Below are 57,671 nucleotides of genomic sequence, written 5' to 3'. Positions count from 1 at the left end.
ATTGCGTCGCAGTCGTTTGTTAAACAACGGCTGCTGTTCTTTGATAAGCCGTGCTTCCAGCAGCAGGGCGCCAATTTCTCCGGCCGTACAAATCCAGCTAATGCGTTTGGCCTGACGTAGCATGGCCGCTTCGTCTGCGGTACGTAGATGCGCCAGCACGCGGCTGCGAATATTGACGCTTTTACCAATATAAAGCGGCATGGTGTCGCTATCACTGTGAAACAGATAGACGCCGGGCGCGGTGGGAAGCTCACTCAAAAATGGGCGCAGGTGTTCGGGATATTCATAGATTGCCGCTGCCTCAAATGACAGGCGAGGGGCTGATTGACGCTGTACCACTGTTGACTCCGGATGCTGGTTATTCATCCAGTGTAGCAGCTTGAAGGCGATTAAAAAAGCGGCATGAGGTCAGCAGGCTAATGCCGGATTTCGTCAATACTGGCGCTATCCGGCATTATGAAGAGAAAAGGGTTACGCTTTTTTCCAGAAATCATCAAACACGGTGATCGGTGGACGGCGTTTGTGCTCAGTTTTTACGTACCAGCCTTCAATCTTTTTCGCGACGTCGGCAGCCAGCGCTTTTCCTTCCAGATAATCGTCGATGTTGTCGTAGGTGACGCCCAAAGCGGCTTCATCTGGCAGAGAAGGACGATCGTCTTCAAGATCGGCGGTTGGCGCTTTCTTATATAAATGCTCCGGGCAGCCCAGCGCCGCAAGCAACTGTTTACCCTGGCGTTTGTTCAGACGGAATAGAGGGTTAATGTCGGTGCCGCCATCGCCGTATTTAGTGAAAAATCCGGTGATGGCTTCCGCTGCATGATCGGTACCCACGACAACGCCGCTGGTCATGCCGGCGATGCTGTATTGTGCCTTCATGCGCTCACGGGCTTTTTCATTGCCACGCACAAAATCGCTCAGCTCAATACCCGCCTCACGCAGGGCCTGCTCGCTGGCCAGCACCGCGCCCTTGATATTAACAGTGAGCACGCGGTCCGGTTGAATGAAGGCGATGGCATCCTGACAGTCCTGTTCATCGGCCTGAACGCCATACGGTAGGCGCACGGCAATAAACTGCAACGCGTCATTCCCCGTTTCGTTGCGAAGCTCGGATATCGCCATCTGACACAGTTTTCCAGCGAGCGTCGAGTCTTGTCCGCCGCTAATTCCCAACACCAGCGATTTCAGAAAGGGGTAGGTCTGCAGATAGGATTTCAGGAAATCCACGCTGCGGCGAATTTCTTCTTCTGCATTGATGTGCGGTTTTGCGCCAAGCGCCTGAATTATCTCTTGCTGCAGAGTCATTTAACCCCCTCCTAAAATAAAAATGATCAAAAAAATGATGTGTTAAAGCTAACGCGTTGAGGCCCAAACGACAAGGGATCCGAGCCTGATATCGCAGTATTTTGTTTTAATATACCCGTCATACTTCAAGTTGCATGTGCGTTGGCTGCGCTCGTTCTCCCCGGTCACTTACTTTAGTAAGCTCCTGGGGATTCACTCCCTTGCCGCCTTCCTGCAACTCGAATTATTTAAGGTATAGAATTTTCCGAAACTACCTAAGTATTATCTGATTGCTTGAAAAATGCGTTGTTGTGCTCCAGGCTTATATAACACGCTGAAATAAAAGAGGACGGAATATGAACAAGAATCTAACAGGAATTCTGAGCGCAGCGGCTGTTTTGACTATGCTGGCAGGGTGTACGGCCTACGACCGTACCAAAGACCAATTTGTTCAGCCCGTGGTGAAAGATGTGAAGAAAGGGATGAGCCGGGCGCAGGTGGCGCAGATTGCCGGTAAACCTTCTTCTGAAGTCAGTATGATTCATGCACGTGGGACATGCCAGACCTACATCCTGGGTCAACGAGATGGTAAAGCTGAAACCTATTTTGTTGCTCTGGACGACACCGGACACGTGATTAACTCTGGTTATCAGACCTGTGCAGAGTACGACACCGACCCGCAGGCGGCGAAGAAGTAACAACTGTTTATTGCCTGAGCACACAGAAGAACCGGCCATCGCGCCGGTTTTTTTGTGCCACACGATCTTATTTATTGCCGCGAATTATTTGCCCGAAATGTGAGGGGGGTCATAACGACAGGTCAAGGAGAGACAATTTAGTTGGTCAAGGAAATACCATCCATCGGTGCAATCCCGTATACTCATTTCAGCCACCTAAAAAAGTAATTTAGCTGACGCAAGTTACCCAGAGCATGGATGCAGGTTATGGCTTGCGGAGTGTCTGGTTGACAGATAATCGCATATGAGGATCGTTTTAATGGAAAAGAAACACATTTATCTGTTTTGTTCTGCGGGCATGTCGACTTCATTGTTGGTTTCGAAGATGCGTGCTCAGGCCGAAAAATACGAAGTACCGGTTATTATTGAAGCGTTTCCTGAGACGCTGGCCGGAGAAAAAGGTCCTGCGGCCGATGTCGTTTTATTAGGTCCACAAATTGCTTATATGTTGCCCGAAATTCAGCGCTTGTTACCCAACAAGCCTGTGGAAGTGATTGACTCGCTGCTGTATGGCAAAGTCGATGGTTTAGGCGTGCTTAAGGCTGCAGTTGCAGCAATTAAAAAAGCCGCAGCAAATTAATTATTTTATTTTAATTTTTCCCGTCAAAGAGTTATTTCATTAACATTCACCGTAATTATCAATTGCGGTATTTAAGGGTATTTTTCTATGAGTAACGCTATTGCTTCACTTGAAAAGGTACTCCTTCCTTTTGCTGTAAAAATTGGAAAGCAGCCACACGTTAATGCAATCAAAAACGGCTTTATTCGTTTAATGCCGTTAACCCTCGCAGGGGCCATGTTTGTATTAATCAATAACGTTTTCCTGAGCTTTGGGGAGGGGTCGTTTTTTTATTCAATGGGTATTCGACTTGATGCCTCAACTATTGAAACGCTGAATAGTTTGAAAGGCATTGGTGGAAACGTCTATAACGGTACGCTGGGTATCATGTCCTTGATGGCGCCGTTCTTTATTGGCATGGCGCTGGCAGAAGAACGCAAAGTCGACTCACTGGCAGCCGGGCTGTTATCCGTCGCCGCGTTTATGACCGTAACGCCATATAGCGTGGGTGAAGCCTATGCCGTTGGCGCAAACTGGCTCGGCGGTGCCAATATTATTTCCGGTATTATTATCGGCCTCGTGGTCGCGGAAATGTTTACCTTTGTGGTCCGTCGCAATTGGGTTATTAAATTACCTGATAGCGTACCGACATCCGTATCGCGTTCTTTCTCTGCACTGATTCCTGGCTTCCTTATCCTCTCCATTATGGGGATCATCGCCTGGGCGTTGAACACCTGGGGTACGAACTTCCACCAGATCATCATGGATTCCATTTCAACTCCGCTGGCGTCATTGGGCAGCGTGGTGGGCTGGGCCTACGTGATTTTTGTTCCACTGCTGTGGTTCTTCGGAATTCACGGTTCTCTGGCGCTGACCGCGCTGGACAGCGGAATCATGACGCCATGGGCGCTGGAAAACATCTCCATCTACCAACAGTTTGGTTCCGTAGACGCCGCGCTGGAAGCCGGTAAGACGTTCCACGTCTGGGCGAAACCGATGCTCGACTCCTACATCTTCCTTGGAGGGAGCGGGGCAACGCTGGGTCTGATTATCGCTATCTTCCTGGCATCGCGTCGTCCTGACTATCGTCAGGTTGCTAAACTGGCGCTGCCATCAGGTCTGTTCCAGATTAACGAACCTATCCTGTTCGGTCTGCCGATCATCATGAACCCGGTGATGTTTATCCCATTCATTCTGGTTCAGCCGATTCTGGCGGCGATTACGCTGGCAGCTTATTACTCAGGCATTATTCCACCGATTACCAACATTGCACCGTGGACTATGCCAACCGGTTTGGGCGCGTTCTTTAACACCAACGGTAGCGTCGCTGCTCTGCTGGTCGCGCTGTTCAACCTCGGTATTGCAACGCTGGTTTACCTGCCATTCGTGGTGGTAGCCAATAAAGCGCAGAACGTTATTGATCAAGAAGAAAGCGAAGGAGATATCGCTAACGCATTGAAATTCTAAATTTAATCCGGCATGGCTTCACGGTCATGCCGGACTGAACCAGAGGAAAAAAGTATGTTGGATATCGAAAACATCGTCGACACCCAGTCAGAAGCAGAAGAACTTGAAGAAGTGGTGATGGGCCTCATCATCAATTCTGGTCAGGCACGTAGCCTGGCGTACGGCGCGCTCAAAATGGCCAAGCAAGGTGATTTCGAGTCGGCTAAGGCCATGATGGACCAGTCTCGCCTGGCGCTGAACGAAGCGCACCTCGTGCAAACGAAACTGATTGAAGGCGATCAGGGCGAAGGTAAAATGAAAGTTAGTCTGGTGCTGGTCCACGCGCAGGACCACCTGATGACATCAATGCTGGCGCGTGAGCTGGTGACTGAACTGATTGAGCTTCACGAAAAGCTGAAATAGCGAGGAGTGCATAATGCAGCTACAGATTAACGCACCGGAAATCAAGACCGTCTATGAGCAGCAGCTATTTAATGGCAAAAATTTCCATGTGTTCATCTATAACAAAACTGAGAGCATCAGCGGGCTGCATCAGCATGACTACTATGAATTCACCCTGGTGTTAACCGGGCGCTATTATCAGGAAATCAACGGCAAACGCGTACTGCTCGAACGTGGAGACTTTGTCTTTATCCCGTTAGGATCGCACCACCAAAGTTTTTATGATTTTGGTGCAACAAGGATCCTTAACGTCGGCATCAGTAAACGTTTTTTTGAACAGCACTATCATCCGCTGCTGCCATTTTGTTTTGTTGCATCGCAGGTCTATCACGCGAATAACGCGTTTCTTACCTATATTGAAACGGTTATTGCATCACTGAACTTTCGTGAGAGCGGACTCGATGAATTTGTAGAAGTGGTCACCTTCTATATTATTAATCGGTTACGCCATCATCGCGAAGAGCAGGTGTTAGATGATATTCCGCAGTGGCTCAAAATAACCGTCGAGACCATGCACGACAAACGGCAGTTTAGCGAGAATGCGCTGGAAAATATGGTACACCTGTCCGCGAAATCCCAGGAGTATCTGACCCGCGCGACCCAGCGTTATTACAGCAAAACGCCGATGCAGATCATCAATGAAATCCGCATTAACTTTGCTAAAAAACAGCTGGAAATGACTAACTACTCTGTAACGGATATTGCTTATGAGTCTGGCTACAGTAGTCCAAGCCTGTTTATTAAAACGTTTAAAAAGCTGACGTCATTTACACCTAATAGCTATCGTAAGAAATTAACAGAATTTAATCAGTAGATATTATTTGCCAATAACCCATTTTTTATAGCTTGCCCAAAATAGCGTCGGGACAGCCACGCTATACCTGACAAACGGGTTGAGCATAATACACGTCAGTGTTTTGACACTGAAGGGAGAAATTATGAGCCAGAAATTAAAAGTCGTCACTATCGGTGGCGGGAGCAGCTACACCCCTGAGTTACTTGAAGGCTTTATTAAGCGCTATCATGAATTACCGGTTTCTGAGTTGTGGCTGGTTGATGTCGACGGTGGAAAAGAGAAACTGGACATTATTTTTGACCTTTGCCAGCGAATGATCGACAAAGCGGGTGTTCCGATGAAGTTGTTTAAAACACTGGACCGCCGTGAAGCGCTGAAAGATGCTGATTTCGTTACTACCCAGCTGCGCGTAGGGCAACTAAAAGCCCGTGAAAAGGATGAGCGCATTCCACTGAGTCACGGTTATCTGGGGCAGGAAACTAACGGCGCTGGTGGGCTGTTCAAAGGTTTGCGTACCATTCCGGTTATCTTTGATATTGTGAAAGATGTGGAAGAACTGTGCCCGAATGCGTGGGTGATTAACTTTACTAACCCGGCCGGGATGGTGACTGAAGCGGTCTATCGTCATACGAATTTCAAGAAATTCATCGGCGTGTGTAATATTCCTGTCGGCATGAAAATGTTCATTAGCGATGTGCTGGCGCTTAACGAGAGCGACGACTTATCCATCGATCTGTTTGGTCTCAACCATATGGTCTTTATTAAAGACGTACTGGTGAACGGTACATCACGCTTTGATGAACTGTTGGACGGCGTAGCTTCGGGCCAGTTGAAAGCCTCTACCGTGAAGAACATCTTTGACCTGCCGTTTAGTGAAGGACTGATTCGTTCGCTGAAACTGCTGCCGTGCTCTTATTTGCTCTACTACTTCAAGCCAAAAGAGATGCTGGCGATTGAAATGGGTGAATACTATAAGGGCGGCGCACGCGCTCAGGTGGTACAGAAAGTGGAGAAACAACTGTTTGATCTCTACAAAAACCCGGATCTGAACGTGAAGCCGAAAGAACTGGAGCAGCGCGGTGGAGCCTATTACTCCGATGCGGCCTGCGAAGTGATCAACGCCATCTACAACGACAAACAGACCGAGCACTATGTCAACGTTCCGCACCATGGGCATGTTGATAATATCCCTGCGGACTGGGCGGTAGAGATGACCTGCACGCTGGGACGTAACGGGGCTACGCCGCATCCACGGATTACCCATTTTGATGAGAAAGTGCTCGGCCTTATCTATACCATTAAAGGCTTCGAGGTCGCGGCGAGCAATGCGGCATTGAGCGGCGAGCTGAATGATGTGCTGCTGGCATTGAACCTGAGTCCGCTGGTGCACTCCGACAGCGATGCCGAGATCCTGGCGCGTGAGCTGATTCTGGCGCATGAAAAATGGCTGCCAAACTTTGCCGGGTGTATTGAAAAACTCAAAAGCGAACAACACTAACTGAGGTCGGCTATGGAACGCGTACTGATTGTAAATGCGGATGATTTTGGCCTGAGTAAAGGACAAAACTACGGCATTGTTGAAGCCTGCCGCAATGGCGTTGTCACCTCGACGACGGCACTGGTTAACGGCGCGGCAATTGACCATGCGGTACAGCTGAGTCGCGACATATCGGAACTTGCCGTCGGCATGCATTTTGTTCTGACGCTGGGCAGGCCGTTGACGGCAATGCCTGGTCTTACTCGTGACGGATTACTGGGGAAATGGATCTGGCAGATGGCTGAAGAAGACATCTTACCGCTGGATGAAATTTCTCAGGAGCTGGCCGCGCAGTATCAGCGTTTTATTGACCTGTTCGGGCGGGAGCCGACGCATCTGGATAGCCATCACCACGTGCATATGTTCCCGCAGATTTTCCCTATAGTGGCCGGGTTTGCTGCCCAAAAAGGGATTGCGTTACGGATCGATCGTCAGGCGGTATTCCAGGCGTCTGACTTTCCACAGACGTTACGGACTTCCCAGGGATTCAGCAGCGAGTTTTACGGCGAGGCGATTTCTGAAACCCTGTTTTTGCAAACGCTTGACGCGTCAGCAGACCGGGGAGAGTCCTCGCTGGAAGTGATGTGTCACCCGGCCTTTATCGATGACATTATTCGTCAAAGTGCCTACTGTTACCCCCGCTTAACTGAGCTCGACGTGCTGACGTCTTCGTCACTGAAATATGCTATTGCGGAGCGCGGTTATCGTCTTGGCAGTTTTCTGAACGTGTAATTCCTGAGTTTGCGGCGCTTAATGCGCCGCATTTTTTAGGCAGGAATCGTGTCTATTTTTCCGGCGCGTGACCAGACGCGGTGCGCGGTCATCAGCGTCAGCAGGGTATCCATAAACTGTGCGTTTGCACTGTCCGCTTCAACCACGCCTTCCTCTCCTTCATTTTTGATATTCAACGTTGCTTTAAACTGACGAGCATCGCCAGCCAGGGCGATAGGTTTTAAGTGTTTATACGCTTCGAGTAAGTAATATCGGGCATCACCGTTCGTAACGATATCCGCGAGATTGCCACACGGAACGATAACCGCATCGACCGTCAGGGATGGCGAACCCGCAAAAGTACCGGCGATCGTCAGGGCAGAACCATCATCGGCAACCACATTACCCATTCGGGAATAGAGCAATTTGGCATGTACGCCTTTAGCCTGTAGGGCTTGCATGATGGCGAGCAGGTCGCTCGATTTCACCTGGTCATTCAGTAGGATGGCGACCACTCGGCCCTTAATCTCTCCCTGCGAACTCGCATATAAACTGAGTGACGGTGCATTTTTCAAACCGTTGACGTTGGGCGGCGGCGCAATGTTGGTCTGCTCCTTGGTTAGCTCAAAACCGAGATTATCGGCAACCGCTTTGGCGAGGGACGTATCAATATGAGCTAACTGTTCGACCACTCTTTCACGAATATAGGGGCGCGTAACTTTACTGAGTTCAAAACTGAATCCACCGATAATATGCTGCTGTTCAATTGGCGTCTGACTTAGCCAGAACAGGCGAGGCTGCGCATAGTATTCGCCAAAAGAGGGGCTGCGTTCGCGGATTTTGTTTCCTTCAATACGTTCCTGATACGACTCGAATCCACCGCGTTTTGGTCCCGGCGGCGTTTCGCGCGGCCAGTTATCATTGATAGAGTTCGGTTCATAGTTGGCAGGATTGGTATCGATGTCCATACGATGCATGCCGTCACGCTGGAAATTATGGTACGGACAGGTTGGGCGATTGATCGGGATTTCATGGAAGTTTGGCCCGCCAAGGCGACTGATTTGGGTATCGGTATAGGAGAACAAGCGGCCCTGTAGCAGGGGATCGTTGGTAAAGTCGATGCCGGGGACGATGTGTCCGGGATGAAACGCGACTTGCTCATTTTCAGCAAAGAAATTATCCGGATTGCGGTTCAGCACCATTTTACCGACGCGTTGCACCGGAACCAGCTCTTCCGGGATCAGCTTGGTCGGATCGAGCAGGTCAAAATCGAACTTAAATTCGTCTTCTTCGGGAATCAACTGTAGCCCCAGTTCATATTCCGGATAATCGCCCGCTTCGATAGCTTCCCACAGATCGCGACGATGAAAATCGGGATCCCGACCGGTAAGTTTTTGCGCTTCATCCCATACCAGCGACGCTTTGCCTGCCAGCGGTTTCCAGTGGAATCGGACAAAGGTGGCTTTCCCTTGCGCATTGATTAACCGGAATGTGTGGATGCCAAAGCCTTCCATCGTGCGATAGCTGCGTGGGATACCCCGGTCGGACATTGCCCACATGACGTTGTGCAACGTTTCCGGCTGTAATGAGACATAATCCCAAAAGGTATCATGTGCGCTTTGTCCCTGCGGGATAGCCCAATGCGGCTCCGGTTTAACCGCATGGACGAAATCCGGGAATTTATGGGCATCCTGAATAAAGAAGACAGGCGTGTTGTTTCCCACCAGATCGAAAATGCCCTCTTCAGTGTAAAACTTGGTCGCAAACCCCCGAATATCTCTGACTGTATCCGCGGAGCCTGCGCCGCCCTGAACCGTAGAAAAACGTACAAAAACCGGTGTGATTTTATTTTCATCACTCAGAAAGTCCGCTTTCGTCGTTGCGCTGAGGCTGGCATAGGGCTGAAAGTAACCGTGAGCGGCAGAACCTCGGGCATGTACGATCCGCTCAGGGATGCGTTCGTGATCAAAGTGGGTGATTTTTTCCCGCAGGATGAAGTCTTCCAGCAGGGTGGGCCCACGGTTTCCGGCGCGCAGAGAGTTTTGATCATCCGCAATGCGCACGCCCTGATTGGTGGTCAGGGCAAAATCCTCGCTTCCTTTGCGAAAACTCTCCAGCGCGTTGAGTTTGTCACTTGTGACGTCAGGCGCTTTTAAGCTGCCGGACGTAGTGGGCTGCATGCCTGGTGGCGTGGGTTCAGGCGCTGGCCGATGTGAACCGTCTGCTGGCGCCAGTGAGTCAAGTCCTGGCTGGGATTCGCTGGCATCATGAACCGGCGCTGAGTGATGGAGTGGGTGCTTATCATTCTGTGACATTAAACTCTTCTCCTGCTTTCATCGCTTAAAGGGTCGTTGTTGCCGTCAAAAGCTTTAACTATAGACCACTCACTCAGTGGCGCAGGAACAGACCGATGGTGTAAAGCGCGATGAACCAGGCAAACAGCGCACGCAAGGCAGGACGTCAGGAGGCAAAATCGGCTAAGATAGCAGTTTTCTGATTTTTAGAATTTGTCTTTAGTGAAGCAACTGATTATGAAACCTCTTCGCCAACAAAATCGTCCGGTTATCAGCTATGTTCCTCGCGTGGAGCCAGCCCCACCAGAGCATGCGGTTAAAATGGATGCGTTTCGTGACGTATGGATACTGCGCGGAAAATATGTCGCTTTTGTCTTAATGGGGGAGGCGTTTCAACGTTCGCCTGCATTTACGGTCCCGGAATCAGCGCAACGCTGGGCTAATCAGGTTCGTCAGGAAAATGAACTGAGCGATTAATGGATATAAAAAAAACCGCCGGAGCATGACACTCCGGCGGTTTTTTGTTTTTCAACTAACAGGCTTAGCGATGCGCCAGTTCGGCGTTATCGTCGCTGTCCAGAATCGTTTTATCGGTCTGCTTCAGCCATTGGCTGGTCAGCGTACCGGCGGTCATAGAACCGCTTACGTTCAGCGCAGTACGACCCATATCGATCAGCGGCTCAACGGAGATCAGCAGCGCAACCAGCGTGACCGGCAGACCCATAGCAGGCAGGACGATCAGCGCGGCAAACGTTGCTCCGCCACCGACACCCGCAACGCCTGCGGAACTCACGGTCACGATACCGACCAGCGTGGCAATCCACATTGGGTCCAGCGGGTTGATTCCGACGGTCGGCGCGACCATTACTGCCAGCATTGCCGGGTACAGGCCCGCACAACCGTTCTGACCAATCGTGGCGCCAAAAGAGGCGGCGAAAGAGGCGATCGATTCAGGCACGCCCAGACGACGGGTTTGCGCTTCAACGTTCAACGGAATTGAGGCTGCGCTGGAACGGCTGGTGAAGGCGAAAGTCAGTACCGGCCACACCTTACGGAAGTATTTCAGCGGGCTAACGCCGTTAATACCCAGCAGGATCCCGTGAACCACGAACATGATGCCCAGACCGAGATAAGAGGCCACGACGAAGCTACCCAGCTTAATAATGTCCTGCAGGTTGGAGCCTGCAACCACTTTGGTCATCAGCGCCAGAACGCCGTACGGAGTCAATTGCATCACCAGACGAACCAGCTTCATCACCCAGCTTTGCAGGGTATCGATAGCGACCAGAACGCGCTCGCCTTTTGGTGCATCATCTTTCAGCAGCTTCAGCGCGGCAACACCCAGGAATGCAGCGAAGATAACCACGCTGATAATCGACGTCGGGTTAGCACCTGTCAGGTCGGCAAACGGGTTTTTCGGGATAAAGGATAACACCAGTTGCGGAACGCTGAGGTCAGCCACTTTGCCAACGTAGTTGGTTTCAATCGCATTCAGGCGTGCAGTTTCGGCGCCACCTTGAACCAGACCTTCGGCGGTCAGGCCGAACAGGTTGGTCACCAGAACCCCTACCAGCGCGGCAATCAGCGTGGTAAACAGCAGGGTGCCGATGGTCAGGAAGCTGATTTTACCTAATTGAGAGGCGTTGTGCAGACGTGCGACGGCGCTGAGAATAGACGCAAACACCAGCGGCATGACAATCATCTGCAGCAGTTGGACATAACCGTTGCCGACAATGTTGAACCACTGTACGGAATCTTTAAGAACCTGGCTGTCGGAGCCATAAATGGTGTGCAGGGCGAGGCCAAACACGACACCCATGACCAGACCGACCAGTACTTTTTTTGCCAGACTCCACTGTTTGTGACGGGCTTGCGCCAGCAGCAACAGCAGCACTACGAACACGATAATGTTCGCGATTAATGGAAAGTTCATCCCCGTTCTCCTGATCTTATTATGCGTATCACCGTTTAAAGGTGATTCTGTTGGCGCAAGATTAGCAGAACTGTGACTTGCCTCTTATATTCAAATGGAATTGTTTATGCCAAAAATGACTTTTTGGCTGATTAATTAGTCAACCTGGTGCGTTATAAAACGATTAAACTGCATTTGCAGCGTATTTATCATCTGTGATGACCAGCGCACCGCACTGTTCTCTTGTACGGTCTGCGGCATCCAGATTGCCCATGCGAACAGCGCCATGCACAGAAACCGCTCCAGTTGATTACCTTTCTGCGGCACGAGGATCGGCAGACGAAAACGCCAGCGGCATGGCCAAAGCAGAGGAACGCCCGCCGGGGTTAGCATATCGGCCAGTATATGGCTGAGATAACCAAGAACCATACCTTGTAAGGCATCTGCCGGTATTATCCACGTGTCCGGGACTTTCAGGTAAAACGTGGCCAGCAGGGCAAAGACTGCCAGCAGGCTATGCGTAAACCCGCGATGACCAAATGCCCGGGCAATGGGTTTTGATATCCACTTCAGACGCTGCCCCAGCAGGGATTTGGGATGATCGATATCCGGCAGCAGGCACGTTAAAATGGCTGAAGGAACAATATGCCACCAGTCACCCTGCGCAAGAACGGGCGTTAGCTCGGCATTCTTGGCAAATACCGCACAGGCAATAGAAAAAAGAAGGTGACCTTCCGCCGTCATGATAAAACCCAATAAACTGTCGATTCATACAGTATAGGGGTTTTATACAGTAGGCGGAAGAGGTGACGTTGTAACCCTTTGTCACAAGTGCGTCTTTACCGCGCCAGCCAACCGCCATCCACGGCCAGCGTATAGCCATGTATATAGTCAGAGGCAGGACTGGCGAGGAAAACGACCGGGCCTTTCAGGTCATCTGGCGTGCCCCAGCGTCCGGCGGGAATACGATCGACAATCTCCTGATTACGCTCAGTGTCTTCGCGCAACTGCTGTGTGTTATTGGTCGCCATATAGCCGGGAGCGATGGCATTAACATTAATCCCCAGGGGCGCCCATTCATTAGCCAGCAGGCGGGTGATACCCAGCACGCCGCTTTTTGATGCGGTATAGGATGGTACGCGGATACCGCCCTGAAAAGAGAGCATTGAGGCAATGTTAATGATTTTTCCGCCGTTGCCCTGAGCCAGAAACTGGCGCGCCACGGCCTGTGACAGAAAGAAAACGGATTTAATGTTGAGGTTCATCACGTCATCCCAATCCTTTTCGCTGAAGTCCAGCGCATCCTGACGGCGGATGGTTCCCGCATTGTTAACCAGAATATCGACCCGGCCAAACGCCGCCACCGCTTGTGTCACAATGTTGGTGAGCGCATCCTGTTGGCTGAGGTCGGCCTGAATGGCCATAAAGCGCCGACCAAGGCCGTTAATTATCTCTGCGGTTTCATGCGGTATTTTACGATTCACGCCGACGATATCGCAGCCCGCTTCCGCCAGCGCCGCTGCCATACCTTGCCCAAGGCCGGTATCACATCCTGTGACGATAGCGATTTTACCCTCGAGACGAAAAGCTTCCTGAATCATGTTTACCTCAACTATATATGCCATTAACGCTTGCTCTGTAGGGCAAGGATAGGAGAGGTTAAACAGAAATACAATTGAAAATGAAACGATGTTTTAAAAAATCAAAAGCAGGGAAGGCGGGCAATCCGAACATTGCCCGTCACAGGATTAGCCGCGCAGGTGAGCGGCGGTGAGTTCGGTGAGCGAGGTCAGTTTGACGTCGGCAAGAACGAAGCGAGGATCGTCCTGATTTTCATGCGCCGGCACCACGACGGAACGCATACGGGCGGCTTTCGAAGCAATCATACCGTTTACCGAGTCTTCCAGTGCTACGCAGTTTAAAGGATCGATACCCAGTAGCGCCGCGCAATCGAGATAAACCTGTGGGTGCGGTTTGCTGTAGGGCAGTTTTTCCGCAGAAGCCAGTGCGTCGAAGCTGCTGCGCAGCTCAAACATGGTCAGCACTTTTTCCAGCATATGCAGCGGCGAGGCGGATGCCAGTCCTACTTTGATTCCCTGAGATTTGCACAACGCCACGGCTTCACGCACGCCCGGCAGCAACGGCTTTGTTTCTTCTACTAACGCAATTGCCCGGGTAATGATGCGCTCGGTAACTTCCTGACGTGAGGGACCATTCCATGGTTGCTGCGCAAACCACAAATCAACCACCATGTCGATGCGTAAACCAAGGGTATCGGGAAGTTCATGGCGGCGGGAGATATCAACGCCTAAACTTGCTATCACATCCAGTTCAGCCTGGTCCCAAAGCGGTTCAGAATCGACCAGTAATCCATCCATATCGAAAATTGCAGCAAGAATCTGACGCGGGGTTGACATCACAACCTCTCCTGTACGGTGATAAAAGGGATTAAGAGCCAGCCAGAACGGGCTCTGAGCGTTCATTATGGCTAATTCGGCAGTATACCGCCTTTAAAGATCAGGCGAAAACGGTAATCAACGGGTAAACTTAGGCCAAAATGACACGTCTTAATCAAGGGGAACTCATGACGTATCAACAAGCTGGACGCATTGCCATCTTGAAAAGGCTGGTGGGATGGGTGGTTTTCATTCCCGCGCTGATTTCAACGCTGGTTTCAGTACTGAAGTTTATGTATGCGCACAGCGAAAAGCAGGAAGGAATTAACGCAGTCATGCTCGATTTTGCCCATGTGATGATCGACATGATGCGGGTGAACACACCTTTTCTTAACGTGTTTTGGTATAACTCGCCGACGCCCGATTTTCAAAGTGGACTGAATCTCGTCTTTTGGCTGATTTTCATTCTGATTTTTATCGGTCTGGCGTTGCAGGACTCCGGTGCCAGAATGAGTCGTCAGGCGCGTTTTTTACGCGAGGGCGTTGAGGACCAGTTGATTCTGGAACAGGCAAAAGGCAGTGAAGGTTTATCGCGCGCGCAACTTGAGTCGCGTATCGTGGTTCCGCACCATACGATTTTTTTGCAAATTTTCCCGCTCTATATTTTGCCGGTGATTGTTATCGTGATCGGCTACTTCTTCTTTTCATTGCTGGGCTTTTTGTAAGTGCAGGTCTATCAGGCCTGCCGCGTTGTGAAACGCCAGGCCTGATAAGCAGGCTAAGCCGCCAGTAACCTGTCCAGCGCTTTCTGCGCGACCACCAGATGCTGCCCCCCGAACAAAATTGCCCGATTCAGCAGCGTATAGAGCTGGTAGACAGGCTGCCTGTCGAGAAAATCTAATGGTAGCGGCGAAACAGACTGATAGCCGTCATAGATTTGCGGCGGCTGGTCGGTATGCAACGGCAGCATGGCCAGGTCACACTCTCTGTCCCCCCAGTAGCAGGCAGGGTCGAAGATGTACGGACCGTTTGGACCGAGAGCGCAGTTCCCGGACCACAAATCACCGTGCAGAAGAGACGGCTGCGGTTGATGGGAAGAGAGACGCTGCTGAACATGCTCAACAATGGCGTCTATATTGCCAAACGCAATGCCTTTTTCAGCGGCGAGTTCCAACTGCCAGCCAATACGCTGCTCGGCAAAAAAGGTTGACCAGCGACGTTGCCAGGCGTTGGGCTGAGGCGTGGTAGAGAGCGCATTATCGAAGTCGAGCCCAAACTGCGGCTGATCGCTCCATTCATGCAAATGCGCCAGCTGTTGGCCGAGGATAAAAGCGTTGTGCGCATCAAGCGGACGGGGAGGGAGGAAATCCATCACCAGAAAGCTGTAATCTCTGTCTGCGCCTACCGCCCAGACTTTCGGTACAGATACAGTTTGACTGCGAGAAAGTAGCTCCAACTGATCGGCTTCCGCCGTAAAGCCGGTTAACAGCTCTCTTTCATCGCATTTGACGAAAAAATCGCGCCCCGCATAGCGTAAATGCCATGCGGCGTGGATCTCTCCGCCGGGCAGTTCGTTACGCAGTTCGATTTCGCCTTCACCTAGTTGCTCGCTTAAAAGACGACTGATAGCCTGCCACATGATGTCTCTCCCCATGTTGTCTGCCAGATCATAAGGTTAGCGCAAGAATGCGGTTAAAAAACACGAACTGACGCACACCACTGACGCGTCATCGCTGGAAAGGCACTTAATGTTTGTCGTTCTTCTTCACCTCGCATCGATGTGAAGACGTCCTGTTGCACATGATTCACTTCTTTGTAATCACGTGATTTTTTATCATAGACGTATAACACCCATGCCGACAGTTTTACGGGCAAATCCCCCTGAATCAACACAAGGGGGAAGGTGTCATTACTGAGTAAGATACGAATATATTTTTTGCGTATCGTCTAAGGCGCACAGACGCGTACCCTGATTCAGGGTAGCGGCGCTACCTGCTGCTACACCGTAGCGGACAATATCTTCAAAAGGTACGTTCTCAGCGAGTTTAAGCGTCATGGCGCCGACCATACTGTCGCCCGCGCCTACGGTACTTTGACTTTTCACCGGTGGCGGAACCACCTGGACACAGGTGTCGCGATCAACGCCCAGCGCCCCTTGCGGCCCAAGCGAGACCACAACGCGGTGGGCTTTTCCGCTTTGAACGATTTCCTGTGCGGCTTTACGCACGTCATCGGGCTGGGTGAGTTCGCGGTTGACCAGCGCGCTCAGTTCTTTGAGGTTAGGTTTGACCAGTTCGATATTGCCGATAGCCAACGCCGCCGCCAGCGCTTCGCCAGAACTATCGACAATACAGCGAATCCCTTGTTTTTGTGCCGTGGTAACGAGACGGGTCAGCTTCTCAAGCTGTACGCCAGGCGGCAAACTGCCACTAATAACCAGCAGCGCGCCAGACTCTATTTCCAGCACCTGATCCTGAAGTTGGTAGAACTCGTCATCGGTCAGCGCAGCACCTGGCATGACGAAGCGATACTGTTCGCCGCTGGACTCAACGTGCACATGGAGATTTTGTCGGGTCCAGTCTTTGGCTTCGACGGTGGATACGGGAACATTTTCGTCGGCGAGCAGAGCGACAAGATGCTCTCCGGTAGCGCCTCCCGCAGGGAAGATAGCCGTCGCGGTTCCGCCAAGATGGGCAATTGCGCGAGCGACGTTGATGCCGCCGCCGCCGGGTTCAAAAACCGGCGAGGTACAGCGAAGTTTACCTTCCGGGTAGATTTGCGGAGTGATTGTTGCGCTATCGAGAGAGGGCGCAAGTGTTAACGTATAGATACGTACCATCTTTACCTCCTGTTAGGCTGTCCTCAGTCTGGCACTTAACCTCGCGAAAGTGAAGTAATTAACAACATGATTTTTAATATCTTTATTTAAAACATTTGCGTCAAAGATATATAAATAAAAAAACGGTTTAGGAACGCTCTTATTCAAAAAATGAAATAAGAATTTATTGCTATGTTATTCGAGTCTTTTTATAATTTGTTACCTTTCAAGGGTCTTTTGTCATTGATCCATATGAAAGTTTCCGAGACCGTAATGGTCTCTTTTTTTGTTGTACGGACTCTTAATAAATGAAGCTTTTGAAGACAGTGCCCGCAGCATTACTGCTGACGGGTGGCCTGCTTGCGTCAATGCATGCTGCCGCCGATGATTCCGTTTTTACTGTCATGGATGACCCTTCCAGCGCGAAAAAACCCTTTGAAGGTAACCTGAACGCGGGATATCTCGCCCAGTCAGGCAACACAAAAAGTTCTTCTTTAACCGCAGACACCACCATGACCTGGTACGGTGAAACCACGGCGTGGTCTCTGTGGGGAAATGCCAGCAATACCTCTTCAAATGATGAGCGTTCATCAGAGAAATATGCCGTAGGTGGTCGTAGTCGTTACAACATGACCGACTATGACTACCTCTTTGGGCAGGCAAGCTGGTTGACCGACCGTTACAACGGCTATCGCGAGCGTGACGTGCTGACCGCCGGTTATGGTCGCCAGTTCCTTAACGGACCAGTACATAGCTTCCGTTTTGAATTCGGTCCTGGCGTGCGCTACGACGAGCATACGGATGGCACCACCGAAACGCAGCCGTTGGGCTATGCGTCCGGGGCCTATGCGTGGCAAATGACTGACAATACTAAATTTACGCAAGGCGTGTCGGTATTCGGTGCTGACGATACAACGCTCAACTCTGAAACGGCCTTGAACGTTGCCATCAACGAACACTTTGGGTTAAAGGTGGCTTACAACGTCACCTGGAACTCTGAACCACCGGCAACAGCGCCGGAACATACCGATCGTCGTACTACTGTTTCACTCGGCTACCGGATGTAATGACAAACCGGGTCAAATAATTGGCCCGGCTTTTATCTATTAAAGTTAAGGTTATTTAATAGTTAATCTGTGTTTTATTTTTAGTACTTATCAATAACGCGCTATTTTTCAGACAAATTCGATTTAATTGATAAATACATCCGAACCGGAACAGCGCGCCAGTATTTTAACCCCAGATCATCGCTGCCCAACGTAGCATTAGCATTGCCGCACAAATAACGAGTAGGATCACAACCATCTTCCAGTGTTTCTTTGCAAAGCGATTTGTTGGCATTGTTCTTTTCCTGCTCAGATTAGATGACTTTCTGCAAGTGTAACAAAGACGTCAGGGTGTCAGTGAATTGATTTACATCATAGAGTACGCGTTGATTGTTGCTTTGATCGGCTCGAAATGCCGTGTACACTGTGAAACGGTGTTATCAAAAAGCGGGTGTAGGTCCAGTGTAGCCATTGAGGCAATCAGTGACATATTTCGCAGAGTGAAGCGGGAATCAGCCCACACCTTTTTGATAATTTTAAATATTGAATCTTTGTATGTGATCTTACGTGTGGGTCACCACTGCAAATAAGGATATAACATGCCTGTTATTACTCTTCCTGATGGCAGCCAACGCCATTACGACCACGCTGTAAGCCCCATGGATGTTGCGCTGGACATCGGTCCAGGTCTGGCGAAAGCCACTATTGCTGGCCGTGTTGACGGTGAGCTGGTAGATGCTTCCGATCTGATTGAGCATGATGCGAAGCTCTCCATCATCACCGCGAAGGATGAAGAAGGTCTGGAGATCATTCGTCACTCCTGTGCGCACCTGTTAGGGCACGCGATCAAACAACTCTGGCCGCACACCAAAATGGCGATCGGACCGGTTGTTGATAACGGTTTTTACTACGATATCGATCTTGACCGTACGTTAACCCAGGAAGACGTCGACGCGCTCGAGAAGCGGATGCACGAGCTCGCTGAGAAAAACTACGATGTCATTAAGAAGAAAGTCAGCTGGTACGAAGCGCGTGAAACCTTCGTGAAGCGTGGCGAGACCTATAAAGTCTCTATTCTTGATGAAAACATCGCCCATGATGACAAGCCTGGCTTGTACCATCATGAAGAATATGTCGATATGTGCCGTGGCCCGCACGTGCCGAACATGCGTTTCTGCCATCACTTCAAACTGATGAAGACCGCTGGGGCATACTGGCGTGGCGACAGCAATAACAAGATGCTGCAGCGTATTTATGGTACTGCATGGGCAGATAAAAAAGCCCTGAATGCCTATCTGCAACGTCTGGAAGAAGCGGCCAAACGCGACCACCGTAAAATCGGCAAGCAGCTTGACCTGTATCACATGCAGGAAGAAGCGCCGGGTATGGTGTTCTGGCATAACGATGGCTGGACTATCTTCCGTGAACTGGAAGTCTTTGTTCGCTCAAAACTGAAAGAATACCAGTATCAGGAAGTTAAAGGTCCGTTCATGATGGACCGCGTGCTGTGGGAAAAAACAGGTCACTGGGATAACTACAAAGATGCAATGTTCACGACCTCCTCTGAGAACCGTGAATACTGCATTAAGCCCATGAACTGCCCAGGCCACGTGCAGATCTTCAATCAGGGTCTGAAATCCTATCGCGATCTGCCGTTGCGTATGGCAGAGTTTGGTAGCTGCCACCGTAATGAGCCGTCAGGCGCGCTGCATGGCCTGATGCGTGTTCGTGGCTTCACTCAGGATGATGCGCATATCTTCTGTACAGAAGAGCAGATCCGTGATGAAGTTAACGCTTGCATTCGTATGGTCTACGATATGTACAGCACCTTTGGCTTCGAGAAAATCGTCGTCAAACTGTCCACTCGCCCCGAAAAACGTATCGGCAGCGATGAAATGTGGGACCGTGCTGAAGCTGACCTGGCCGTTGCGCTGGAAGAAAACAACATCCCGTTTGAGTTCCAACTGGGTGAGGGCGCATTCTACGGTCCGAAAATTGAATTTACCCTGTATGACTGCCTCGATCGTGCATGGCAGTGCGGTACTGTACAGCTGGACTTCTCCCTGCCGTCCCGTTTAAGCGCCTCTTATGTTGGCGAAAATAACGAGCGTCAGGTGCCGGTTATGATTCACCGCGCAATTCTTGGGTCGATGGAACGTTTCATCGGTATCCTGACCGAAGAGTTCGCTGGCTTCTTCCCGACCTGGCTTGCGCCGGTTCAGGTTGTTGTCATGAACATCACCGATTCTCAGTCTGAATACGTTAACGAATTAACGCAGAAACTACAAAATGCGGGTATTCGTGTAAAAGCAGACTTGAGAAATGAGAAGATTGGCTTTAAAATCCGCGAGCACACTTTACGTCGTGTCCCTTACATGTTGGTCTGTGGCGACAAAGAGGTAGAAGCAGGCAAAGTTGCCGTGCGCACCCGTCGTGGCAAAGACTTGGGCAGCCTGGACGTAAATGAAGTGATTGAGAAGCTGCAACAAGAGATTCGCAGCCGCAGTCTTCAACAACTGGAGGAATAAGGTATTAAAGGCGGAAAACGAGTTCAAACGGCACGTCCGAATCGTATCAATGGCGAGATTCGCGCCCTGGAAGTTCGCTTAACAGGTCTGGAAGGCGAAGCTTTGGGTATTGTGAGTCTGAGAGAAGCGATCGAAAAAGCTGAAGAAGCTGGAGTAGATTTAGTTGAAATCAGCCCTAACGCCGAACCGCCAGTTTGTCGTATTATGGACTACGGCAAGTTCCTTTATGAAAAGAGTAAGTCTTCTAAGGAACAGAAGAAAAAGCAAAAAGTTATCCAGGTTAAGGAAATTAAATTCCGTCCTGGTACCGACGATGGCGATTACCAGGTAAAACTCCGCAGCCTGGTACGCTTTCTGGAAGATGGCGATAAGGCTAAGATCACGCTGCGTTTTCGCGGTCGTGAGATGGCCCACCAACAGATCGGTATGGAAGTGCTCAACCGCGTCCGTGACGATCTGAGTGAACTGGCAGTAGTCGAATCCTTCCCTACGAAGATCGAAGGCCGCCAGATGATCATGGTGCTCGCTCCTAAGAAGAAACAGTAAGGCCTTCAAGTAGCAATGTCTGTGGAGCCTGCGGGTTCCACAGCCGTTGTTCGCCTACGTTTCGTTTATTAACAATGCGAAGTGGAAGTTATTAAAATGCCAAAAATTAAGACCGTACGCGGTGCTGCTAAGCGCTTCAAAAAAACCGGTGGTGGTGGATTTAAGCGTAAGCACGCAAACCTGCGTCATATTCTGACCAAAAAATCTACTAAGCGTAAACGTCACCTGCGTCCAAAAGGCCTCGTGTCTAAAGGCGATCTGGGTCTGGTTATCGCGTGCCTGCCGTACGCATAAGCCGTTAACGTTTAATTCATTTTTTTACTAAGAATATAGATACAGGAGAGCACATATGGCTCGCGTAAAACGTGGTGTAGTTGCCCGTGCACGTCACAAGAAAATTTTGAAACAAGCTAAAGGCTACTACGGTGCGCGTTCTCGCGTATACCGCGTTGCCTTCCAGGCTGTTATCAAAGCTGGTCAGTACGCTTATCGTGACCGTCGTCAGAAAAAGCGTCAGTTCCGTCAACTGTGGATTGCGCGTATCAACGCAGCAGCACGTCAGAACGGTATTTCTTACAGCAAATTCATCAACGGCCTGAAAAAAGCCTCTGTTGAAATCGACCGTAAGATCCTGGCTGACATCGCAGTATTCGACAAAGTAGCGTTCACCGCTCTGGTCGAAAAAGCGAAAGCAGCTCTGGCATAAGCCGGTGAAAAGAGGGAGCCTGGCTCCCTCTCTTTTATTTGTAGCGCAATCAATTAGTTGACAATTTATCCGTAAGCCTTTTCAATAACGGTTGTCCGGTTTTTTTACCACACAAGGTAACGCAAGCATGAATGCTGCTATTTTCCGCTTCTTCTTTTACTTTAGCACCTGAACTCAGGAGGCTTGCGCGTGAAAGAAGAAACGGAAAACAGCGCCTAAAAGCCTCCCTGGTGGAGGCTTTTTTTATACGCGTCATCCTTCAAGTTGTCTCTGTATTGGCTGCATTTGCTCTTTTGCCGCGTTGATACAACTTGAATGGTTTTGCGTATAGATGAGCGACTAGTGAATATCGCAACATAACGAGGAAAATCATGTCACATCTCGCAGAGCTGGTTGCCAGTGCAACGGCCGCCATTAACCAGGCTTCAGATGTTGCCGCGTTAGACAATGTCCGCGTCGAATATTTGGGCAAGAAAGGGCACCTGACCCTTCAGATGACTACCCTGCGCGAACTGCCGGCAGAAGAGCGCCCGGCTGCAGGTGCGGTGATAAACGTTGCCAAAGAGCAGGTTCAGCAAGCACTGAACGCGCGTAAAGCCGAATTAGAAAATGCCGCGCTGAATGCCCGTCTGGCTGAAGAAACGATCGATATCTCTTTGCCTGGGCGTCGTATCGAAAACGGCGGTCTGCATCCGGTAACGCGTACTATCGACAGAATTGAAAGTTTCTTCGGTGAGCTGGGCTTTACCGTGGCAACGGGTCCAGAAATCGAAGATGACTATCATAACTTCGATGCGCTGAATATTCCTGGCCATCACCCGGCGCGCGCTGACCACGACACTTTCTGGTTTGACGCGACACGTCTGCTGCGTACGCAAACTTCCGGCGTGCAAATCCGCACCATGAAGGAAAAACAACCGCCGATCCGTATTATCGCCCCGGGCCGTGTATATCGTAACGATTACGATCAGACGCACACCCCAATGTTCCATCAGATGGAAGGGCTGATTGTTGATACCAACATCAACTTCACCAACCTGAAAGGCACGCTGCACGATTTCCTGCGCAACTTCTTTGAAGAAGACCTGCAGGTTCGTTTCCGTCCTTCCTACTTCCCGTTCACCGAACCTTCTGCGGAAGTGGACGTGATGGGCAAAAACGGTAAATGGCTGGAAGTGCTGGGTTGCGGGATGGTTCACCCGAACGTGCTGCGTAACGTCGGCATCGATCCGGAAATCTACTCTGGTTTTGCATTCGGTATGGGTATGGAGCGTCTGACCATGCTGCGTTACGGCGTTACCGATCTGCGTTCTTTCTTCGAAAACGATCTGCGTTTCCTCAAACAGTTTAAATAAAGGCAGGATAAAACAATGAAATTCAGTGAACTGTGGTTACGCGAATGGGTAAACCCGGCAATTGATAGCGATGCGCTGTCAAACCAAATCACGATGGCGGGTCTGGAAGTTGACGGTGTGGATCCCGTTTCCGGCGCGTTCAATGGCGTTGTGGTGGGCGAAGTGGTTGAGTGCGCTCAGCACCCGAACGCTGACAAACTACGCGTTACCAAAGTGAATGTCGGCGGCGACCGCCTGCTGGATATCGTCTGCGGTGCGCCAAACTGCCGTCAGGGCCTGAAAGTGGCCGTGGCAACCGTGGGTGCCGTTCTGCCGGGCGATTTCAAAATCAAAGCCGCTAAACTGCGCGGTGAGCCGTCTGAAGGCATGCTGTGCTCGTTTTCCGAGCTGGGTATTTCCGACGATCATAACGGTATTATCGAACTGCCAGCCGATGCGCCAATTGGCACCGATATCCGTGAATACCTGAAGCTTGACGACAACACTATCGAAATCAGCGTTACGCCGAACCGCGCCGACTGCTTAGGCATTATCGGTGTGGCACGTGACGTTGCTGTACTGAACAAAGCCCCGCTGGTTGAGCCAGAAATGGCGCCTGTGGCCGCAACCATTAGCGACGTCCTGCCGATTCAGGTCGAAGCGGTGGAAGCCTGCCCACGCTACCTGGGGCGCGTGGTAAAAGGTATCAACGTTAAAGCGCCAACCCCGTTGTGGATGAAAGAAAAACTGCGTCGTTGCGGTATCCGCTCTATCGATGCCGTGGTTGACGTGACTAACTATGTGCTGCTCGAACTGGGCCAGCCGATGCACGCCTTCGACAAAGACCGCATTGAAGGCGGGATTGTTGTCCGTATGGCAAAAGAGGGGGAGACCCTGGTATTGCTGGACGGCAGCGAAGCGAAGCTGAATGCGGATACGCTGGTGATTGCGGACCATAACAAAGCGCTGGCGATGGGTGGCATCTTTGGTGGCGAACACTCCGGTGTGAATGATGAAACGCAAAACGTCCTGCTGGAATGCGCATTCTTTAGCCCGCTGTCTATTACTGGTCGCGCACGTCGTCACGGCCTGCACACCGATGCATCTCACCGCTATGAGCGTGGTGTTGACCCGGCTCTGCAGCATAAAGCCATGGAACGCGCGACACGCCTGCTGATTGATATCTGCGGCGGCGAAGCGGGTCCAATCATTGATGTGACGAACGAAGCTACGCTGCCAAAACGCGCAACCATTACGCTTCGCCGTAGCAAACTGGATCGTCTGATCGGACACCATATCGCGGATGAGCAGGTGAGCGACATTCTGCGTCGTCTGGGATGTGACGTGACGGAAGGGCAGGATGAGTGGAAAGCGGTAGCGCCGAGCTGGCGTTTCGATATGGAAATCGAAGAAGACCTGGTAGAAGAAGTCGCCCGCGTATACGGTTATGACAATATCCCGAACACGCCAATTCAGGCGGGTCTTATCATGGGTACGCATCGTGAAGCGGATTTGTCGCTGAAACGCGTAAAAACCATGCTGAATGACAAAGGCTACCAGGAAGTCATTACCTACAGCTTCGTCGACCCGAAAGTCCAGTCGCTGCTGCATCCGGGTGAAGAAGCGCTGCTGCTGCCAAGCCCAATCTCTATTGATATGTCGGCAATGCGTTTGTCCCTGTGGACTGGCTTGCTGTCTACGGTAGTGTATAACCAGAACCGTCAGCAGAACCGCGTGCGTATTTTCGAAACGGGTTTACGTTTCGTTCCGGATACGCAGGCCAACCTCGGGATCCGTCAGGATCTGATGCTGGCGGGTGTGATCTGCGGCAACCGTCATGATGAACACTGGAACCTGGCAAAAGAGACCGTTGATTTCTATGATCTGAAAGGCGATCTGGAAGCGGTTCTCGACCTGACCGGCAAACTGGCGGACATTCAGTTCAAAGCTGAAGCGAACCCTGCGCTGCATCCGGGGCAGTCTGCGGCGATTTATCTGAAAGGTGAACGCATTGGTTTCATTGGGGTTGTTCATCCTGAACTGGAACGTAAACTGGATCTGAACGGTCGCACTCTGGTGTTTGAACTGGAGTGGAACAAGCTCGCAGACCGCGTGGTGCCTCAGGCGCGTGAAGTTTCTCGCTTCCCGGCGAACCGTCGCGATATCGCGGTCGTTGTGGCTGAAAACGTTCCCGCTGCGGATATTTTATCCGAGTGTAAGAAAGTTGGCGTAAATCAGGTAGTTGGCGTAAACTTATTTGACGTGTACCGCGGTAAGGGTGTTGCGGAGGGTTATAAGAGCCTCGCTATCAGCCTGATCCTTCAGGATACCAGCCGTACACTTGAAGAAGAGGAGATTGCCGCTACCGTCGCCAAATGTGTAGAGGCATTAAAAGAGCGATTCCAGGCATCATTGAGGGATTGAACCTATGGCGCTTACAAAAGCTGAAATGTCAGAATATCTGTTTGATAAGCTTGGGCTTAGCAAGCGGGATGCCAAAGAACTGGTCGAGCTGTTTTTCGAAGAGATCCGTCGTGCTCTGGAAAATGGTGAGCAGGTAAAACTCTCTGGTTTTGGTAACTTCGATCTGCGTGATAAGAATCAACGTCCGGGACGTAACCCGAAAACGGGCGAAGATATTCCCATTACAGCACGGCGCGTGGTGACCTTCAGACCCGGACAGAAGTTAAAAAGCCGGGTCGAAAACGCAACGCCCAAAGAAGAGTGATTTAACGATACGCAGAGTATGACGCGTATAACTAAAAAGGCCGCTATGCGGCCTTTTTCCTTTTCACTACTGAATCAGCACCGTAGAATCACCTCCATCTCTTTTCAGCAGAATGGAAAACATGCTGACTTTCGCCCATCAACAGCAGCGACGAAACGTGCGCTGGATACTGTCACTGTCAGTACTGATGCTACTGGCAACGATTCTAAGCTTGTGCGCAGGAGAACAGTGGATCGCCCCCGGAGACTGGTTCAGCGCCCGCGGCGATCTGTTCGTCTGGCAAATTCGACTTCCCCGTACTCTTGCCGTTTTGCTGGTAGGCGCTGCGTTGGCCTTATCAGGAGCCGTGATGCAAGCTCTATTTGAAAACCCGCTCGCAGAGCCTGGATTACTGGGCGTGTCTAACGGCGCGGGAGTCGGGCTTATCGCAGCGGTGCTGCTGGGGCAGGGGCAACTCCCCGGCTGGGCGTTGGGCTTATGCGCTATCGCTGGGGCGCTGATTATCACGCTTATTCTGCTACGTTTTGCCCGACGTCATTTGTCTACCAGCCGCCTGTTGTTGGCGGGAGTAGCGCTGGGGATTATCTGTAGCGCGTTGATGACATGGGCCATCTACTTCTCCACGTCTTTTGATTTGCGACAGCTGATGTACTGGATGATGGGGGGCTTTGGTGGCGTAGACTGGCATCAGGCCTGGCTCATGGTGGCGTTGATTCCGGTGCTGGTGTGGATCTGCTGTCAGTCGCAGCCGATGAATATGCTGGCGCTGGGGGAGACTTCCGCACGTCAGCTGGGACTGCCCCTGTGGTTCTGGCGCAACCTGCTGGTGGTCGCCACTGGCTGGATGGTTGGCGTAAGCGTGGCTCTGGCCGGAGCGATTGGCTTTATCGGGCTGGTGATCCCACATATTTTGCGGCTGTGCGGCTTAACCGATCACCGCGTGTTGCTGCCGGGCTGTGCGTTGGCTGGTGCAATCGTACTACTGTTTGCTGATGTTGTCGCGCGTCTGGTGCTGGCCTCGGCTGAGCTGCCAATCGGCGTGGTGACGGCCACCATGGGCGCACCGGTATTTATCTGGCTATTGTTAAAAGCCGCGCGCTAGAACGCGTTGGTTCGGTCTATGATTAAAAACTGAAAATTCACCTGTTGTTCTGGAGATGCTATGCAAAACACTATTCTCGATACAGAAGTGACGACCATCGACGGTGAGGCTACCTCACTGCAGCCGTATTCCGGAAATGTGCTGTTAATCGTCAACGTGGCTTCAAAATGTGGACTGACGCCGCAATACGAGCAACTGGAGAATCTGCAGAAAGCCTGGCATCAACAGGGTTTTACTGTCCTTGGGTTCCCTTGTAACCAGTTTCTGGGTCAGGAGCCGGGCAGCGAAGAGGAAATAAAAACGTATTGCAGTACCACCTGGGGCGTTACCTTCCCAATGTTCAGTAAAATTGACGTTAACGGCGAGGGACGCCATCCGCTGTATCAGAAGCTGATTGATGCCGCGCCAACGGCCACTGCGCCTGCGGATAGTGGGTTCTATGAGCGTATGGCGAGTAAAGGTCGGGCACCGCTCTACCCGGACGATATTCTATGGAATTTCGAGAAGTTTTTAGTGGGGCGAGATGGTCAGGTATTGCAACGATTCTCACCCGATATGACGCCTGAGGATCCCATTCTGGTGCAATCTATCAAGAAGGCGCTGGCAAACTAATGTCTCGATTGATGCAGCTACAGGACGTAGCGGAATCGACCCGTCTCGGCCCGCTTTCTGGTGAGATAAAAGCCGGAGAGATCCTGCATTTAGTGGGGCCTAACGGTGCTGGAAAGAGCACGCTGTTGGCACGAATGGCGGGGCTGACGACCGGTGAGGGCAGCATCACCTTTGGTGATATGCCGCTGGACGAATGGCCGTCAGCAAAGCTGGCGCAATACCGCGCCTATCTGGCGCAACAGCAAAACCCTCCGTTTGCGATGCCGGTCTGGCATTTTCTGACGCTGCATCAGCCAGACAAAGCGCGCACCGATCTGTTACAGGAAGTCGCTGATGCGCTTGGGCTTGGGGATAAGCTGGGGCGCAGCGTGAATCAGCTCTCCGGCGGTGAGTGGCAGCGCGTGCGTCTGGCTGCGGTTATCCTGCAGATTAGCCCGCAAGCGAATCCATTCGGCCAACTTTTACTGCTGGATGAGCCGATGAACAGCCTGGACGTGGCGCAACAAAACGCGCTGGACCGCTTGTTGAGTCGGCTGTGTCTGCAGGGCATAGCGATTGTCATGAGCAGCCATGACCTTAATCACACCTTACGTCATGCGCATAAGGCCTGGCTCCTCAAACGTGGGAAGTTGCTTGCCAGCGGCGCTCGTGATGCGGTACTCACGCCCGCCAATCTGTCTGCGGCTTATGGCGTGAACTTCCGTCGTTTGGATATTGAAGGCCACAGAATGCTCATATCAACCACTTAAGTTAAATGGGTTCTTGAAAATCATATAATTTCCACGCTAAATTGGCATAAAAATATAATTCAGAGGATTCGTCCTGAATGCGCTTTTGGCTTCTTTTCATCACAGCATTGTTTTTGGCGGGCTGCAGCAGCCATCGTGCTCCTGCGCCAAATGCCCGATTGTCGGATTCTATCGCGGTTATCGCCGGTCTTAATGACCAGCTACAAACCTGGCATGGCACACCCTATCGTTATGGCGGCATGAGCCGTAGCGGGGTGGATTGTTCTGGATTTGTTTTGATGACAATGCGCGATAAATTCGATCTGCAACTCCCGCGTGATACGCGCACGCAATCAAAGATTGGTACCGAAATTGATAAAGACGATTTGCTGCCCGGCGATCTGGTTTTCTTTAAAACCGGGTCTGGGGAAAGTGGTCTGCATGTCGGAATTTACGATACCAATAATCAATTTATTCATGCCTCAACCAGCCGTGGAGTGATGCGCTCGTCCCTGGACAACGTTTACTGGCGTAAAAACTTTTGGCAGGCGCGACGTATTTAATCCTCATTAGTCTCGAGGTCGCTCAGGACTGTGCGGCCTCGGCATTTCCATTTGAAAGTCACTTTTTAATTCTGCCATCAGCCGGACAATACCCCTGAACAGTAAGAGTGTATCTTGCTAAAAATATGATTTATCCCGAGATATTAAAAAGTGCAAAGCTGGATATTCGCTTATAATCAGGATAAGCTAAAAAAAAGGATTCGATTTACTGGCTATAAAGGGAAAAATGAAAGGGCCTCTACTTGCATCAGCAATAACGTATTTCTCCATCCTTTGCTACAGGATGCCGGATAACACCTATGCAGAGGGGCTGGCGCGATGATTGTTTCACTGGATACTCTTTACCATTCAGAGTTTTCTTTTTTGCCTGCGAGAAGCGAAAAAGGCGATCTTGAATACGTCGATATCATCACCAGTTTCGCCAGCGCGGATGGGGATGTGCGTATACCCACTGAGCTGGTCCTACCTCGGATGTCGGATGAAGAGCAATATCGCTTATTTACCGAAAAGCTTGAATTAATCGAAACGTGCCAACATTTTTTTATTCAGCGAAATGTCCTGGCCTGGATTAATTTAACGCCGGCAATTGCTAATACTTTATTATCAGATGCTAAATTTGCTTCACAAGTTGAACGATTTTCATTTCTGGAACTGGCTATTAATGAAAACTATCCAGAGTTAAATAATGGAAAAGAGAATCCAACGCTGGCCGCGCTGGCGGCGAGATTTCCATTAGTTCTGACAAACTATGGTGCTGGCGGTATATCCACCCGGGCAATTTTTGATGGGCTGTTCAAACGCGTTGTGTTAGATAAAAACTTTGTTCAACAAAGGATTACACATATTTCGTTTGAGCCGTTTATGCGGGCTATTCTGGCACAGTTATCTCCCAGCAGTGAGTCAATCATCATTAGCGGTATCGATACGCCAGAGATGTTAGCGCGCGTACTGCCTTTGGGATTCAGCGCCATACAGGGCGCGCTGTGGCCCGCCGTGCCACCGGCACAGATAATTTCGTTATCCAGAATATAACCCTTTTATTTGCTGGTGTTTAACAGGCTTTTAACAGTCTACACTAGAGACAGGAGGCCCTATGACCCTGTCTTTTACCACTCGCTGGCGTGATGAATTACCAGCAACCTATACAGCACTTTCGCCGACACCCCTGAAAAACGCACGCCTGATCTGGCATAACGATGCGCTGGCGGAGCAATTAGCTATTCCTGAGTCGCTTTTTGATATTCCGGGCGGAGCGGGTGTTTGGGGTGGCGAATCGCTGCTCCCCGGGATGTCGCCTCTAGCGCAAGTGTATAGCGGACATCAGTTTGGCGTCTGGGCAGGCCAGCTTGGCGATGGCCGCGGGATCCTGCTGGGCGAGCAACGACTCGCTGATGGCTCAACGTTTGACTGGCACCTGAAAGGCGCCGGACTTACGCCTTATTCCCGTATGGGGGATGGGCGCGCCGTACTGCGCTCAACAATTCGCGAAAGCCTGGCCAGCGAAGCGATGCACTACCTGGGCATACCAACCACGCGGGCATTGTCGATTGTTACCAGCGACACGCCGGTGTATCGCGAAACGGTAGAAACAGGGGCGATGCTCATTCGCGTGGCGCAAAGCCATATGCGTTTTGGCCATTTTGAACACTTCTACTATCGCCGCGAGCCGGAAAAAGTGCGTCAGTTGGCTGATTTTGCAATTCGCCATTATTGGTCGCAATGGCAGGAAGAAGCCGATAAGTACCAGCTGTGGTTTAACGATGTTGTCACGCGTACAGCGACGTTAATCGCTGACTGGCAAGCGGTAGGATTTGCGCATGGAGTCATGAACACGGACAACATGTCGATTCTGGGACTGACGATGGATTACGGTCCATTCGGTTTTCTTGATGACTACGAGCCCGATTTTATCTGCAACCACTCGGACAACCAGGGACGATACAGTTTCGATAATCAACCGGCCGCGGCGCTGTGGAACTTGCAACGTCTGGCGCAAACCCTGTCGCCATTTATCCCGGTCGAGACGCTCAATGATGCGCTGGACGGTTACCAACTGGCGCTGTTAACTCGCTACGGTCAGCGGATGCGGCAAAAGCTCGGCTTCTTTAGCGAGCAGAAAGACGATAACGAATTGCTAAGCGAACTGTTTAGTCTGATGGCGAGGGAAAGAAGTGACTATACGCGAACGTTTCGTATGCTCAGCCAAACGGAACAACACAGTGCGCAATCCCCACTGCGCGATGAGTTTATCGACCGCGCGGCGTTTGACGACTGGTTCACGCGGTATCGCTCGCGTCTGCAGCAAGACAACATTGCTGACGCAGTCAGACAAACGCAGATGAAGGCGGCTAATCCGGCGATGGTATTACGTAACTGGCTGGCGCAACGGGCGATTAGTCAGGCAGAGCAGGGGGATTACGCCGAGCTGCATCGGTTGCACCAGGCGTTGCGTACCCCGTTTACCGATCGTGATGATGACTATGTCAGCCGTCCACCTGACTGGGGTAAACGGCTGGAAGTGAGCTGTTCAAGTTAAGGGGCCAGAAACACCTGCGGAGATCCGTTGGCCGGATGCTGGCCAACGTGTACCTGAGCGCCATACCAGCGCTTCAGGTCATCGGCCTGTAGCACGCTCTCAGGCGTTCCCTGCGATACCAACCTGCCATCGTGCAGCAACACTATTCTGTCCGCCCATAGTGCGGCGAGGTTCAGATCGTGAAGCACAATGCACACATGTAGCTCTCCCGAAGCGGTTAGCGTCTTCAGCAAGCGCAACAGGTGCTGCTGGTGATAAAGATCCAGCGCAGAGGTGGGTTCATCAAGGAATAACCAACCGCGAGGCGCGCCGTGGCACCAAAGTTGCGCCAGTGCACGGGCCAACTGCACTCGCTGTTGCTCGCCGCCGGAAAGTGCGGCGTATTGCCGGCCCGCCAACGGTGTGCACCCGGTCATTTCCATTACCTGAGCGATAAGCCGGGGTTCCTGCTGTTGGGTCCAGGGCGCACGTCCCATCGCGATGACGGCCTCTACCGGCCAGTCAAATCCCAGTTGCGTTTGCTGGCGCATTACCGCCCGATGCCGCGACAACGTTTGGGTAGGCCACTCCTCCAGCGGTTTGCCCGCCAGCACGCAGCGTCCGGTTGCCGGTTTGAGAAAACCGGTCAGCAGGCGCAGCAGGGTGGATTTTCCCGCACCGTTTGGGCCGATGAGCGCCACCAGTTCACCTTTTGCGAGGGCGAGTGATACATCGTCAATTACCGCTCTGCCAGCCACGCGATAATGAAGCCCTTCAGCGATGAAATGTTCAGCCATGCGGTCCTCGCTGACGAAAAATAAGCCATAAAAACCACGGTGCGCCGAGAAGACTGGTCAACAGACCGACCGGCATCTCTGCAGGGGCAACCGCCGTACGGGCCAACGTGTCGGCAATCAGTAACAGAAACGCGCCCGCCAGCACGGATCCCGGAATAACGGCCCGATGATCTGAGCCAAGCCACATGCGCATCAGATGCGGGATAACCAACCCGATAAATCCAATTACGCCGCTTACCGCCACGGCTGCGGCAACCAGCAATGCGCTACAAAGCAGCAAAATACGCTGAACGGTACGCACATCTACGCCGAGATAATGCGCCTCTTCCTCACCCAACTGCAGCAGGTTCAGTGCCGGCGCCAGACGCCAGATAATCAGCACCGTCGGGATAGTCAGCGAGGTTACCGCCAGCAGCGTGGACCATTGTGCAGCCCCCAGACTTCCCATTCCCCATAGCGACAGCTGGCGCAGTTGCGCATCATTACTGACCCACGACAGAACGCCAACCGCCGCCCCGCAAAGTGCGTTGATGGCAATACCGACCAGTAGCAGACGCGAGAGTGATCCGTCGCGCTGTTGGCTGAGGATAAAAATCACCACCGTTGCCGCCAGGGCACCCATAAAAGCGGCCAGCATTGGGGCGTACAGCATCAGCAGCGCGGGCAAAGAGACAGGCAGTACCACCCACAGGGCGACGGCGCAGGCGGCGCCGCTGCTTATCCCCAGTAATCCCGGGTCAGCTAGCGGGTTGCGAAACAGTCCCTGCATCACGCAGCCTGCGAGCGCCAGAGAGCCGCCAATCACCAGCGCCAGCAGGACGCGCGGCAGACGAATTGTGAGCCAGATTTGACGCAGTGCCTCATCGCCATCATGCCAGAGCAGACTTACCGGCAGGCGCAACGCGCCAAAACCGGTAGCCAGGATTGTCATCATGACTAATATGAGTGCGAGCGCCCATAAAGAATAACTGATACGTCGGGACATCAGGGCAATTGCTCTGCTTTAGCGCGAAGCTGCAAAATGGCCTGCGGCGTACGCACGCTGAAGCCGAGTAGCGCCATATCATCCACCTGTAACACCTGTTTATTCCGCCCGGCAGGCGTTAGCGCAAGGCCCGGCAGCGCCCACAGGTTATCTTCGCCACCCATCGCCTTAACGCCGTCCTGTGAAATCACCACCAGATCGGGCTGGCTGGCAATGACGCCTTCCTGTGACAGCGGCTGATAGCGGTTAACGCCCTGCATGGCGTTGTGCAAACCGGCGGCACGAATAGCCGCATCGGCTCCGGTTTGCTGGCCCGCCGCCATTGCGGTCATCCCGCCATGATTAAGAATAAACAGCACGCGTTTGTTTAGTTCAGATGATGGCAACGCCGCCATTTCCTGACGTAAGCTGGCGCGCAGCGTTTCGCCTTCGGCCTGCCGATGGGTTGCTTCGGCGATGACGCGAATTTTTTCATCAATCACCTCAAGATCGTTGCTCGCCGGGATCGTAACAACCCTGACGTTGCTCTGCTCAAGCTGTTTTAGCGCCAGAGAGGGCTGTGCCTGCGCGCTGGCAAGGACCAGCGTAGGGCGTGTAGCAAGGATCCCTTCGGCGTTGAGCTGGCGTAAGTAACCAACATCCGGTAGCGCGTTTGCTGCTTCAGGCCACTGGCTGGTGCTGTCTCGCGCTACAAGGGAAGACTGTGCTCCCAGTGCGTATACAATCTCGGTAACATCGCCACCGAGTGCAACAACCCGTTCCCCGGCAGCAGCCAGCGCTGCAATGGGCAGCAGCGCGATCAGGACCAGCAGTTTTTTCATGCGGCCAGTCCTTTCGGCGTCAGCGCGTCAATCTGTGCACGCCATTGCGTCTGCTCCGGCTCGCCTTCCGTACGTTGACCGTACAACTGGGCAATTTGCGTGCCGTCGGCAGCAAACAGTTCCAGACTGGTGACGTGTCCATCGGCGGTCGGTTTGCGCGTTACCCATGTTTCTGCCACGCTCTCTTCCAGCAGGTGTAAGGTAAATGCCGGGTTGAATATATTCAGCCAGCCTTTCATCGGTACCAATTTTTCAATCACGCCGGTAAAAATCTGTACGCAGCCGCGATTACCCACAAAGATCATGATTTCATTGCCATCCTGACGCGCGGTGTCGAGTAACTGCGCCAGTGCGCTATTAGAAACTTTACAGGCCAGATCGTCGCCCACCAGATTAAACGCCTGTTGGCGGGTGAGGTCGTGGCGTTTCAGCAGACCGAAGAACTGATGGACATCGGTCATTGCTCGCCACTCTTGATCAACGGTCTGCGCATCGACCGTGACGACGGCGGGAGCAGAATTGTTGGCGGGTTGCAGCACCAGTGGCGGGTTTTCGGCAAAGATGAATCGGGTCAGCAACGCCGCCCAATCCTCAATGAGGGTATTCTGCGTGGCGTAGACCTTCAGCAGCGCATCTCCCTGATGGTCAAAGAACTGGATGCTCTGACGTTCGCCGTGGGCGGTTGTTTCGCTGATATGAAATACGCTTGCCCACTGATTGAGGAACAGGCGCAGGTCGAGGGCGCGCGGATTAAGAACCAGCCCGGCATGACCGTTGAGGTGCTGATTGGTAAAAGCACCCACCTGCTCATGTACCGCGTATTCGTTGCGGCAAATGCATTTGGTTTCGCCTACGGTTTCCAGTGCGCCGAGGATTTCGCGTACTTCGCCACGTAAGCGCCAGGCGTCATGACCGACGCGGGCGAAGGTCAGTTCGGCTTCGCTAATATTCATCAACCCCGCAATGTCACGTGCGTATTTGCCAGGATTTTCTTTCTTCAGTTCCAGCCAGCGTGTGTAATGATTCATTGTCTCTTCCTTCCAGATTGCTACCCCGGCGAACCGGGGAAAAGTGATTACCACTGATAACTCACGAAAATTTTGCCATTACGACCATCCTGCGGAATGCCTTGCGGCGACCAGTACTCTTTGTCGAAGGCGTTGCCCAGTACCAGTGTGGTGGTCATACCTTTCAGCGCTTGTTGGCCCTGATAGCTCACGTAGAAATCGTTTACCGCATAGCCGGGCTGTTTAGTGTAGCTGCTGCTGATATGCGTTGAACGATCGGCAAATGTCCCTATCCAGCCCACGGAGAATCCGCTGTGCGCAACCGGCACGTTCAGTTTGCTGGTGACCGTATCTGGGTTAATGCTGGAAATGTATTCTCCCGTGTCAGTATCTTTGCCGCGCGTACGGTTATAGGCCATGTCGAGGCTGAACAGATCGGCGGAATATTTCGCCATGACGTCCCAGCCCCAGATTTTCGCGTTGGGGACGTTATAAGACATCGTTGTTGCGGCGGCGAAGTCGACGCTGGTGGAGATGTAATCTTTCGCTTTGGTGTCGAAATAGCTGGCTTTAAATTCGAGCGCATCGCTTGCCATCAGCAGATCGTCAAAGCGCAGACCAAATCCGTATTCCTGTGTTTCGTTGGTTTCCGGACGCAGGTTAGGGTTTGGCACCCAGTAGTTGGTGTAGAAACGGCCAATCGAGAAGTGTTTCGCATCGTTATACATCTCGCCCATAGTCGGCGCACGGAAGGCCTGAGCGTAAGAACCAAACAGCATCAGCCAGTCTGCTGGCGCAACGGTGAGTCCGGCGCGGGACGACCATTTATCGGCATCGACATCTTCATAGCCGTCGCTGCTGCCGCGATAAGAGTCATAACGGGTACCGCCCAGCAGCGTAACCGGCAGATCGCGCAGGGTGATTTCATCCTGTAGCCAGCCGGAGCTGAAATCGATCTTTGCCTCTGGGAAACCGGTGGTTGTGCCACCTGGCTGTTGTTCCTGACGATAGTACTCACCGCCGTAGGTCAGCAGGTGAGATGCGAAAGAGTCGGTAAACAGGCGGGTACGGTTGTCGAGTTTACCGCCTTTGGTCGTCTGCTTGCGAAACTCGCCGGTGTTATCCGTGTTTTGTGCATTAATGCGCGCTTCGGACCAGTAAATACGAGCATCCGCGTTCAGCCAGTCATTGTCCGCCGGGGAGAGCGTGTAGGTCAGTTGCGCATCGCGCTGGATCGTTGAACGGTTGGTCATCGGGTTGCTGGTGGCATCCGCTGCGCTGGTTTGTGGATTTTTAGGTTCACGGGCGTCATTGTTGTAGTAACGCAGCGAACCGGCCAGCGTCTGGGCGCTGTCAATTTTCCAACTGCCTTTCGCCAGCATATTGTTGATCGCTTCGTCGTTTGGCGCTGTTGTACCGTCACTCTGACGCAAATCACCACGATCGCGACTCGACCAGGCAAGCAGTCCGTCCAGCGTATCGGTGCGCCCAAAAGCGCTGGCGCCCATACCGAGGCTGTGATCGCCGGTTGCCGCAGTACCGAACACGCGATAACCGCTGTTTTGTCCGGCTTCCAGCAGATCTTTGGCATCCGCTGTGTCATAGGCGATAACGCCGCCCAGCGCACCGCTGCCGTACAGCAGTGCAGAAGGGCCGCGTACGACTTCGATGCGTTTGATAAGCGCCGGGTCGAGGAAGGTACTGTTCAGGTGTCCGGTGTCGGTGCCCTGACGAACGCCGTCAACCAGCACCAGAACGCCGCGTCGATCGTAGCCGCGTAGATTCACGTCCTGGCCATTGGTACGACCTGTGCCATCGAGGGTCAGACCCGGAACCGTCCGCAACAGATCGGCTGCCGAGCTGGCGGTCTGGTTTTCTGGGGCCGTGGCATCAATCACGCTGACCATCATCGGCGCTTCAAAGGCGCTACGGGCATTGCCAGTGGCGGTAACGGTCATATCTTCAACCGCCGCATAAGCGACGGCGGGCAGGTTACTGATAATCGCCAGCGCCAACAGTGATGGACGCAGGGATGCAGTGTGCAGGTGTGGCATAGCAACTCTCCATTAGGAAATCGAAAAGCGCTGGCTGCCTGGGGATTACCTGGGTGGCTGGCGAAAAGTGTTGTTTATTTAGTCAGAATGAGTTTTCCGGCTTGGGTCTGGCGCAGCAGATAGAGCTGACCATCGTGTTCTATGATCACGCGTCCCTCTTTGCCCAATAGACTTTTACTGTCAATTCGACGCTCGTTTGGCGCGACAGCAGGGGGGGCTTTCTCTTTTGCGTGCGTTGTTGTTGTGTTATCCATACGTGAAATAGTTTTTAAAAATAACAATCAATTTAACAATGATAATCATTATCATCAAACTGCAAATTTGCGGCAAGCATTTTTGTGAAATAATTGTGACGAGAATAGATTTTGTACAACAAGGAGGGGAAAAACAAAGGATTAGCGCCGGGCAACGTGATGTTACCCGGCGAACAACATTAAAAACGGCTATCAACCGCAGAGGCGAGTTTTTCAACCAGCAGTTCAGTATCTTCCCAGTTCAGGCATGGGTCGGTAATGGACTGACCGTAAACCAGCGGCTGGCCGCTAACGATTTTTTGCGTACCTTCACGCAGGAAACTCTCCGCCATAATCCCGGCAATCGCCGTCGAACCGTTGCGAATTTGCTGACACACGTCATCACAAACGTCCAACTGACGACGATGCTGCTTCTGGCAATTGCCGTGGCTAAAATCGACTACCAGATGCTCAGGCAGGGAAAATTCGTGCAGGGTATCGCAGGCGGCGGCAATATCTTCAGCATAATAATTCGGCTTTTTACCGCCGCGCATAATGATATGTCCGTAAGGATTACCGCTGGTTTGATAAATGGTCATCTGGCCGGTTTTATCCGGAGAGAGGAACATGTGGCTGGCGCGGGAGGCGCGGATCGCATCGACAGCGATACGCGTGTTGCCATCCGTGCCGTTTTTAAAGCCGACCGGACAGGAGAGCGCAGACGCCATTTCACGGTGGATTTGGCTTTCGGTGGTGCGCGCGCCAATGGCTCCCCAACTGATTAAATCGGCAATAAACTGACCGGTCACCATGTCGAGGAATTCTGTTGCCGTGGGTACGCCCAGTTCATTGACCTGCAACAGCAGCTTGCGCGCCAGTTCAATGCCGTGGTTCACGCGGTAGCTGCCGTTTAAATCCGGGTCGGAAATTAAGCCTTTCCAGCCCACGACGGTGCGCGGTTTTTCAAAATAGGTGCGCATCACGATTTCCAGGCGCGCCTGATGTTTTTCGCGCAGCCCCTGCAAGCGGGTAGCGTATTCCATGGCGGCATCAAGATCGTGAATCGAGCAGGGACCTACGATCACCAGCAAACGAGCGTCTTCACCATTTAATATTTTTTCTATCCGACGTCGGGATTCCGTGACATGACGGGCGACGGAGGAAGAAACAGGATGCCGTTGCGCAAGCTCTGCTGGAGTGACCAGATTGTCAATACGCGCAGTACGGAGTTCATCGGTTCTGTTCATTACTTGTCTCAGAAATTTGTTGCTTCAACGGCAGGACTACCGGGAAGTGATGTACATCACAATATCACACTCATCCTGCCTGGTGGCGAGCATAATAACAAAAAATCGAACCAGTGTACTAGCATTCTAGTACATGCGGCGATTCAGCCCCATTATGTCGAGGATCTTGGTAGCAATCTCTTCTACCGAATAATTGGTACTGTTCAGCCATGGGATCTGATTTTTACGATACAGCGCTTCCACCTCAGCCACCTCCATACGGCACTGGCGCATGGAGGCGTAACGGCTGTTCTCCCGGCGCTCTTCGCGGATGGCCGCCAGGCGCTCAGGGTCGATGGTCAGGCCGAATAATTTATGCTGTAACGGCTTCAGTGACGCTGGCAGCACCAGATTATCCATATCATCGGCAATAAAGGGGTAGTTGGCCGCACGAATACCAAACTGCATCGCCAGATACAAACTGGTTGGGGTTTTGCCGCAGCGAGAAACGCCGAGCAGGATCACCTGCGCCTGATCGAGGTTGCGCAACGAAATACCGTCGTCATGGGCCAGGGTGTAATCAATGGCGGCAATGCGCGCATCGTACTTGTTGAGGTTGCCGGGATTCAGACCGTGGGTACGATGGGCTATCGGCGTGGGATCGAGCTTCATTTCGTGCTGCAGTGGGGCAACCAATGCCTGCACGATATCCTGACAAAATCCTTCGCTTTGTAGAATGATTGAGCGAATTTCCGGCAAGACGATGGAGTAAAACACCAGAGGGCGCACCCCAGTTTGTTGGTAGATCGCGTCAATCTGGTCTTTGACCGCCCGCGCACGACTCTCATTTTCCACAAACGGCAGCGTAATGCTGCTGATCGTGACCGGAAATTGCGACATTACCGCGTGGCCCAATACCTCGGCGGTGATGGCCGTACCATCAGAAATATAAAATACGTGACGATCAACAGCATTATCCATTTTGCTCATCCTGGGGCTGACATAATTCTCTGAAAGCATAAATTAAAATTCGCCAGAAGCGAATATTGCTGCATCTATTTTATAAAATGAAACGGTATTTTTATATTTAATGAAAAGTACATTTCATTTTTCGGAACAAATGTTTATACCGATAGTTTTTGTGGAGATCCCCTGTGGTTCGCGGGTTTGCGCAAATGCGTAAACAATCTGAAAAAATAAAAAATAAAGTTGCTTGAACGATTCACCGTTTTTTTCGTTGAGGTAAATATGCAAAGATAATTACGCAAAATTGAGTTTCCTAACCTCGTTCATATATAAGGATTGTTCGATGTCCAACAATGGCTCGTCACCGCTGGTGCTTTGGTATAACCAACTCGGCATGAATGATGTAGACAGAGTTGGGGGCAAAAATGCCTCCCTGGGTGAAATGATTACTAACCTTTCCGGTATGGGTGTTTCCGTACCGAATGGTTTTGCAACGACCGCCGATGCCTTTAACCAGTTTCTGGACCAGAGCGGTGTAAACCAGCGCATTTATGAGCTGCTGGACAAAACGGATATTGACGACGTCACCGAGCTTGCGAAAGCCGGTGCACAGATCCGCCAGTGGATTATCGACACTCCTTTCCAGCCGGAGCTGGAGAATGCCGTTCGCGATGCCTACGCGCAGCTTTCAGCGGACGATGCCCATGCTTCTTTTGCCGTGCGCTCTTCCGCTACCGCAGAAGATATGCCAGATGCGTCATTTGCCGGTCAGCAGGAAACCTTCCTCAACGTCCAGGGATTTGATGCCGTACTGGTTGCTATCAAACACGTATTTGCCTCGCTGTTTAACGACCGCGCGATCTCTTATCGTGTTCACCAGGGCTATGACCATCGTGGCGTGGCGCTCTCCGCTGGCGTCCAGCGGATGGTTCGCTCAGACCTCGCGTCTTCTGGCGTAATGTTCTCCATCGATACCGAATCTGGTTTCGATCAGGTGGTGTTTATCACTTCCGCATGGGGCCTGGGTGAAATGGTCGTGCAGGGTGCCGTTAACCCGGATGAATTCTACGTGCACAAACCGACTCTGGCGGCTGACCGTCCGGCGATCGTCCGTCGCACAATGGGTTCGAAAAAAATCCGCATGGTCTACGCGCCAACCCAGGAACACGGTAAGCAGGTAACGATTGAAGATGTACCGCAGGAACAGCGCGACATTTTCTCCCTGACCAACGCAGAAGTGCAGGAGCTGGCGAAGCAGGCGGGACAGATCGAGAAGCACTACGGTCGTCCGATGGACATCGAATGGGCGAAAGACGGTCATACCGGCAAGCTGTTCATTGTGCAGGCGCGCCCGGAAACCGTGCGTTCTCGCGGCCAGGTCATGGAGCGTTATACGCTGCATGCCCAGGGTAAAATTATTGCTGAAGGTCGTGCTATCGGCCATCGCATTGGCGCGGGCCCGGTCAAAGTCATTCATGACATCAGCGAAATGAACCGTATCGAGCCAGGCGACGTACTGGTTACCGACATGACCGACCCGGACTGGGAACCGATCATGAAGAAAGCGGCGGCGATTGTGACCAACCGTGGCGGTCGTACCTGTCACGCGGCGATCATTGCCCGCGAACTGGGGATCCCGGCCGTGGTAGGCTGTGGCGATGCCACCGAGCGCATGAAAGACGGTGAGAAGGTAACCGTTTCCTGTGCCGAAGGGGATACTGGTTATGTTTACGCTGACATGCTCGACTTTAGCGTGAAGAGCTCCAGCGTGGAGACCATGCCGGATCTGCCGTTGAAGGTGATGATGAACGTCGGTAACCCGGATCGGGCTTTCGACTTCGCCTGCCTGCCAAACGAAGGCGTCGGCCTGGCGCGTCTGGAATTTATCATCAACCGTATGATTGGCGTGCACCCGCGTGCGTTGCTGGAGTTCGATGATCAGACGCCTGAGCTGCAAAACGAAATCCGCGGCATGATGAAAGGTTTCGATTCCCCACGTGAATTCTACGTCGGTCGTTTGACGGAAGGGATTGCAACGCTGGGGGCGGCGTTTTATCCAAAACGCGTCATCGTGCGTATGTCGGACTTTAAGTCCAATGAATATGCCAACCTCGTTGGTGGTGAGCGTTATGAGCCGCATGAAGAGAACCCGATGCTGGGCTTCCGCGGGGCGGGCCGCTACGTTGCAGATAGCTTCCGTGACTGCTTCGCGCTGGAATGTGATGCAGTGAAACGTGTCCGTAACGATATGGGCCTGACTAACGTTGAAGTGATGGTACCGTTTGTGCGTACCGTTGCTCAGGCGAAAGCGGTAGTAGAAGAGCTGGCGCGTCAGGGTCTGAAACGCGGTGAGAACGGACTGAAGATCATTATGATGTGTGAGATCCCGTCCAACGCCTTGCTGGCCGAGCAGTTCCTTGAGTACTTTGACGGCTTCTCCATCGGCTCAAACGACATGACGCAGTTAGCGCTGGGTCTGGACCGTGACTCTGGTGTGGTTTCTGAACTGTTTGATGAGCGTAACGACGCGGTGAAAGCGTTGCTGTCGATGGCGATTCGCGCAGCTAAGAAACAGGGTAAATACGTGGGTATTTGCGGTCAGGGACCATCCGACCACGAAGACTTCGCGGCCTGGCTGATGGAAGAGGGTATCGACAGCCTGTCGCTGAACCCGGACACCGTCGTGCAGACCTGGCTGAGCCTGGCTGAACTGAACAAGTAACATCATGCCTTATCCGGCCTATTCAATGTAGGCCGGATAAGACGCAAGAGCGTCGCCATCCGGCATTTTATCCTGCAACGATCTCCATACTCTCCACGTTTAAACGCTGAATAATATCCTGACGCAGCTGGTATTTTCGTATCTTACCGGACGCCGTGCGCGGTAACTTCTCGACAATCACGACATGCTCCGGATATTTATACTTTGCCACCCGTTTGCGGCTAAAAAAGGCCACCACTGATTCCAGCGAGAGTGAGTGATGCGGAGGTTTCAGCACCACGTAAGCACACGACCGTTCACCTAAGCGTTCGTCCGGCATCGCGACAACGCAGGCATCATGAATGCGTGGGTGCTGCAATAAAATGTCCTCAACTTCGCGACTGCTGATGTTTTCCCCTCCGCGCACAATAATATCTTTTTTTCGTCCGGTGATTTTGATGTATCCCGCGTCGTCCATTCGGCATAAATCGCCACTGTAATACCAGCCGTCCTTATCCAGCGCGCGAGCGGTTAGTTCGGGTTCGTCGAGGTAGCCCATAAAAACATTGGGACCACGCGAGGCCTCTTCACCTTCTACTCCTGCGGGCAGGGTATTGCGCGCTTCATCGACGACTTTAATTTCGACGCCTGCGGCAGCATAGCCGTCGGTTGTCATCATGCGGGAGGGTGAATCATCGAGATTGACCAGCGCATGCGGCGAGCTCTCCGTAGAACCATAAATACTTAACAATTTAATGCCTCGCTGTTGGCAGTCACGGGCAATCTTTTGCGGAATAGTGGTGCCTCCGCATAAGAAAAAACGCAGTGAGGTGAGATCGCAGGGCCGTTTTTCCATGCTACATAACATGTCGTAGACGAAGGGCGTAGCTCCGAGCACGCAGGTACAGCGTTGTTGCTCCAGCAGTTCAAGACAAGCTGTTGGGGTGAAAATATCCAACAATACGCTGCGCGCGCCGATTAAAAACGGCGCGGTAACGCCATGCAGAAAACCGGTAGCGTGTCCAAGTGGAGCGGGCATCAAAAACACATCCTGCCAGGTAAGGTTGAGGCGGGCGCAGTAGGCACGCTCGCTGGCAAGGATGTTGTTGTGGGTTAACATGACGCCTTTCGGCATTCCCTCGGTCCCGGAGGTAAACAGCACGGCAGCCAGTTCATCGGCGTGAACGTTAATCATCTGAGTTAACGGTGGCGCTAAAAGCAACTGGCTGAGCGCCAGCGAGGTTGTTGCTGGCGCCAGTTTATCTACGGCGACAATCTGTTGCAGATGCGGCAACTGGTTTTGTAAGGGGAGGATCAGATCGACCGGTCGGGTCTGCTTAAAAAGCGTTGGTGCGAAAAAAATCTTCGCCTGGCATTTGTTCAGTACCCATACCAACTCCGCTTCGCGCCAGGCAGGCAACAGTGGGACGGAAACCGCTCCGGTTTTCAGGCAGGCCAGATAGATAATGGTAAATTCGCACCAGCCCGGCAACTGAAAGGCAATGCGATCGCCGGGTTGAATACCGCAGGCTAAAAACCAGGTTGCCAGACTGCTGGCAGCACCGTCGAGTGCGGCGTAAGTGTACGAAGCGCCATGATTATCAACCACGGCGATTTTATCCGGCATGGCTCTGGCCGTTTGGCACCAGTAGTCGCTAAGCGAAGCATCTCCCCATAAACCCTGTTTTCGCCAGGCTTCGCGGCGTTCGGCGTTAAACGTTAGTGTGATACTCATGAAGTTATTCCCTGGATGATTTCGGCATACATCTGACCGGATGGCCAGCGGGGCCAATCCGGCGGACAACATGCAAAACCCGCTAGCCGTAGCGGAAATCGACGCCAAATGTTCCGAGCGGATATTCCCATTGTGTGAGGATCGTGTCGCCGCACAGCACCCGGCAGGTGCCGCACTCCAGACAGCCTGCGGAGTCAAAATGAATATTGCCACTCTCATCCTGCTTATACAGTCCGGCGGGGCAGGCTTTCAGCAGCTTGCGAAATTCATTAAGGTCGGGGTGCTCAGCCAGGATGATGTGCGGATGACCTTCATCGACATTAAATTTATTGACGCCCAGTTTGACGTCGACGTTAACGTTATTGTCCTGATTCATAGCGCGGTTGCCCCCATGATGCCGTCTTTCAGTAGGTTCATCAGCCCAACTTTTCTGGCATGGGACATGATCATCTTGCGAACCGGCTGATTTGGGCGTCCGTCAACGGTAAACATATCGCTCATAATATCGGCCACCATGCGGGGATACTGGGTAAACAGGCGCGGGTTTTCCATCAGCGCCGGGATCTTGCGAAAATGCTGCAAATCACGCATCACGCAGCCCTGTTCGAGGGCGCGTTTGTAGTCCTTCAGGCTAGTGGCTGAGTAATCCTGACGTTCTTTGGCTGCAATGGCTGTCTTGGCGGCGGCTTCTGCGGAGGCTATCGCCAAATCCATGCCACGCACCGTGTAACCCAGATTCAGACAGAAACCAGCGGCATCGCCGACGATCATCACACCGTCATCAACCAGCTTCGGAACCATTGCCAGTCCACCTTCTGGTACCATATGTGCGGAGTACTCCAGCAGTTCGCCGCCGGCAATCAACGGACGAATTGTCGGGTGTTGCTTAAAGTCTTCCAGCATTTGTGGAATGCTTTTCGTCGCATGGGCAATCTCTCCCAGTCCACACACCAGACCCAAAGAGATGGAGTTCTGGTTGGTATACAGAAATCCTCCGCCCATCAGTCCATCTGACGGCGAGCCTGCAAACAGCCAGGCTGCACCTTCGTTGCCTGACAGGTTGAATCGATCCGCAATGACCGCCGACGGTAAGCCGATCAGCTCTTTCACGCCAACGGCATAGTGCTGTGCAGAAGAGGGAGGCACCATCCCCAGTGACCGTCCCAGGATAGAATTGACGCCATCGGCAAGGATAACCATATTGGCTTCCAGGATGTCGTCCCCGGCTTGCACGCCGGTGACTTTATTACCTTCGCGGATTAGTGCGTCGACGCGCACGCCGGGAATGAACTGTACGCCAGCCTGTTCCGCTTTTTCCATAAGCCATGGGTCGAGCCTGTTGCGCAAAACTGTCCAGGAATCCTGCGCTGGCGCGTTGTCTTTCTCACTATGGAAGTCGAGGGTAACGGCGCTTTCTTCGGTCAGAAAGGAGATTTTTTCGCGGGTCACTTTACGTTCGAGCGGTGCTTCCTGCGCAAATCCAGGCATGATACGCTCAAGGCTGTGCGCGTAGAGTCTCCCACCGGTCATATTTTTACTGCCTGCGCTGTTGCCGCGTTCGATGACCAGTACGTCCAGTCCTGCCTGGGCCATAACGTAGCCTGCAATTGTACCCGCTACGCCAGCACCGACCACAATGGCATCAAATTTTTCATCTGACATGCTTTATGCTCCTTTCCCGCCGCGAGGCAGCGGGAGATGTGCGTTAAAGAGGATTAGCGGCTGAGATGTTCGATAAGCGCTGGAACGACTTTGTAGATGTCGCCTACCAGGCCGTAATCGGCGTAATTGAAAATAGGCGCGTTTTTATCTTTGTTGATGGCGACAATGACTTTCGCGCCGTTACCGCCGACCATATGCTGGATTTGTCCTGAGATGCCTAGCGTGAGGTAAAGGTCCGATTTCAATAACACGCCAGAAACGCCAATATAGCGTTCGCGCTCCATCCAGTTTTCGCCTTCAGCAATGGGGCGTGAACAACCCACTTCAGCACCCAGTACGGATGCCAGTTGGTGCACCATTGCCAGGTCGTTTTGCGCAACCAGGCCGCGACCCACACCCACCACGCGTTTGGCTTTGCTGAGGTCCACGCTGCTCACGGATTTGGCGCGACGCTCCAGGCACATAATTTCATGGTGCGGTGAGATGTAATTTGCTGAGACAACAGGGCAGTTATGCGAGGCGTTTTCCGCTACGGGTTCAAGCAGGCCAGGGGCAAGCGTGATGATCGCCAGCGTGCTTTTGATTTTTTCTTTGCCAAATGCCAGCCCACCGTACATACGGTGTTCAGCGAACAGTGTGCCTGCATCAAGCGTTACTGATGTGGCATCGTTCACCATCGCGGCGTTGAGCTGAATGCTTAAGCGCGCGCCAAGGGATTTGGCCCGTTTGGTGGCGGGCATCAATAGCAGTCCGGCGTGTTCCTGTATCAGAGCGGCGATGGTTTCGGCATAATTTTCAACACGCTGCAAACCGGAGATTGCTCCGAGCACGACGATTTTATCAGCGCCCAGGGGTTGCAACTGCTTGGCCTGGTCGCTGCCTTGCACAATAAGGTGTACCTGCTCACCCCACTGGCGAGCGCCGGCCATTAATTCTGCATAGCGTTCTACGTTATCGCTGAACACCCAGACGTTGGCTAATTTACTCATGATAATTTCTCTCCGTTGGGCTTAGTTCAGGGCTTTTTTCAGATGTTCAGCCAGTTCGGCAATGGCTTCTGCTGAGTCATTTTCCAGAATGATGTGCTGACGTTCGGTTTGCGGCGGCACGGTGAGACTCACCAGTTCTGCTAACGGTGACGCAGGTATCCAACCAATATCGCTGGCTTGCCACGGAGTGACCGGTTTTTTACCTGCGCCCAGAATCGCTTTCATTGAGGGGATACGCGGTGTGTTGATATCCGACGTCACGCAAAGTACGGCGGGGAGCGGCAGATCAATCACTTCGACTTCATCTTCCAACGTGCGCTCAACCACCAGGCGATCGCCGTTACGTTGGATGCGGCTGACGGCATTAATCACCGGGAGCTGTAATAGTTCACCAACCAGTAAGCCGACCTGCTGCGCGTAGATATCCCCCGATCCTTCACCGAACAACATCAGGTCGACATCCATTTTTTTGGCCGCGCAGGCCAGCGCCTGAGCGGTATCGCGGGGTAATGAGTGCTCCAACTGTGGATCCTGCACCATAAACAAACTGTCCGGCCCGCGGGACAGCACGTCCTTACGCACTTTAGAGTTTTGTAGTAGCGAACCACCCACCGTTAAGGCGACGATTTCATCACCCTCGGCGCTAAGTTGCGCAGCGGCCTCTATCGCATTTAAATCAAACTGACTGATTTTGGCATCGGCCCGGTCAAAGTTAAGCGAGCGCTGTGGGGTAACAACAACGTCCTGTTCTTCAGGCACCAACTTAAAGCAGGTTATTATTTTCATGGCATCTCCAGTGATTCTCGTGTGGATAATGACGTGGCGCGTCATTATCGACAGTAGGGAAAATTGACTGAAAATAGTGTGCGACAGAGGGGACTGTATTTTCGACGGGACAATCTGTTTTCATTGCCAACAATCTTGCAAAAAAAACGACCCGGGATTACCGGGTTTATCAGCAATAATCAGACGTTGCGTACTGCAGGAAAAAACGGGAAGACAAAGGCAGTGAAAATAAATGCGAAATGCATCATGTTTTTAATCGCTTTTATGCTTGATTTGTTTCTTATATGTAAATTATTAATGCAGGGTTAATAACATTTATTCTTTCTGATTATTATAAAACACAAATAATCAGTGGTGACAATGCACTGGAGCAGCCGGTGTCATCTTGCAGATGGCGCAAATAATTTTGTTTCGCCTGGAAGGAATAACGTTGTATAACGTCATTATCGTTTTTATTTTTTCATATTAATAATTCATAAAATTGCTGCCTTTAGGTGGAGGTTGTCATGTATCAACGCTGCTTTGATAATGCCATGGAGACCCTTTTTGAACCGGGGAAAAACCCGAGGTTTTCGCGATTCGTCATCAGTGATGACCCTAAGTGGGAGTCGGGGCATCATGTTCACGATAATGAAACGGAACTTATTTATGTCAAAAAAGGGGTCGCAAGATTTATTATCGATTCGTCGCTGTATGTTGCGCATGCCGGGGATATCGTGGTGATAGAGCAAGGGCGGCTTCATGCGGTTGCTTCAGATAGCAATGCGCCTGCTACCACATACACCTGTGCGCTCCACGATTTTCGTTTCAACGGTTGGCAGGATAATCAGCTATTACAACTGCACTCGTGTCCGGTCATAAGCGTGACTCAGGGTAAGGAGGTTATTAAGAGTATCTTTAATGAGTTGAGCGTCATGCTGCCCCAGAGCAAAAATAATTTGTCGTCTTCAGCTTACGATGCATTTGCTTATGCACTAACTGTTTTATATTACGAAAATTTTAAAAATGCATATCGTTCAGAGCAAGGTTATATCAAAAAAGATGTTTTAATTAAAGATGTGCTGGTTTATTTGAATAATAACTTCCGCGAAAAAATAACTCTCGATCAGCTCTCCAAAAAATTCCGTGCCAGTGTCAGTTATATCTGTCACGAATTTACTAAAGAGTATCGTATTTCGCCGATAAATTATGTGATTCAGCGACGGATGACTGAGGCAAAATTTGCCCTGACAAATACGGAAGCCTCGTTAGCGGAAATCTCCTGGCGGGTAGGGTATGAAAATGTCGATCACTTTGCCAAACTCTTCCAGCGGCATGTGGGTTGTACACCCAGTGATTATCGTAAGCAGTTTAAAAATAATCTGGCTGAGCAGGAATGCCTGATGCCAGAGGTCTGATTATCCTGGCTTGTGCCGGAAAACGCATTTGCGCTATCCGGCACGTATTACCGCTTACTTGTTCTGATAGTCTTTCAGGATTTGGCGACCAGCGACGTAAATCATAATTTCGTCGGTACCGCCGCCAATACGTTCGCAACGGACATCGCGCCAGAATCGGGAAACGCGAGCTTCATCGGTGTAACCCAACCCGCCCATGATTTGAATGGCGTCATCAATCACTTCCATTGCCGTACGGGCGCAATACAGTTTTGCCAACGCCGCACTGGTCCGCAGTGACTGTTCCTGATCGGCCCGCCAGGCAACTTTCAGCACCATGTTGCGCATGTTTTCGATTTTAATCGCCATCAGCGCCAGTTTTTCCTGGATCATCTGGTTATGGCCAATCGGTTTACCAAATGCGATGCGTTGGTTAGCGTAACGGGCGGCATCTTCAAAGGCGCACTCGGCAAAACCGGTACTGCGTGCAGCGTTGATCAACCGTTCCATTTCAAAGTTGTACATGACGTTAAGGAAACCCATGCCTTCTTCGCCGACCCTATCGCTTTCGTCTACTTCAACGTCATCAAGATAGACTTCGCAGGTGCTGAGCATGTGCCAACCAATCTTATGCAGTGGATTAACCTTAATGCCGGGTTTCTTCGAATCCACCCACCACAGCGTAAAGGCTTTTTTCGGATCTTTCGGCTCCGGATCGCGAGCCAGTACCAGCATATACGGGTACTCTTTCGCGCCGGTGATAAAGGTTTTTTGCCCGTTGAGATAGACCTTGCCATTTTTGCGAGTGTAACTGGTGGTCGCGCTGTTGTTGTCTGAACCTGCTCCCGGCTCGGTTAATGCCAGCGCATAGGCCGGATCGCCCGTTTCCATGGTGCTTTCTGCCGTTTTACGTAACTGCTCGGCGGAGCCAAAACGGCGCATACTGTGGATACACTGACCGTTCGTTATTAAAAAAGCGGGTGCGCCGCATTTGGACACTTCCATCAGCGCCAGCATCTGCGTGACGTAATCTGCCGGGATACCGCCGAACTCTTCCGGAACGCCCAGCATCGAAATACCATTGTCGGCAAGGGCGCGCATAAACTCTTTCGGATAGGTAGCCGTCTGATCGCAGGTACGGAAATATTCTTCCGGGAAATTACTGGTAATCAGTTCCCGAATGCTGGCAAGCAGCAGTTCTTGTTCTTCAGTTAATGAAAAATCCATCAGGGTACTCCTTTTAATTGGCAGCATCGGGTAATACAAAACCCATAGAGGTGTCGATAAATAATCTTTCGTCCATCAGTTTCAGCTCGGGGGAAATAACCGGAGAAAAATCCATTTTGTCCAGAATGTCTTCCTGTAAAGAGACTCCTGGGGCAATCTCGACTAAATGAAGGCCATCTTCTTTTAACGTAAATACAGCGCGCTCGGTGATGTAGCGCACATCAAGCCCTCGCTCGAGGGCAATTTCCCCGCTGAAAGTAACTTCAGGTAATTCATTGACGAATTTTTTTACCCGTCCTTCCTGAACGATATTTAATTTGCCATCGGCAACTTCTGTTTTCAGACTTCCGGCAGTTAATGTGCCGCAAAATATTATTTTCTTCGAGGTGGCGCTGATATCGATAAAACCGCCAGTACCCATGATTTTGCCATTGAATTTATGTACGCCGACGTTGCCGTGGCGATCCACCTCAGCAAAGCTTAAATAGCACACATCCAGCCCGCCACCGTGATAGAAGTCAAACTGAGAGGTCATATCCAGAATTGCGCGAGTGTTGACGTTGGCGCCAAAAGCGATGCCCTGAGAGGTAATACCGCCTATCGGGCCGGTCTCAACCGTCAGAATGAAGTCGTCAGCGCAGCCTTCTTCGCGCGCGACGAGACCTATACCATCGGCGATACCCACGCCAACGTTGCCGACCGCGCCTTTACGCATTTCGAACAGGGCGCGGCGAGCCACCAGTTTACGCTGATTGAGCGCCAGGGGCGTTTGTTGGCTGTCATCGAGGACAAAATCGCCCGAGATAAAACGGTTAACTGGCGCACCGCCATACAGTTGAGTTTGATCGGGGTCGATGACCACAATATCGACCAGATAGCCCGGGATACGTACCGCTTTCGGGTGCAGGGTGGCTTTCTTCACCATTTTTTGCACCTGCATCATGACGATGCCGCCGTTGTTGTGTACGGCCTGGGCAATCACCAGCGCATCGAGATACATAACTTCATCTTCAAAGGTGGCGTAGCCTTCGCTGTCGCAGGTGGTGGCACGAATAAAGGCGATGTTTGGCGCAATGGCTTTGTAATAGAGGTACTCTTTGTTATCGATTTCCACCAGCTTGATCAGATCGTCGGTGGTCACTTCATTCAGTTTTCCGCCCTGTTGGCGGGGATCGACAAATGTTCCGATACCAATCTCACTCAGAATGCCAGGCTGGTGGGCTGCCGATGCACGCAGGGTCTGGGTTAATACGCCCTGAGGATAGTTATAGGCGGCGATTTTATTCTGTTCAGCGAGGTCGGAGATTCGTGGTGATTGTCCCCAGTGGCCGCATAATGCCCATTTGACTAAACCTTCCTGTGCCAGCGGGCTAATTCCACGGTCTGCACGGTCACCCAGCCCCGTTGGGCTAATTAATGATAAGTTTCGCGGTGACTGTGCATTTTTATATTTTTCAGCCAGCGCGTTAATTAATGTCGTTGCTTCGAGGATACCTCCGCCTGCGCCTAAAACACAGAGCGTTGCTTCATCAGGAATGTAATTAATGGCTTCAGCTGCGGATAATACGGGTACCCGACCATCAATGCGTTTTGGTCTTAATAATTTCATGTAAACTCCAGATTATATGCGTGCGACAGCCTGTCGCTATATTCGACAATAATAATTTGAGTTATTTAATAATGTCCGGCCAGCTGCCCGATATTCGTGAATGAGCGAATATCTGGGGCAGGGCATTACTGATATTAATATGAATAAATTTTATTATTACGCCTGATGCAATATGGTCAAAACGGTACGTAGATCGGTGACCGAAATTTGCCCAGGGGCAGAGGCTTTTTTCACCGCGCCAAAGGTTGCCGCTGAACCGAAAACCTCACCGGACAGGCGTGAAATCACCCCTGTTTTGGCCATTGACATGGTAATGATCGGCCGATCGGCATAGCGTTCTTGCATTTCCAGCGTGGCGCCAAGCAGGGTCAATACATCCGATGTGTTCTGCGGCATCAGGGCGATTTTAGGAATATCAGCGCCAAGTTCCTGCATTTTACGCAGACGTTGAATAATCTCTTGTGCGGCTGGCGTCTTATGGAAATCATGATTCGACATAATGACGGCGACATTTTTAGCGTGCGCATGTTCGACGGTGGCTTTAACCAACTCATCACCAGTGAAAAGCTCCAGGTCGATCATATCCACCAGACCGCTATCTACTGCCGCACGGTTTAGTTCGATATAGTTTTCAACAGATAGCGCCTGTTCACCACCTTCTTTAGCGCTACGAAAGGTAAACAGCAGCGGTTTGTCAGTCATTACATCGCGGATGGTGCGTGCAGCTTCCAGCACGGCATCTATGGAGGAGATATCGCTGAAATGGTCAACGCGCCATTCCAGAATATCGAAATCCGCTTCGCGATAGGCCAGCGCTTCACTTTTTACCGTTGCGATGTCTTTACCCATCAGCGAGACAATGATCTTCGGCGCACCCTCGCCAATCACGAGGTTTTTTACGGTTACGGTTTTCATCGATTACCCTATTAATATATTACAAATGCTTGTCCGTCAGGCTGCAAAACCCATAACCTGTTTCACATACTCCAGTGGGAAATCTTTCCCGGTCCAGAGTTTGAACTGTTCAGCCCCTTGCCATAACAACATGCCGTAACCATCAATCGTTTTGCAACCGGCAAGTTGTGCCTGCTGCAATAATTTGGTCATATGCGGGTTGTAGACGCATTCAGTTACCAGCAGGTCCGGTCGCAGCAGGGTAACGTCGGTTACGAGAGAGTCGTTCTCCAGCGGTTTCATGCCCACTTTCGTACCGTTGGTCAAAATATCTGCACTGGCCAGTGCGTCAGCAAAAGCCTGTCGATCGTCGAGATCGATAACGGTGACCACACAGTCGGTATTCTCATTGACACGTTTGGCGAATTCTTGCGCTTTGGCAAAGAACTCATCCTGGCGGTTGAAGAGTTTGATTTCTTTGATGCCTTCAATCGCTGCCTGGGCGCCAATGGCCGTTGACGCGCCGCCTGCGCCCAACAGTACCATGGTTTTACCTCTGATATCGAAACCGCTTTCCTTGATTGCCCGAATATGACCGGTGCCATCGGTATTGTAGCCGCGCAGGTAACCATCGTCATTGACGATAGTATTGATCGCGCCGACCAGTTTGGCTGCAGGCGTTAATTCATCAACATATTCGCATGCCAGCTGTTTGTTGGGCATAGAGACTCCGGTACCGCGCATCTTTAAGGCTTTCAGCCCGGCAATTGCGTTAGCAAACGTTGAGTTATCAACTTCAAATGCCATGTAAGTAAAAGGCAATCCTGCTTTTTCTAATGCCTTGTTTTGCATTTCAGGCGACAGACTATGTCTGATAGGGTAGGCCATCAGACCAATCAGTTCATATTTTGCAGTTACGTCCATTTGATACTCCTTCTGAATAATTTATTGAAAATAACGTTCGCCCAACCGCACATCATTTTGGGGAATATCAAATACGCGGTAGTAACGAATAAAAACGATGATGGCGGTGACGAAGGCCAGCAAAGCGAATGCGAGGTCCAGCAAAATGATGTACTGCAGGCCAATGTTAGAAAGGTATCCGGTGATTAATGGGATAATAAAGTTGGCGACGCCACCCATCATCATATAAATACTGGTGACTTTGGCTTTGCTCCTGGGAAAAAACTCTGACATCACCGAAACGCCGAGCTGTAAAATCCCCCCTGCTGCAGAGAACCCAATCAGAAATGAACCGGCGTTACACACCAATGGAGATGGATATAAATAGATAATGGCGGCGGTGACGGTTGCCAGTCCGGCGTTAAAGACATTCGCCCAAATAGGTCGAACCATTTTCTTAAGCAGCGCTGCAAAAATAAACACGCAGACCAGCGATCCCATGCTGTAGTAAGAGATGGTTTTTAGCGCGTCGGCTTCTGTCATACCGGCAAATGCCATCGCGTATTTCGGCATCCAGACAACGATGACGTAAAAGGTCGAAAATGCGGCTACCCCGAACATGACGGATGCCACGCCTTCCAGCCAGACCAACGGTTTACTGTTCATCTGGGGGAGTTCTTTTGCAATGCCCGCATCCACCATCTGGCTGGGGAAGCGACTTCTTAGCAACATTAAGGTGATGATGACAAACAATACGCCCGGGATAATGACCGCATAGCCGTACCAGATATGATTGAGCAGCATGGTGCTGACGACGATGGGGTAGACCATCTGCCCAAACGAGACCATCGCTTTAACCAGGATAACAGCGGATCCAGATGCCTTAGGGAAACACTCCATCAATGCCGGATAGCCGCCTGTATCCAGCGCCGAGTTTGCCACACCGACGCAAACAGCCAGAATAAAGGCAATCATCAGATTCGGGCTGGCGGGAATACCGAAGAAAAACAGCATGTACAGAATCGCACCTAACAGAATGATTGCCCGCCGACCAAATTTGTCTGAGAGCACCCCAAAGAATAAAATACTCACTAATCGACCAAGACCAATGCCGGAAATTAAATAGGCAATCCCGGCATTGTCGGTGGAGAATTTTTCTGCAAGCGAGCTCATATTTTGCGCCAATGTAATGACGCTAATGCCGTGTAAAAAATAACTTAAATAAATACAGCTTATCGCCAAAAGAAATGGCGTAGTAAAGGTCTTGTTTTGAGACATTTTCACAACTCCTTGCGGATTTTAAAATTGTTCTGTGCTCGTCGGTTTAGTTTAAATTGCGGCGACCTTGTGAATAATATACCGGGTGGTAACTATTGGGCCTACATAGCATGGCGTTTAACTTACCAGGGATGTTGCATGTCAAATTGTGAATTTAATACTCTGCGCCCACTTTTTGCTGAAATTTTAAAAATGCAGTCAATTATTTTGCAGGTATGAGGAACAATATTGCATCCGCGCTATTCTGCGACTTGAGTCATTTTTAATTGATGCTTTGACGCGATGTTGCTGCGATAACCAATAAACAGCGCCAACAGAAAACCTACAGCGGCTATGGCGGTATCAAACCACATGATGTGAGCGATGCTAATCTCGGAAAGTTTCGCTGTAATCAACGGGATGGTAAAAGTGGCTATGCTGCCTGCGCTGTAGTAAATCCCGGTGGCTTTGCCCTTTGCCTGCGGAAAGCGTGCCGCCATCAGCGTTAAACCGATTTGTACCACGCCTCCGGCTGAAGAAAAACCGATGACAAACGCGAAGACGATGACCACGTAGGTTGTTGGATGCAGACACACCATGAGCAGGGCGCAAAATGAAATGAACGTGTACAGCGTCAATAACGATGTCGCGCGTGCTGCTTTGCGTACCAGTGGGGCAGTAATCAAAACGCACAACAGGGAACCGCACGTGTAAATGCTTAAGAGTTTGATCGATAACGTATAGGACATCCCGGCGACGAACTGTCCGTATTGTGCCAGCCACTGGCTCACCAGATAAAATGTCGCCATAGCGATATAGCCGTATAAGGTATAACTGGCAAGGTCGAGCAAGGAGCATTGATGTTCAGGCTGTGCGGTTTCTTGTTTTGCAGGTTGTGTTCTGATGACGATATCAGGCCCGGGATGCGGCGGGAACCGACAGCGAAACAAAAACACACCGTTGAATAACATAATGGCTGCAGCCAGCAGGAAGGACCAGCCAAACCAAAGTTCGGCCCACACCAGTAGACTGATAATCATAGGCAGTAAAAACTGGCCGCTGGAGACGAACGCTTTAATTAAAATATTGGCCGTGCTGGGTGTGCGGGGAAACGCCTCCATCAGGCTGGGGTAAGTACCGGCATCGAGAAAACTGTTTGCCATTCCTGCCAAAAACCCAAATGCATAGGCAATGTAAATACTGTGAGTATTGACGATACCGACAAAGAAAATCAGGTAGCAGGTCATGCCGAAAATAATAAACGGTCTGCGGCCATAGCGATCTGAGAGCATGCCTGCCACCAGTAAGACGCTTAAACGGCCAATGCCGAGTGAGGAAATAACAATTGAAACACCTGCGGCATTGGTCTGCCACTGTTGTTCCAGTGCAGACATATTGAGGCTCATCAGAATCACCCCCATGCCGTGTACCAGGTAATTAAAGTACAGCCCTATCGCAGTGGAGAAATAGGTATTTTTCATAATATGTTACTCAGCGAAGAGGCTAAATGAGAGTGGTGTTGCTGTCTCTTAACACAAACGCTCAAGGTCGTGGGCATACAGCTCTGCAGCAGCCGATTGGTAGATTTTCCAGTCAAGAAAATTATCGTGCTGATAAACCGTCTGAAAAGAGATGAAATCGGGGAAAAAACGCATGGTGTTATTACCGATACGATTATTTATTTTGTCGATAATTGCGTTAATTCTTAACTTTCTCATGGCCTTCATTTCTGCACAAATTCGCGTGATATCTTCCGGGATTTCCCTTTCGCCACTTTCCCATTGATGCCAGGCGGCAACATTATGATCCCGCGAGATATACATAGCGCTTTCTTCTACCGTCATAGCAAAAATATGGCGGAAAGCCTGGAGTTCTAATGCGTTCATTATTTGATAACCTCATCAACGACGGTGGAATAGTAATAACATTGCTGTGGATATTTCGGCTTGAAGAGAGTCACAGTATCTTGTGCAATATTATTTGTTCATCAACGGGGAAGTGGACGTGTGGAGCGGTTAGGTGGGTGGCGAGGCGTGCTAAGGACAAAAAAAAGCCCATCGTGGGAGATGGGCAAAGACTACACACAGCAATTCGTTGTTTCACTCAGGGGATTTCCATGCTTATAAATCAATGTGTTGATCTAAAGCCATGGGCTAATAGTAGGCATACTGGTTTTTTACGTCGATCAGATTCATCTCAATAGTTTAAAAACTGTAAAGAATTTGCGACACAAATGAGTATTTAAAGAGGGGCGAGGTTCAGTCCAATGCAGTAAGGGAAAGGAACTGATTAGCATTGTTAAACAATCAGGCGGCCGTGCCGCCTGAAGTGGGATTACTTATTGCGTTCCATTTCAGCAATTTCTTCGAGGATTTCATCCGGATTGCTGCCTGGTGCAGGGGCTTCGTTTACCCAGGCTGAGAACAGACGCCAGGAGACGGCCAGTACTACCGGGCCGATGAACAGACCAATCATACCGAAAGCAATCAGTCCGCCGATGACCCCAGAGAGGATCAGGATCAGCGGCAAATCGGCGCCCATGCGAATCAGCATCGGGCGAATAACGTTATCCAGTGTACCGACCACGCCGCTCCACACCAGCAGCACGGTGCCCCAGGTTGAATCCCCCGTCCAGTACAGCCAGATAATGGCCGGCACCAGCACCGGTAACGGCCCCAGTTGGATCAGGCATGACAGGATCATCAATACCGCCAGCAGCGTGGCATACGGCACGCCGGTTACCGCCAGACCAATGCCGCCAAGAACAGCCTGCACCAGGGCGGTGACCACAACACCTAATGCGACGGCGCGAATGGCCTGCGCTGCCAGCAGAATGGCAGCATCGCCGCGTTTGGATGCCAGGCGACAAGCAAAATGGCGAATACCTAACGCCACCTGTTCACCGCGCCAGTAAAGCAGGGCGCTGAACAGCAGCATCAGACCACAGTGCATCATAAAGCGACCAATATGCGCAGCCTGTCCGACAAACCAGGTTGTCGTCGTGCCAATATAAGGACGAACCTTGGCCATGATGGCCGAGCCGCCCATATCCAGCAGGCTGTGCCATGCGGCATACATTTTGGCAC

The 57,671-nt window shown here is 51.5% G+C and carries 57 protein-coding genes, 1 other RNA gene and 1 other annotated feature (2 of these 59 only partly in view); of the genes, 26 read left to right on the top strand and 32 right to left on the bottom strand.

Going from position 1 to position 57,671, the window contains the following annotated elements:
* Together cho and nadE are read right to left on the bottom strand one after the other, a co-directional pair.
* On the bottom strand, positions 1-339 hold the 5' portion of the coding sequence (gene cho, locus LA337_13105) for an excinuclease Cho (GenBank protein UBI14139.1). Its footprint begins 549 nt before the window's first position; 339 of the gene's 888 nt are visible here — the first part of the coding sequence; the start codon lies at positions 337-339; the stop codon falls past the left edge of the window.
* 132 nt (positions 340-471) lie between these two features.
* On the bottom strand, positions 472-1,302 hold the full coding sequence (gene nadE, locus LA337_13100) for an ammonia-dependent NAD(+) synthetase (GenBank protein ID UBI14138.1): 831 nt from the start codon (positions 1,300-1,302) through the stop codon (positions 472-474).
* 335 nt (positions 1,303-1,637) lie between these two features.
* On the opposite strand from nadE, the gene osmE reads away from it, so the two are divergent.
* The 7 genes from osmE (at position 1,638) to chbG (ending at position 7,550) form a co-directional block, all read left to right on the top strand.
* On the top strand, positions 1,638-1,979 hold the full coding sequence (gene osmE, locus LA337_13095) for an osmotically-inducible lipoprotein OsmE (protein ID UBI14137.1): 342 nt from the start codon (positions 1,638-1,640) through the stop codon (positions 1,977-1,979).
* 298 nt (positions 1,980-2,277) lie between these two features.
* Positions 2,278-2,598 (top strand): PTS N,N'-diacetylchitobiose transporter subunit IIB, encoded by a 321-nt coding sequence (gene chbB, locus LA337_13090; GenBank protein ID UBI14136.1) that lies wholly within the window; start codon positions 2,278-2,280, stop codon positions 2,596-2,598.
* An 87-nt stretch (positions 2,599-2,685) separates the two neighbouring features.
* Entirely contained in the window at positions 2,686-4,044 is a 1,359-nt protein-coding gene (gene chbC / locus LA337_13085) for a PTS N,N'-diacetylchitobiose transporter subunit IIC (GenBank protein UBI14135.1), read from the top strand.
* A 54-nt stretch (positions 4,045-4,098) separates the two neighbouring features.
* A complete protein-coding gene (gene chbA / locus LA337_13080) occupies positions 4,099-4,446 on the top strand; it encodes a PTS N,N'-diacetylchitobiose transporter subunit IIA (GenBank protein ID UBI14134.1) in 348 nt (115 codons plus the stop codon).
* Between the two features lie 10 nt (positions 4,447-4,456).
* Positions 4,457-5,299 (top strand): transcriptional regulator ChbR, encoded by an 843-nt coding sequence (chbR, locus tag LA337_13075; GenBank protein ID UBI18462.1) that lies wholly within the window; start codon positions 4,457-4,459, stop codon positions 5,297-5,299.
* Positions 5,300-5,423: 124 nt separating this feature from the next.
* The gene (locus LA337_13070; protein ID UBI14133.1) at positions 5,424-6,779 is read left to right on the top strand and encodes a 6-phospho-beta-glucosidase; all 1,356 of its coding nucleotides are present in this window, start codon (positions 5,424-5,426) and stop codon (positions 6,777-6,779) included.
* A gap of 12 nt (positions 6,780-6,791) precedes the next feature.
* Positions 6,792-7,550, top strand: a complete 759-nt coding sequence (gene chbG / locus LA337_13065) for a chitin disaccharide deacetylase (GenBank protein ID UBI14132.1) — start codon at positions 6,792-6,794, stop codon at positions 7,548-7,550.
* A 35-nt stretch (positions 7,551-7,585) separates the two neighbouring features.
* Here chbG and katE read toward each other — a convergent pair whose 3' ends face one another.
* Positions 7,586-9,844: a catalase HPII gene (gene katE, locus LA337_13060; GenBank protein ID UBI14131.1), complete on the bottom strand. Its 2,259-nt coding sequence runs from the start codon at positions 9,842-9,844 to the stop codon at positions 7,586-7,588.
* Positions 9,845-10,036: 192 nt separating this feature from the next.
* Between katE and cedA the strand changes: the two genes are divergently transcribed.
* Complete coding sequence (cedA, locus tag LA337_13055; GenBank protein ID UBI14130.1) at positions 10,037-10,300, top strand: cell division activator CedA; 264 nt, start codon at positions 10,037-10,039, stop codon at positions 10,298-10,300.
* Positions 10,301-10,364: 64 nt separating this feature from the next.
* On the opposite strand, the gene tcyP is transcribed toward cedA, so the two are convergent.
* From tcyP to hxpB, 4 genes are all read right to left on the bottom strand, one after another.
* Entirely contained in the window at positions 10,365-11,756 is a 1,392-nt protein-coding gene (gene tcyP, locus LA337_13050; protein ID UBI14129.1) for a cystine/sulfocysteine:cation symporter, read from the bottom strand.
* Positions 11,757-11,891: 135 nt separating this feature from the next.
* Entirely contained in the window at positions 11,892-12,491 is a 600-nt protein-coding gene (locus LA337_13045; protein UBI14128.1) for a metal-dependent hydrolase, read from the bottom strand.
* 83 nt (positions 12,492-12,574) lie between these two features.
* A complete protein-coding gene (kduD, locus tag LA337_13040) occupies positions 12,575-13,336 on the bottom strand; it encodes a 2-dehydro-3-deoxy-D-gluconate 5-dehydrogenase KduD (protein ID UBI14127.1) in 762 nt (253 codons plus the stop codon).
* Between the two features lie 147 nt (positions 13,337-13,483).
* Positions 13,484-14,152 (bottom strand): hexitol phosphatase HxpB, encoded by a 669-nt coding sequence (gene hxpB, locus LA337_13035; protein UBI14126.1) that lies wholly within the window; start codon positions 14,150-14,152, stop codon positions 13,484-13,486.
* 167 nt (positions 14,153-14,319) lie between these two features.
* Between hxpB and LA337_13030 the strand changes: the two genes are divergently transcribed.
* Positions 14,320-14,856 (top strand): YniB family protein, encoded by a 537-nt coding sequence (locus LA337_13030; protein ID UBI14125.1) that lies wholly within the window; start codon positions 14,320-14,322, stop codon positions 14,854-14,856.
* Between the two features lie 53 nt (positions 14,857-14,909).
* Here LA337_13030 and LA337_13025 read toward each other — a convergent pair whose 3' ends face one another.
* Both LA337_13025 and pfkB read right to left on the bottom strand, forming a co-directional pair.
* Positions 14,910-15,770 carry a fructosamine kinase family protein gene (locus tag LA337_13025; GenBank protein UBI14124.1) on the bottom strand — a complete coding sequence of 287 codons (861 nt, stop codon included), beginning with the start codon at positions 15,768-15,770 and terminating at the stop codon, positions 14,910-14,912.
* Positions 15,771-16,040: 270 nt separating this feature from the next.
* Positions 16,041-16,970, bottom strand: a complete 930-nt coding sequence (pfkB, locus tag LA337_13020) for a 6-phosphofructokinase II (GenBank protein UBI14123.1) — start codon at positions 16,968-16,970, stop codon at positions 16,041-16,043.
* Positions 16,971-17,257: 287 nt separating this feature from the next.
* Here pfkB and LA337_13015 point away from each other — a divergent pair, with 287 nt between their 5' ends.
* On the top strand, positions 17,258-18,016 hold the full coding sequence (locus LA337_13015; GenBank protein UBI14122.1) for a YdiY family protein: 759 nt from the start codon (positions 17,258-17,260) through the stop codon (positions 18,014-18,016).
* Between the two features lie 166 nt (positions 18,017-18,182).
* On the opposite strand, the gene LA337_13010 is transcribed toward LA337_13015, so the two are convergent.
* Positions 18,183-18,290, bottom strand: coding sequence for a hypothetical protein (locus LA337_13010; GenBank protein UBI14121.1), 108 nt, complete (start codon positions 18,288-18,290; stop codon positions 18,183-18,185).
* Between the two features lie 304 nt (positions 18,291-18,594).
* On the opposite strand from LA337_13010, the gene thrS reads away from it, so the two are divergent.
* The 14 genes from thrS to LA337_12940 all read left to right on the top strand — a co-directional run bounded on the left by thrS (position 18,595) and on the right by LA337_12940 (position 31,378).
* Positions 18,595-20,523, top strand: a complete 1,929-nt coding sequence (thrS, locus tag LA337_13005) for a threonine--tRNA ligase (protein UBI14120.1) — start codon at positions 18,595-18,597, stop codon at positions 20,521-20,523.
* Positions 20,524-20,526: 3 nt separating this feature from the next.
* On the top strand, positions 20,527-21,069 hold the full coding sequence (infC, locus tag LA337_13000; GenBank protein ID UBI18461.1) for a translation initiation factor IF-3: 543 nt from the start codon (positions 20,527-20,529) through the stop codon (positions 21,067-21,069).
* A gap of 96 nt (positions 21,070-21,165) precedes the next feature.
* A complete protein-coding gene (rpmI, locus tag LA337_12995; protein UBI14119.1) occupies positions 21,166-21,363 on the top strand; it encodes a 50S ribosomal protein L35 in 198 nt (65 codons plus the stop codon).
* 55 nt (positions 21,364-21,418) lie between these two features.
* Positions 21,419-21,775 carry a 50S ribosomal protein L20 gene (gene rplT / locus LA337_12990; protein UBI14118.1) on the top strand — a complete coding sequence of 119 codons (357 nt, stop codon included), beginning with the start codon at positions 21,419-21,421 and terminating at the stop codon, positions 21,773-21,775.
* Between the two features lie 122 nt (positions 21,776-21,897).
* Positions 21,898-22,022, top strand: a sequence feature (Phe leader region).
* Positions 21,903-21,947, top strand: coding sequence for a pheST operon leader peptide PheM (gene pheM / locus LA337_12985; protein ID UBI18460.1), 45 nt, complete (start codon positions 21,903-21,905; stop codon positions 21,945-21,947). It overlaps the preceding feature by 45 nt.
* A 124-nt stretch (positions 22,023-22,146) precedes the next feature.
* Positions 22,147-23,130, top strand: a complete 984-nt coding sequence (gene pheS / locus LA337_12980) for a phenylalanine--tRNA ligase subunit alpha (protein UBI14117.1) — start codon at positions 22,147-22,149, stop codon at positions 23,128-23,130.
* 15 nt (positions 23,131-23,145) lie between these two features.
* Positions 23,146-25,533: a phenylalanine--tRNA ligase subunit beta gene (pheT, locus tag LA337_12975; GenBank protein UBI14116.1), complete on the top strand. Its 2,388-nt coding sequence runs from the start codon at positions 23,146-23,148 to the stop codon at positions 25,531-25,533.
* A gap of 4 nt (positions 25,534-25,537) precedes the next feature.
* A complete protein-coding gene (gene ihfA / locus LA337_12970; GenBank protein UBI14115.1) occupies positions 25,538-25,837 on the top strand; it encodes an integration host factor subunit alpha in 300 nt (99 codons plus the stop codon).
* 121 nt (positions 25,838-25,958) lie between these two features.
* Positions 25,959-26,939, top strand: coding sequence for a vitamin B12 ABC transporter permease BtuC (gene btuC / locus LA337_12965; GenBank protein UBI14114.1), 981 nt, complete (start codon positions 25,959-25,961; stop codon positions 26,937-26,939).
* A gap of 60 nt (positions 26,940-26,999) precedes the next feature.
* Complete coding sequence (locus LA337_12960) at positions 27,000-27,551, top strand: glutathione peroxidase (protein UBI14113.1); 552 nt, start codon at positions 27,000-27,002, stop codon at positions 27,549-27,551.
* Positions 27,551-28,300 carry a vitamin B12 ABC transporter ATP-binding protein BtuD gene (btuD, locus tag LA337_12955; GenBank protein ID UBI14112.1) on the top strand — a complete coding sequence of 250 codons (750 nt, stop codon included), beginning with the start codon at positions 27,551-27,553 and terminating at the stop codon, positions 28,298-28,300. Before LA337_12960 ends, btuD begins: the two co-directional genes overlap by 1 nt.
* Before the next feature lie 77 nt (positions 28,301-28,377).
* Positions 28,378-28,842 carry a C40 family peptidase gene (locus tag LA337_12950; GenBank protein ID UBI14111.1) on the top strand — a complete coding sequence of 155 codons (465 nt, stop codon included), beginning with the start codon at positions 28,378-28,380 and terminating at the stop codon, positions 28,840-28,842.
* 318 nt (positions 28,843-29,160) lie between these two features.
* Positions 29,161-29,874, top strand: coding sequence for an EAL domain-containing protein (locus LA337_12945; GenBank protein UBI14110.1), 714 nt, complete (start codon positions 29,161-29,163; stop codon positions 29,872-29,874).
* Positions 29,875-29,935: 61 nt separating this feature from the next.
* Complete coding sequence (locus LA337_12940) at positions 29,936-31,378, top strand: YdiU family protein (GenBank protein ID UBI14109.1); 1,443 nt, start codon at positions 29,936-29,938, stop codon at positions 31,376-31,378.
* Here the strand turns inward: LA337_12940 and LA337_12935 are convergent.
* The 8 genes from LA337_12935 to ppsR form a co-directional block, all read right to left on the bottom strand.
* Positions 31,375-32,154, bottom strand: a complete 780-nt coding sequence (locus LA337_12935) for a heme ABC transporter ATP-binding protein (GenBank protein UBI14108.1) — start codon at positions 32,152-32,154, stop codon at positions 31,375-31,377. The genes LA337_12940 and LA337_12935 overlap by 4 nt on opposite strands.
* The gene (locus LA337_12930; protein UBI14107.1) at positions 32,147-33,139 is read right to left on the bottom strand and encodes an iron ABC transporter permease; all 993 of its coding nucleotides are present in this window, start codon (positions 33,137-33,139) and stop codon (positions 32,147-32,149) included. Before LA337_12930 ends, LA337_12935 begins: the two co-directional genes overlap by 8 nt.
* Positions 33,139-33,960 (bottom strand): hemin ABC transporter substrate-binding protein, encoded by an 822-nt coding sequence (locus LA337_12925; protein ID UBI14106.1) that lies wholly within the window; start codon positions 33,958-33,960, stop codon positions 33,139-33,141. The genes LA337_12930 and LA337_12925 overlap by 1 nt, the downstream gene beginning before the upstream one ends.
* Positions 33,957-34,988 (bottom strand): hematinate-forming heme oxygenase ChuS, encoded by a 1,032-nt coding sequence (gene chuS / locus LA337_12920; GenBank protein ID UBI14105.1) that lies wholly within the window; start codon positions 34,986-34,988, stop codon positions 33,957-33,959. Before chuS ends, LA337_12925 begins: the two co-directional genes overlap by 4 nt.
* A 47-nt stretch (positions 34,989-35,035) precedes the next feature.
* Positions 35,036-37,021, bottom strand: coding sequence for a TonB-dependent hemoglobin/transferrin/lactoferrin family receptor (locus tag LA337_12915; GenBank protein UBI14104.1), 1,986 nt, complete (start codon positions 37,019-37,021; stop codon positions 35,036-35,038).
* Positions 37,022-37,095: 74 nt separating this feature from the next.
* On the bottom strand, positions 37,096-37,275 hold the full coding sequence (gene hemP, locus LA337_12910) for a hemin uptake protein HemP (GenBank protein ID UBI14103.1): 180 nt from the start codon (positions 37,273-37,275) through the stop codon (positions 37,096-37,098).
* A 179-nt stretch (positions 37,276-37,454) separates the two neighbouring features.
* Positions 37,455-38,501, bottom strand: a complete 1,047-nt coding sequence (gene aroH / locus LA337_12905; GenBank protein UBI14102.1) for a 3-deoxy-7-phosphoheptulonate synthase AroH — start codon at positions 38,499-38,501, stop codon at positions 37,455-37,457.
* Between the two features lie 126 nt (positions 38,502-38,627).
* On the bottom strand, positions 38,628-39,461 hold the full coding sequence (gene ppsR, locus LA337_12900) for a posphoenolpyruvate synthetase regulatory kinase/phosphorylase PpsR (protein UBI14101.1): 834 nt from the start codon (positions 39,459-39,461) through the stop codon (positions 38,628-38,630).
* 328 nt (positions 39,462-39,789) lie between these two features.
* On the opposite strand from ppsR, the gene ppsA reads away from it, so the two are divergent.
* Positions 39,790-42,168 carry a phosphoenolpyruvate synthase gene (gene ppsA / locus LA337_12895; protein UBI14100.1) on the top strand — a complete coding sequence of 793 codons (2,379 nt, stop codon included), beginning with the start codon at positions 39,790-39,792 and terminating at the stop codon, positions 42,166-42,168.
* 67 nt (positions 42,169-42,235) lie between these two features.
* Here ppsA and fadK read toward each other — a convergent pair whose 3' ends face one another.
* The 5 genes from fadK to LA337_12870 all read right to left on the bottom strand — a co-directional run bounded on the left by fadK (position 42,236) and on the right by LA337_12870 (position 47,319).
* Positions 42,236-43,882 (bottom strand): medium-chain fatty-acid--CoA ligase, encoded by a 1,647-nt coding sequence (fadK, locus tag LA337_12890; protein UBI14099.1) that lies wholly within the window; start codon positions 43,880-43,882, stop codon positions 42,236-42,238.
* Between the two features lie 82 nt (positions 43,883-43,964).
* Positions 43,965-44,258, bottom strand: a complete 294-nt coding sequence (locus tag LA337_12885; GenBank protein UBI14098.1) for a ferredoxin family protein — start codon at positions 44,256-44,258, stop codon at positions 43,965-43,967.
* On the bottom strand, positions 44,255-45,544 hold the full coding sequence (locus tag LA337_12880) for an FAD-dependent oxidoreductase (GenBank protein UBI14097.1): 1,290 nt from the start codon (positions 45,542-45,544) through the stop codon (positions 44,255-44,257). The genes LA337_12885 and LA337_12880 overlap by 4 nt, the downstream gene beginning before the upstream one ends.
* Before the next feature lie 53 nt (positions 45,545-45,597).
* Positions 45,598-46,533, bottom strand: coding sequence for an electron transfer flavoprotein subunit alpha (locus LA337_12875; GenBank protein UBI14096.1), 936 nt, complete (start codon positions 46,531-46,533; stop codon positions 45,598-45,600).
* 21 nt (positions 46,534-46,554) lie between these two features.
* On the bottom strand, positions 46,555-47,319 hold the full coding sequence (locus tag LA337_12870; protein ID UBI14095.1) for an electron transfer flavoprotein: 765 nt from the start codon (positions 47,317-47,319) through the stop codon (positions 46,555-46,557).
* 506 nt (positions 47,320-47,825) lie between these two features.
* On the opposite strand from LA337_12870, the gene LA337_12865 reads away from it, so the two are divergent.
* Complete coding sequence (locus tag LA337_12865; protein UBI14094.1) at positions 47,826-48,716, top strand: AraC family transcriptional regulator; 891 nt, start codon at positions 47,826-47,828, stop codon at positions 48,714-48,716.
* A gap of 54 nt (positions 48,717-48,770) precedes the next feature.
* On the opposite strand, the gene LA337_12860 is transcribed toward LA337_12865, so the two are convergent.
* From LA337_12860 to ydiK, 9 genes are all read right to left on the bottom strand, one after another.
* On the bottom strand, positions 48,771-49,922 hold the full coding sequence (locus tag LA337_12860; protein ID UBI14093.1) for an acyl-CoA dehydrogenase: 1,152 nt from the start codon (positions 49,920-49,922) through the stop codon (positions 48,771-48,773).
* 13 nt (positions 49,923-49,935) lie between these two features.
* Positions 49,936-51,531 (bottom strand): acyl CoA:acetate/3-ketoacid CoA transferase, encoded by a 1,596-nt coding sequence (locus tag LA337_12855; GenBank protein ID UBI14092.1) that lies wholly within the window; start codon positions 51,529-51,531, stop codon positions 49,936-49,938.
* A 156-nt stretch (positions 51,532-51,687) separates the two neighbouring features.
* A complete protein-coding gene (gene aroD / locus LA337_12850; protein UBI14091.1) occupies positions 51,688-52,446 on the bottom strand; it encodes a type I 3-dehydroquinate dehydratase in 759 nt (252 codons plus the stop codon).
* 36 nt (positions 52,447-52,482) lie between these two features.
* Positions 52,483-53,349 (bottom strand): quinate/shikimate dehydrogenase, encoded by an 867-nt coding sequence (gene ydiB, locus LA337_12845; protein UBI14090.1) that lies wholly within the window; start codon positions 53,347-53,349, stop codon positions 52,483-52,485.
* A 21-nt stretch (positions 53,350-53,370) separates the two neighbouring features.
* Complete coding sequence (locus LA337_12840; GenBank protein UBI14089.1) at positions 53,371-54,606, bottom strand: MFS transporter; 1,236 nt, start codon at positions 54,604-54,606, stop codon at positions 53,371-53,373.
* 239 nt (positions 54,607-54,845) lie between these two features.
* Positions 54,846-56,066 carry an MFS transporter gene (locus LA337_12835; protein ID UBI14088.1) on the bottom strand — a complete coding sequence of 407 codons (1,221 nt, stop codon included), beginning with the start codon at positions 56,064-56,066 and terminating at the stop codon, positions 54,846-54,848.
* Positions 56,067-56,114: 48 nt separating this feature from the next.
* Positions 56,115-56,471, bottom strand: coding sequence for a YdiL family protein (locus tag LA337_12830; protein ID UBI14087.1), 357 nt, complete (start codon positions 56,469-56,471; stop codon positions 56,115-56,117).
* 156 nt (positions 56,472-56,627) lie between these two features.
* Positions 56,628-56,735: antisense sRNA RprA (gene rprA / locus LA337_12825), an RNA gene on the bottom strand.
* A gap of 184 nt (positions 56,736-56,919) precedes the next feature.
* Positions 56,920-57,671 carry the 3' portion of an AI-2E family transporter YdiK gene (gene ydiK / locus LA337_12820; GenBank protein ID UBI14086.1) on the bottom strand. It continues 358 nt past the right edge of the window, so the window shows 752 of its 1,110 coding nt (coding positions 359-1,110); its start codon lies beyond the right edge, outside the window; the stop codon is at positions 56,920-56,922.

It is taken from the genome of Citrobacter europaeus (genome assembly GCA_020099315.1).
GTDB classification, from domain to species: Bacteria; Pseudomonadota; Gammaproteobacteria; order Enterobacterales; family Enterobacteriaceae; genus Citrobacter; species Citrobacter europaeus.
Note: the sequence above shows the minus strand (reverse complement) of the source record. Positions and strands in the feature narration are given on the sequence as shown.

What these genes read in the sequence shown, in the direction of transcription:
- nadE (UBI14138.1), bottom strand. Translation starts at nt 1,302, where the DNA reads ATGACTCTGCAGCAAGAGATAATTCAGGCGCTTGGCGCAAAACCGCAC.
- osmE (UBI14137.1), top strand. Translation starts at nt 1,638, where the DNA reads ATGAACAAGAATCTAACAGGAATTCTGAGCGCAGCGGCTGTTTTGACT.
- chbB (UBI14136.1), top strand. Translation starts at nt 2,278, where the DNA reads ATGGAAAAGAAACACATTTATCTGTTTTGTTCTGCGGGCATGTCGACT.
- chbC (UBI14135.1), top strand. Translation starts at nt 2,686, where the DNA reads ATGAGTAACGCTATTGCTTCACTTGAAAAGGTACTCCTTCCTTTTGCT.
- chbA (UBI14134.1), top strand. Translation starts at nt 4,099, where the DNA reads ATGTTGGATATCGAAAACATCGTCGACACCCAGTCAGAAGCAGAAGAA.
- LA337_13070 (UBI14133.1), top strand. Translation starts at nt 5,424, where the DNA reads ATGAGCCAGAAATTAAAAGTCGTCACTATCGGTGGCGGGAGCAGCTAC.
- chbG (UBI14132.1), top strand. Translation starts at nt 6,792, where the DNA reads ATGGAACGCGTACTGATTGTAAATGCGGATGATTTTGGCCTGAGTAAA.
- katE (UBI14131.1), bottom strand. Translation starts at nt 9,844, where the DNA reads ATGTCACAGAATGATAAGCACCCACTCCATCACTCAGCGCCGGTTCAT.
- tcyP (UBI14129.1), bottom strand. Translation starts at nt 11,756, where the DNA reads ATGAACTTTCCATTAATCGCGAACATTATCGTGTTCGTAGTGCTGCTG.
- kduD (UBI14127.1), bottom strand. Translation starts at nt 13,336, where the DNA reads ATGATTCAGGAAGCTTTTCGTCTCGAGGGTAAAATCGCTATCGTCACA.
- hxpB (UBI14126.1), bottom strand. Translation starts at nt 14,152, where the DNA reads ATGTCAACCCCGCGTCAGATTCTTGCTGCAATTTTCGATATGGATGGA.
- LA337_13030 (UBI14125.1), top strand. Translation starts at nt 14,320, where the DNA reads ATGACGTATCAACAAGCTGGACGCATTGCCATCTTGAAAAGGCTGGTG.
- LA337_13025 (UBI14124.1), bottom strand. Translation starts at nt 15,770, where the DNA reads ATGTGGCAGGCTATCAGTCGTCTTTTAAGCGAGCAACTAGGTGAAGGC.
- pfkB (UBI14123.1), bottom strand. Translation starts at nt 16,970, where the DNA reads ATGGTACGTATCTATACGTTAACACTTGCGCCCTCTCTCGATAGCGCA.
- LA337_13015 (UBI14122.1), top strand. Translation starts at nt 17,258, where the DNA reads ATGAAGCTTTTGAAGACAGTGCCCGCAGCATTACTGCTGACGGGTGGC.
- LA337_13010 (UBI14121.1), bottom strand. Translation starts at nt 18,290, where the DNA reads ATGCCAACAAATCGCTTTGCAAAGAAACACTGGAAGATGGTTGTGATC.
- thrS (UBI14120.1), top strand. Translation starts at nt 18,595, where the DNA reads ATGCCTGTTATTACTCTTCCTGATGGCAGCCAACGCCATTACGACCAC.
- rpmI (UBI14119.1), top strand. Translation starts at nt 21,166, where the DNA reads ATGCCAAAAATTAAGACCGTACGCGGTGCTGCTAAGCGCTTCAAAAAA.
- rplT (UBI14118.1), top strand. Translation starts at nt 21,419, where the DNA reads ATGGCTCGCGTAAAACGTGGTGTAGTTGCCCGTGCACGTCACAAGAAA.
- pheS (UBI14117.1), top strand. Translation starts at nt 22,147, where the DNA reads ATGTCACATCTCGCAGAGCTGGTTGCCAGTGCAACGGCCGCCATTAAC.
- pheT (UBI14116.1), top strand. Translation starts at nt 23,146, where the DNA reads ATGAAATTCAGTGAACTGTGGTTACGCGAATGGGTAAACCCGGCAATT.
- ihfA (UBI14115.1), top strand. Translation starts at nt 25,538, where the DNA reads ATGGCGCTTACAAAAGCTGAAATGTCAGAATATCTGTTTGATAAGCTT.
- btuC (UBI14114.1), top strand. Translation starts at nt 25,959, where the DNA reads ATGCTGACTTTCGCCCATCAACAGCAGCGACGAAACGTGCGCTGGATA.
- LA337_12960 (UBI14113.1), top strand. Translation starts at nt 27,000, where the DNA reads ATGCAAAACACTATTCTCGATACAGAAGTGACGACCATCGACGGTGAG.
- btuD (UBI14112.1), top strand. Translation starts at nt 27,551, where the DNA reads ATGTCTCGATTGATGCAGCTACAGGACGTAGCGGAATCGACCCGTCTC.
- LA337_12950 (UBI14111.1), top strand. Translation starts at nt 28,378, where the DNA reads ATGCGCTTTTGGCTTCTTTTCATCACAGCATTGTTTTTGGCGGGCTGC.
- LA337_12945 (UBI14110.1), top strand. Translation starts at nt 29,161, where the DNA reads ATGATTGTTTCACTGGATACTCTTTACCATTCAGAGTTTTCTTTTTTG.
- LA337_12940 (UBI14109.1), top strand. Translation starts at nt 29,936, where the DNA reads ATGACCCTGTCTTTTACCACTCGCTGGCGTGATGAATTACCAGCAACC.
- LA337_12935 (UBI14108.1), bottom strand. Translation starts at nt 32,154, where the DNA reads ATGGCTGAACATTTCATCGCTGAAGGGCTTCATTATCGCGTGGCTGGC.
- LA337_12930 (UBI14107.1), bottom strand. Translation starts at nt 33,139, where the DNA reads ATGTCCCGACGTATCAGTTATTCTTTATGGGCGCTCGCACTCATATTA.
- LA337_12925 (UBI14106.1), bottom strand. Translation starts at nt 33,960, where the DNA reads ATGAAAAAACTGCTGGTCCTGATCGCGCTGCTGCCCATTGCAGCGCTG.
- chuS (UBI14105.1), bottom strand. Translation starts at nt 34,988, where the DNA reads ATGAATCATTACACACGCTGGCTGGAACTGAAGAAAGAAAATCCTGGC.
- LA337_12915 (UBI14104.1), bottom strand. Translation starts at nt 37,021, where the DNA reads ATGCCACACCTGCACACTGCATCCCTGCGTCCATCACTGTTGGCGCTG.
- hemP (UBI14103.1), bottom strand. Translation starts at nt 37,275, where the DNA reads ATGGATAACACAACAACAACGCACGCAAAAGAGAAAGCCCCCCCTGCT.
- aroH (UBI14102.1), bottom strand. Translation starts at nt 38,501, where the DNA reads ATGAACAGAACCGATGAACTCCGTACTGCGCGTATTGACAATCTGGTC.
- ppsR (UBI14101.1), bottom strand. Translation starts at nt 39,461, where the DNA reads ATGGATAATGCTGTTGATCGTCACGTATTTTATATTTCTGATGGTACG.
- ppsA (UBI14100.1), top strand. Translation starts at nt 39,790, where the DNA reads ATGTCCAACAATGGCTCGTCACCGCTGGTGCTTTGGTATAACCAACTC.
- fadK (UBI14099.1), bottom strand. Translation starts at nt 43,882, where the DNA reads ATGAGTATCACACTAACGTTTAACGCCGAACGCCGCGAAGCCTGGCGA.
- LA337_12885 (UBI14098.1), bottom strand. Translation starts at nt 44,258, where the DNA reads ATGAATCAGGACAATAACGTTAACGTCGACGTCAAACTGGGCGTCAAT.
- LA337_12880 (UBI14097.1), bottom strand. Translation starts at nt 45,544, where the DNA reads ATGTCAGATGAAAAATTTGATGCCATTGTGGTCGGTGCTGGCGTAGCG.
- LA337_12875 (UBI14096.1), bottom strand. Translation starts at nt 46,533, where the DNA reads ATGAGTAAATTAGCCAACGTCTGGGTGTTCAGCGATAACGTAGAACGC.
- LA337_12870 (UBI14095.1), bottom strand. Translation starts at nt 47,319, where the DNA reads ATGAAAATAATAACCTGCTTTAAGTTGGTGCCTGAAGAACAGGACGTT.
- LA337_12865 (UBI14094.1), top strand. Translation starts at nt 47,826, where the DNA reads ATGTATCAACGCTGCTTTGATAATGCCATGGAGACCCTTTTTGAACCG.
- LA337_12860 (UBI14093.1), bottom strand. Translation starts at nt 49,922, where the DNA reads ATGGATTTTTCATTAACTGAAGAACAAGAACTGCTGCTTGCCAGCATT.
- LA337_12855 (UBI14092.1), bottom strand. Translation starts at nt 51,531, where the DNA reads ATGAAATTATTAAGACCAAAACGCATTGATGGTCGGGTACCCGTATTA.
- aroD (UBI14091.1), bottom strand. Translation starts at nt 52,446, where the DNA reads ATGAAAACCGTAACCGTAAAAAACCTCGTGATTGGCGAGGGTGCGCCG.
- ydiB (UBI14090.1), bottom strand. Translation starts at nt 53,349, where the DNA reads ATGGACGTAACTGCAAAATATGAACTGATTGGTCTGATGGCCTACCCT.
- LA337_12840 (UBI14089.1), bottom strand. Translation starts at nt 54,606, where the DNA reads ATGTCTCAAAACAAGACCTTTACTACGCCATTTCTTTTGGCGATAAGC.
- LA337_12835 (UBI14088.1), bottom strand. Translation starts at nt 56,066, where the DNA reads ATGAAAAATACCTATTTCTCCACTGCGATAGGGCTGTACTTTAATTAC.
- LA337_12830 (UBI14087.1), bottom strand. Translation starts at nt 56,471, where the DNA reads ATGAACGCATTAGAACTCCAGGCTTTCCGCCATATTTTTGCTATGACG.